This window comes from Azospirillum sp. ST 5-10, from assembly GCF_051225715.1.
Lineage (GTDB): Bacteria > Pseudomonadota > Alphaproteobacteria > Azospirillales > Azospirillaceae > Azospirillum.
The window spans coordinates 99,794-153,728 of the sequence record NZ_JBPJSP010000009.1; the positions used below are offsets into that span (position 1 = coordinate 99,794).

General features: G+C 73.2%; 54 protein-coding genes and 1 tRNA gene (1 of these 55 only partly in view). 26 read left to right on the forward strand and 29 right to left on the reverse strand.

Going from position 1 to position 53,935, the window contains the following annotated elements; translation table 11 throughout:
• The first annotated feature begins 209 nt into the window (after positions 1-209).
• The 3 genes from rlmB to ACSBPG_RS12785 all read left to right on the forward strand — a co-directional run bounded on the left by rlmB (position 210) and on the right by ACSBPG_RS12785 (position 1,713).
• Entirely contained in the window at positions 210-1,052 is an 843-nt protein-coding gene (gene rlmB / locus ACSBPG_RS12775; protein ID WP_435537548.1) for a 23S rRNA (guanosine(2251)-2'-O)-methyltransferase RlmB, read from the forward strand.
• An 83-nt stretch (positions 1,053-1,135) separates the two neighbouring features.
• Positions 1,136-1,211, forward strand: a tRNA-Thr gene (locus ACSBPG_RS12780).
• 190 nt (positions 1,212-1,401) lie between these two features.
• Positions 1,402-1,713, forward strand: a complete 312-nt coding sequence (locus tag ACSBPG_RS12785) for a hypothetical protein (RefSeq protein ID WP_435537549.1) — start codon at positions 1,402-1,404, stop codon at positions 1,711-1,713.
• A gap of 84 nt (positions 1,714-1,797) precedes the next feature.
• On the opposite strand, the gene ACSBPG_RS12790 is transcribed toward ACSBPG_RS12785, so the two are convergent.
• Both ACSBPG_RS12790 and ACSBPG_RS12795 read right to left on the reverse strand, forming a co-directional pair.
• Positions 1,798-2,376, reverse strand: a complete 579-nt coding sequence (locus ACSBPG_RS12790) for a polysaccharide biosynthesis/export family protein (RefSeq protein ID WP_435537550.1) — start codon at positions 2,374-2,376, stop codon at positions 1,798-1,800.
• A 295-nt stretch (positions 2,377-2,671) separates the two neighbouring features.
• On the reverse strand, positions 2,672-3,976 hold the full coding sequence (locus ACSBPG_RS12795; RefSeq protein WP_435537551.1) for an outer membrane beta-barrel protein: 1,305 nt from the start codon (positions 3,974-3,976) through the stop codon (positions 2,672-2,674).
• Between the two features lie 335 nt (positions 3,977-4,311).
• On the opposite strand from ACSBPG_RS12795, the gene ACSBPG_RS12800 reads away from it, so the two are divergent.
• The gene (locus ACSBPG_RS12800) at positions 4,312-4,497 is read left to right on the forward strand and encodes a hypothetical protein (protein ID WP_435537552.1); all 186 of its coding nucleotides are present in this window, start codon (positions 4,312-4,314) and stop codon (positions 4,495-4,497) included.
• 364 nt (positions 4,498-4,861) lie between these two features.
• Positions 4,862-5,326: a MarR family winged helix-turn-helix transcriptional regulator gene (locus tag ACSBPG_RS12805; RefSeq protein ID WP_435537553.1), complete on the forward strand. Its 465-nt coding sequence runs from the start codon at positions 4,862-4,864 to the stop codon at positions 5,324-5,326.
• Between the two features lie 143 nt (positions 5,327-5,469).
• Here the strand turns inward: ACSBPG_RS12805 and ACSBPG_RS12810 are convergent, their stop codons facing one another.
• Positions 5,470-5,709, reverse strand: a complete 240-nt coding sequence (locus ACSBPG_RS12810) for a hypothetical protein (protein ID WP_435537554.1) — start codon at positions 5,707-5,709, stop codon at positions 5,470-5,472.
• 96 nt (positions 5,710-5,805) lie between these two features.
• A complete protein-coding gene (gene otsB, locus ACSBPG_RS12815; RefSeq protein WP_435537555.1) occupies positions 5,806-6,627 on the reverse strand; it encodes a trehalose-phosphatase in 822 nt (273 codons plus the stop codon).
• A 379-nt stretch (positions 6,628-7,006) separates the two neighbouring features.
• On the opposite strand from otsB, the gene ACSBPG_RS12820 reads away from it, so the two are divergent.
• Entirely contained in the window at positions 7,007-7,144 is a 138-nt protein-coding gene (locus ACSBPG_RS12820; RefSeq protein WP_435537556.1) for a hypothetical protein, read from the forward strand.
• A 33-nt stretch (positions 7,145-7,177) separates the two neighbouring features.
• Here the strand turns inward: ACSBPG_RS12820 and ACSBPG_RS12825 are convergent, their stop codons facing one another.
• Positions 7,178-8,074, reverse strand: coding sequence for an ROK family protein (locus tag ACSBPG_RS12825; RefSeq protein WP_435537557.1), 897 nt, complete (start codon positions 8,072-8,074; stop codon positions 7,178-7,180).
• 214 nt (positions 8,075-8,288) lie between these two features.
• Here ACSBPG_RS12825 and ACSBPG_RS12830 point away from each other — a divergent pair, with 214 nt between their 5' ends.
• The gene (locus ACSBPG_RS12830; protein WP_435537558.1) at positions 8,289-10,508 is read left to right on the forward strand and encodes an ankyrin repeat domain-containing protein; all 2,220 of its coding nucleotides are present in this window, start codon (positions 8,289-8,291) and stop codon (positions 10,506-10,508) included.
• 27 nt (positions 10,509-10,535) lie between these two features.
• On the opposite strand, the gene ACSBPG_RS12835 is transcribed toward ACSBPG_RS12830, so the two are convergent.
• Entirely contained in the window at positions 10,536-11,603 is a 1,068-nt protein-coding gene (locus tag ACSBPG_RS12835) for an anhydro-N-acetylmuramic acid kinase (protein WP_435537559.1), read from the reverse strand.
• Positions 11,603-11,890 carry a hypothetical protein gene (locus ACSBPG_RS12840; protein ID WP_435537560.1) on the reverse strand — a complete coding sequence of 96 codons (288 nt, stop codon included), beginning with the start codon at positions 11,888-11,890 and terminating at the stop codon, positions 11,603-11,605. The genes ACSBPG_RS12835 and ACSBPG_RS12840 overlap by 1 nt, the downstream gene beginning before the upstream one ends.
• Positions 11,891-12,072: 182 nt before the next feature.
• Between ACSBPG_RS12840 and tyrS the strand changes: the two genes are divergently transcribed.
• Positions 12,073-13,326 (forward strand): tyrosine--tRNA ligase, encoded by a 1,254-nt coding sequence (gene tyrS, locus ACSBPG_RS12845; protein ID WP_435537561.1) that lies wholly within the window; start codon positions 12,073-12,075, stop codon positions 13,324-13,326.
• A 266-nt stretch (positions 13,327-13,592) separates the two neighbouring features.
• Here tyrS and ACSBPG_RS12850 read toward each other — a convergent pair whose 3' ends face one another.
• A complete protein-coding gene (locus ACSBPG_RS12850; RefSeq protein ID WP_435537562.1) occupies positions 13,593-17,267 on the reverse strand; it encodes a YhdP family protein in 3,675 nt (1,224 codons plus the stop codon).
• Between the two features lie 108 nt (positions 17,268-17,375).
• Here ACSBPG_RS12850 and ACSBPG_RS12855 point away from each other — a divergent pair, with 108 nt between their 5' ends.
• Complete coding sequence (locus ACSBPG_RS12855) at positions 17,376-20,393, forward strand: bifunctional [glutamine synthetase] adenylyltransferase/[glutamine synthetase]-adenylyl-L-tyrosine phosphorylase (protein WP_435537563.1); 3,018 nt, start codon at positions 17,376-17,378, stop codon at positions 20,391-20,393.
• Positions 20,390-20,866, forward strand: a complete 477-nt coding sequence (gene bcp / locus ACSBPG_RS12860) for a thioredoxin-dependent thiol peroxidase (protein ID WP_435537564.1) — start codon at positions 20,390-20,392, stop codon at positions 20,864-20,866. Before ACSBPG_RS12855 ends, bcp begins: the two co-directional genes overlap by 4 nt.
• 122 nt (positions 20,867-20,988) lie before the next feature.
• Here the strand turns inward: bcp and ACSBPG_RS12865 are convergent, their stop codons facing one another.
• From ACSBPG_RS12865 to parA, 3 genes are all read right to left on the reverse strand, one after another.
• Positions 20,989-21,621 carry an outer membrane protein gene (locus ACSBPG_RS12865; RefSeq protein WP_435537565.1) on the reverse strand — a complete coding sequence of 211 codons (633 nt, stop codon included), beginning with the start codon at positions 21,619-21,621 and terminating at the stop codon, positions 20,989-20,991.
• Between the two features lie 110 nt (positions 21,622-21,731).
• Positions 21,732-22,661 carry an NAD-dependent epimerase/dehydratase family protein gene (locus ACSBPG_RS12870; RefSeq protein ID WP_435537566.1) on the reverse strand — a complete coding sequence of 310 codons (930 nt, stop codon included), beginning with the start codon at positions 22,659-22,661 and terminating at the stop codon, positions 21,732-21,734.
• Between the two features lie 3 nt (positions 22,662-22,664).
• Complete coding sequence (gene parA / locus ACSBPG_RS12875) at positions 22,665-23,312, reverse strand: ParA family partition ATPase (RefSeq protein ID WP_435537567.1); 648 nt, start codon at positions 23,310-23,312, stop codon at positions 22,665-22,667.
• A 123-nt stretch (positions 23,313-23,435) separates the two neighbouring features.
• Here parA and ACSBPG_RS12880 point away from each other — a divergent pair, with 123 nt between their 5' ends.
• From ACSBPG_RS12880 to ACSBPG_RS12890, 3 genes are all read left to right on the forward strand, one after another.
• The gene (locus ACSBPG_RS12880) at positions 23,436-24,407 is read left to right on the forward strand and encodes an L-threonylcarbamoyladenylate synthase (RefSeq protein ID WP_435537568.1); all 972 of its coding nucleotides are present in this window, start codon (positions 23,436-23,438) and stop codon (positions 24,405-24,407) included.
• A gap of 39 nt (positions 24,408-24,446) precedes the next feature.
• Positions 24,447-24,848, forward strand: a complete 402-nt coding sequence (locus ACSBPG_RS12885) for a DUF6157 family protein (protein ID WP_435537569.1) — start codon at positions 24,447-24,449, stop codon at positions 24,846-24,848.
• Positions 24,849-25,092: 244 nt separating this feature from the next.
• Positions 25,093-26,514 carry an FAD-binding oxidoreductase gene (locus ACSBPG_RS12890; RefSeq protein ID WP_435537570.1) on the forward strand — a complete coding sequence of 474 codons (1,422 nt, stop codon included), beginning with the start codon at positions 25,093-25,095 and terminating at the stop codon, positions 26,512-26,514.
• A 103-nt stretch (positions 26,515-26,617) separates the two neighbouring features.
• Here ACSBPG_RS12890 and ACSBPG_RS12895 read toward each other — a convergent pair whose 3' ends face one another.
• The 10 genes from ACSBPG_RS12895 to ACSBPG_RS12940 form a co-directional block, all read right to left on the reverse strand.
• Positions 26,618-27,334, reverse strand: a complete 717-nt coding sequence (locus tag ACSBPG_RS12895; RefSeq protein WP_435537571.1) for a TerC family protein — start codon at positions 27,332-27,334, stop codon at positions 26,618-26,620.
• 243 nt (positions 27,335-27,577) lie between these two features.
• On the reverse strand, positions 27,578-28,573 hold the full coding sequence (locus ACSBPG_RS12900) for a GNAT family N-acetyltransferase (protein ID WP_435537572.1): 996 nt from the start codon (positions 28,571-28,573) through the stop codon (positions 27,578-27,580).
• Positions 28,573-29,634, reverse strand: coding sequence for a glycosyltransferase (locus ACSBPG_RS12905; RefSeq protein ID WP_435537573.1), 1,062 nt, complete (start codon positions 29,632-29,634; stop codon positions 28,573-28,575). Before ACSBPG_RS12905 ends, ACSBPG_RS12900 begins: the two co-directional genes overlap by 1 nt.
• A complete protein-coding gene (locus ACSBPG_RS12910; protein ID WP_435537574.1) occupies positions 29,625-30,491 on the reverse strand; it encodes a PIG-L deacetylase family protein in 867 nt (288 codons plus the stop codon). Before ACSBPG_RS12910 ends, ACSBPG_RS12905 begins: the two co-directional genes overlap by 10 nt.
• Positions 30,492-30,494: 3 nt before the next feature.
• The gene (locus ACSBPG_RS12915) at positions 30,495-31,409 is read right to left on the reverse strand and encodes a beta-xylosidase (RefSeq protein WP_435537575.1); all 915 of its coding nucleotides are present in this window, start codon (positions 31,407-31,409) and stop codon (positions 30,495-30,497) included.
• A 3-nt stretch (positions 31,410-31,412) separates the two neighbouring features.
• Positions 31,413-32,192, reverse strand: a complete 780-nt coding sequence (locus ACSBPG_RS12920; protein ID WP_435537576.1) for a TIGR04290 family methyltransferase — start codon at positions 32,190-32,192, stop codon at positions 31,413-31,415.
• Positions 32,189-32,929: a sugar phosphate nucleotidyltransferase gene (locus ACSBPG_RS12925; RefSeq protein WP_435537577.1), complete on the reverse strand. Its 741-nt coding sequence runs from the start codon at positions 32,927-32,929 to the stop codon at positions 32,189-32,191. Before ACSBPG_RS12925 ends, ACSBPG_RS12920 begins: the two co-directional genes overlap by 4 nt.
• A 27-nt stretch (positions 32,930-32,956) precedes the next feature.
• Positions 32,957-34,045, reverse strand: a complete 1,089-nt coding sequence (locus ACSBPG_RS12930) for a CgeB family protein (RefSeq protein ID WP_435537578.1) — start codon at positions 34,043-34,045, stop codon at positions 32,957-32,959.
• Positions 34,042-34,644 (reverse strand): histidine phosphatase family protein, encoded by a 603-nt coding sequence (locus ACSBPG_RS12935; RefSeq protein ID WP_435537579.1) that lies wholly within the window; start codon positions 34,642-34,644, stop codon positions 34,042-34,044. The genes ACSBPG_RS12930 and ACSBPG_RS12935 overlap by 4 nt, the downstream gene beginning before the upstream one ends.
• 13 nt (positions 34,645-34,657) lie before the next feature.
• Positions 34,658-35,767, reverse strand: a complete 1,110-nt coding sequence (locus ACSBPG_RS12940) for an inositol-3-phosphate synthase (protein WP_435537580.1) — start codon at positions 35,765-35,767, stop codon at positions 34,658-34,660.
• Positions 35,768-36,020: 253 nt separating this feature from the next.
• On the opposite strand from ACSBPG_RS12940, the gene ACSBPG_RS12945 reads away from it, so the two are divergent.
• A complete protein-coding gene (locus ACSBPG_RS12945) occupies positions 36,021-36,437 on the forward strand; it encodes a hypothetical protein (protein ID WP_435537581.1) in 417 nt (138 codons plus the stop codon).
• A gap of 52 nt (positions 36,438-36,489) precedes the next feature.
• The gene (locus ACSBPG_RS12950; RefSeq protein ID WP_435537582.1) at positions 36,490-36,909 is read left to right on the forward strand and encodes a secondary thiamine-phosphate synthase enzyme YjbQ; all 420 of its coding nucleotides are present in this window, start codon (positions 36,490-36,492) and stop codon (positions 36,907-36,909) included.
• A 3-nt stretch (positions 36,910-36,912) separates the two neighbouring features.
• Here the strand turns inward: ACSBPG_RS12950 and ACSBPG_RS12955 are convergent, their stop codons facing one another.
• Positions 36,913-38,163: a lytic murein transglycosylase gene (locus ACSBPG_RS12955; RefSeq protein ID WP_435537583.1), complete on the reverse strand. Its 1,251-nt coding sequence runs from the start codon at positions 38,161-38,163 to the stop codon at positions 36,913-36,915.
• Between the two features lie 226 nt (positions 38,164-38,389).
• Here ACSBPG_RS12955 and ACSBPG_RS12960 point away from each other — a divergent pair, with 226 nt between their 5' ends.
• From ACSBPG_RS12960 to ACSBPG_RS12980, 5 genes are all read left to right on the forward strand, one after another.
• Positions 38,390-38,692, forward strand: coding sequence for a hypothetical protein (locus tag ACSBPG_RS12960; RefSeq protein WP_435537584.1), 303 nt, complete (start codon positions 38,390-38,392; stop codon positions 38,690-38,692).
• A 104-nt stretch (positions 38,693-38,796) separates the two neighbouring features.
• Positions 38,797-39,495, forward strand: coding sequence for a transporter substrate-binding domain-containing protein (locus tag ACSBPG_RS12965; protein WP_435537585.1), 699 nt, complete (start codon positions 38,797-38,799; stop codon positions 39,493-39,495).
• On the forward strand, positions 39,492-40,475 hold the full coding sequence (locus ACSBPG_RS12970; protein WP_435537586.1) for a cation transporter: 984 nt from the start codon (positions 39,492-39,494) through the stop codon (positions 40,473-40,475). The genes ACSBPG_RS12965 and ACSBPG_RS12970 overlap by 4 nt, the downstream gene beginning before the upstream one ends.
• Complete coding sequence (locus ACSBPG_RS12975) at positions 40,476-41,210, forward strand: DUF72 domain-containing protein (protein ID WP_435537587.1); 735 nt, start codon at positions 40,476-40,478, stop codon at positions 41,208-41,210.
• A gap of 67 nt (positions 41,211-41,277) precedes the next feature.
• Entirely contained in the window at positions 41,278-42,585 is a 1,308-nt protein-coding gene (locus ACSBPG_RS12980) for a hydroxyacid-oxoacid transhydrogenase (RefSeq protein WP_435537588.1), read from the forward strand.
• A 144-nt stretch (positions 42,586-42,729) separates the two neighbouring features.
• On the opposite strand, the gene ACSBPG_RS12985 is transcribed toward ACSBPG_RS12980, so the two are convergent.
• Complete coding sequence (locus ACSBPG_RS12985) at positions 42,730-43,494, reverse strand: SDR family NAD(P)-dependent oxidoreductase (protein ID WP_435537589.1); 765 nt, start codon at positions 43,492-43,494, stop codon at positions 42,730-42,732.
• Between the two features lie 159 nt (positions 43,495-43,653).
• Between ACSBPG_RS12985 and ACSBPG_RS12990 the strand changes: the two genes are divergently transcribed.
• Complete coding sequence (locus tag ACSBPG_RS12990) at positions 43,654-44,556, forward strand: LysR family transcriptional regulator (protein WP_435537590.1); 903 nt, start codon at positions 43,654-43,656, stop codon at positions 44,554-44,556.
• Between the two features lie 25 nt (positions 44,557-44,581).
• On the opposite strand, the gene ACSBPG_RS12995 is transcribed toward ACSBPG_RS12990, so the two are convergent.
• The 4 genes from ACSBPG_RS12995 to ACSBPG_RS13010 are packed head-to-tail and all read right to left on the reverse strand — an operon-like array spanning position 44,582 to position 49,080.
• A complete protein-coding gene (locus tag ACSBPG_RS12995) occupies positions 44,582-45,640 on the reverse strand; it encodes a DUF4340 domain-containing protein (protein ID WP_435537591.1) in 1,059 nt (352 codons plus the stop codon).
• Between the two features lie 14 nt (positions 45,641-45,654).
• On the reverse strand, positions 45,655-47,574 hold the full coding sequence (locus ACSBPG_RS13000) for a GldG family protein (RefSeq protein WP_435537592.1): 1,920 nt from the start codon (positions 47,572-47,574) through the stop codon (positions 45,655-45,657).
• Positions 47,575-47,587: 13 nt separating this feature from the next.
• The gene (locus ACSBPG_RS13005) at positions 47,588-48,325 is read right to left on the reverse strand and encodes an ABC transporter permease subunit (protein ID WP_435537593.1); all 738 of its coding nucleotides are present in this window, start codon (positions 48,323-48,325) and stop codon (positions 47,588-47,590) included.
• The gene (locus ACSBPG_RS13010; RefSeq protein ID WP_435537594.1) at positions 48,319-49,080 is read right to left on the reverse strand and encodes an ABC transporter ATP-binding protein; all 762 of its coding nucleotides are present in this window, start codon (positions 49,078-49,080) and stop codon (positions 48,319-48,321) included. Before ACSBPG_RS13010 ends, ACSBPG_RS13005 begins: the two co-directional genes overlap by 7 nt.
• Positions 49,081-49,203: 123 nt before the next feature.
• On the opposite strand from ACSBPG_RS13010, the gene ACSBPG_RS13015 reads away from it, so the two are divergent.
• Entirely contained in the window at positions 49,204-49,704 is a 501-nt protein-coding gene (locus ACSBPG_RS13015; RefSeq protein WP_435537595.1) for an SRPBCC family protein, read from the forward strand.
• Positions 49,705-49,716: 12 nt separating this feature from the next.
• On the opposite strand, the gene ACSBPG_RS13020 is transcribed toward ACSBPG_RS13015, so the two are convergent.
• Positions 49,717-50,973, reverse strand: coding sequence for a hypothetical protein (locus ACSBPG_RS13020; RefSeq protein WP_435537596.1), 1,257 nt, complete (start codon positions 50,971-50,973; stop codon positions 49,717-49,719).
• 179 nt (positions 50,974-51,152) lie between these two features.
• On the opposite strand from ACSBPG_RS13020, the gene ACSBPG_RS13025 reads away from it, so the two are divergent.
• Both ACSBPG_RS13025 and ACSBPG_RS13030 read left to right on the forward strand, forming a co-directional pair.
• The gene (locus ACSBPG_RS13025) at positions 51,153-51,542 is read left to right on the forward strand and encodes a winged helix-turn-helix domain-containing protein (RefSeq protein WP_435537597.1); all 390 of its coding nucleotides are present in this window, start codon (positions 51,153-51,155) and stop codon (positions 51,540-51,542) included.
• Between the two features lie 61 nt (positions 51,543-51,603).
• The gene (locus tag ACSBPG_RS13030) at positions 51,604-52,146 is read left to right on the forward strand and encodes a nitrogen fixation protein NifQ (RefSeq protein ID WP_435537598.1); all 543 of its coding nucleotides are present in this window, start codon (positions 51,604-51,606) and stop codon (positions 52,144-52,146) included.
• 9 nt (positions 52,147-52,155) lie between these two features.
• Here the strand turns inward: ACSBPG_RS13030 and ACSBPG_RS13035 are convergent, their stop codons facing one another.
• On the reverse strand, positions 52,156-52,818 hold the full coding sequence (locus ACSBPG_RS13035) for an alpha/beta hydrolase (protein ID WP_435537599.1): 663 nt from the start codon (positions 52,816-52,818) through the stop codon (positions 52,156-52,158).
• Between the two features lie 248 nt (positions 52,819-53,066).
• On the opposite strand from ACSBPG_RS13035, the gene cysE reads away from it, so the two are divergent.
• Positions 53,067-53,810: a serine O-acetyltransferase gene (gene cysE / locus ACSBPG_RS13040; RefSeq protein WP_435537600.1), complete on the forward strand. Its 744-nt coding sequence runs from the start codon at positions 53,067-53,069 to the stop codon at positions 53,808-53,810.
• 74 nt (positions 53,811-53,884) lie between these two features.
• Positions 53,885-53,935, forward strand: partial view of an Rrf2 family transcriptional regulator gene (locus ACSBPG_RS13045; RefSeq protein WP_435537601.1) — the 5' end (the start) only. It continues 435 nt past the right edge of the window; only the first 51 of its 486 coding nucleotides appear in the window; the start codon lies at positions 53,885-53,887; the stop codon falls past the right edge of the window.

Below are 53,935 nucleotides of genomic sequence, written 5' to 3' on the forward strand. Positions count from 1 at the left end.
AACCACTCGGCCACCCTTCCTGCGTCCGTCCCGGTGTGCCCCGGAACGGAGATCGGCACTATGAGAATTTTTGGAGCCTTGTCAACAGCGTTGAGCGCGGCCTTCAGGAAAAAAGCGTGCTGGCCCTCGGGGCCGGTCGGCGCTACCCGTTGTCGAGGGAAAGCGCCGCTTTCCGCCCCACCCGCCCGCCCCGAGACCGTGAGCCGCCGATGAGCCGCAACAAGCCCCGCCCACCCTCCGGGCGCCCCCCGTCGGGACACGGCGACCCCGCCGCCGCCGGTCGCCGCCCACCCCCCGCCGGACCGCGCGGCGGCGCCGGGCTGCTGTACGGCGTCCACCCCGTGGCCGCCGCCTGGACGAATCCGGAGCGCCGTTGCCGGCGCCTCATGGTCACCGATTCGGGCCGGGAGGCGCTCGCGGCGGCGCTCGAGCGGGCCGCCGCGCTGGGACTCGAGCGGCCCGCCCCGACCGTGGTGGAACGGCTCGAACTCGACCGCCTGCTGCCGCCGGGGGCGGTCCACCAGGGGGCGGCGCTCGACGCCGGGCCGCTGCCGGAGGTGGGGATCGAGGACGTCTGCGCGGCGGCGCAGACGTCGGCCGACGCGCTGGTGGTGGTCCTCGACCAGGTGACCGACCCGCACAACGTCGGCGCCATCCTGCGCTCGGCCTCGGCCTTCGGGGCGCGCGCCGTGCTGGTCACCGAGCGGCATGCGCCGGAGGTCACCGGCGTGCTCGCCAAGAGCGCGTCGGGGGCGCTCGAGGCGGTGCCTCTGGTGCGGGTGACCAACCTGGCGCGTGCCCTGGGGGAGCTGCGCGACGCCGGCTTCTGGTGCGTCGGGCTCGACGAATCGGGCGCGCGCACCCTGGCCGAGCTGGACCTGGGCGGCCGCACCGCGGTGGTGCTCGGCGCCGAGGGCGCGGGCCTGCGGCGCCTGACGCGCGAACGCTGCGACGCGATCGCCCGCCTGCCGACCGGCGGGCCGGTCGGCAGCCTCAACGTCTCCAACGCCGCGGCGGTCGCCCTTTACGAGGTGGCGCGCCGGCGCGGCTAGACGGGCGGCGCTCCGGCGCTTGTCTGGAGCCCGGGGGGACGCTAGTGTGGGCGCCGCGCCGGCCCCCCGAGTCGGCGCGCGATGCCGGATTAGCTCAGCTGGTAGAGCAGCTGATTTGTAATCAGAAGGTCACGGGTTCGAATCCTGTATCCGGCACCATTCCCCCGAAGCGGCGCCCCCCCGAGGCGGCGGACGGACGCGCCGGCCGGCGCTGCGCGTCGGCGCACGGCTTCGTGCCGTCGGGACGGGCCGGCGGCCCGATCGCCACCCGGGCCCCATCGCCGGGGAACCCGGCGGGTGCGGCGGCGGTTGGAGGGGGTGCTGAGCGCAACCACACCGAGGCACCCTCATGGCCGACCGCCCCGACGACCGTCCCGCCGATCCGCCGACCATGGCGGCCCAGCGGCTGCGCGCCGCCATCGACCGCGGCGAGACCGGCGACAAGGTGCCCAACGAGGATCCCGCCGCGGCGCCGCTCGGCACGGACGACGAGGCGGCGGGCACCCGGCCGCCGCCCACGGTGGCGCCGTCGCCCTCCCCCGGCGGGCCGCGGGTGCCGCCGGGACAGAAGAAAGGCTACGAGATCGGCACCGCCACCGACGCCCACGGCACCGCGCCGGTCAAGGGCGGCCGGCACGATGGCGGCCGCACCGAGCGCTGACGGCCGGTGGGGCACCGACGGATCCGGCGCGGCGACCGAGGGCCGCCGCGCCGCGCCGCGCCGGAGGCCGACGCCGGGCGGCGGTCAGAAATAGCGCTCCGGAATCTGGACCACGTCGTCCGGCATGATCGGCGTGTTGAGCGGCGCCCGGTAGAGCTTCTTGTCGGGGTCGCTGCCGCGGGTGACGAGGATGAAGTCGTCGTCGGCGCGGTAGGTGTAGCCCCCCGCCATGGCGACCGCGGTCAGGGCCGTCATGCCGTTCTGGAAGCTGTACTGGCCGGGGTTGCGCACCTCGCCCAGGATGTAGAAGGGCCGATGGTTGAGGACCTCCACGCTGACGCGGGCGTCGCGCACATAGCCCTTCTCGAGGCGCGAGGCGATCTCCTGCTCGAGCTGGCGGGTGGTGCGGTTGCGCGCCTGCACCTCGCCGATCAGCGGCATCGCCACGCTGCCGGAGCCGTCGACCCGGAACTCGCCGGAGAGCTGCTCCTCGCCGAAGACGATGACGCGCAGGGCGTCGCCGGCGCCGAGCTCGTACTCGCCGGCCTGGACCATGCCCTGGGGCTCGGGCGGCGCGTCGATGTTGGCGCAGCCGGTGATTCCGAGGCCGGCCGCACCGACGGCGGAAAGCCCGAGCAGACGGAACAAGTGACGTCGATTCATCCCAAACCCTTCCCTGGAACGTGGCAGTGAACGGGCCGCCGTGGACCACGGCAAGCCCCGGCGGTGTCCAGGTAAGATCCTAGCAACTCGCGGCTCCACGGGAATAAGTGGAGTCGAATTAACACGCGTGGGCGCGCCGCGCTCTGGCGAATGGACGAGGCATGGTTGCCAGCATATCCGGGGCCGCCGATTGGCCGAGCGTCACACGAAGAAAAGGCGCCCGCCGGAATGGCGGGCGCCTAGACAGGTCGTTCGACTTTCCCGGGCGGCCGTGGCGTCTTGCGCCGGGCGACGCTCAGAGCTGGGCGCCGAGGCGCAGGAAGACCAGGTTGCTGGTGTAGTCGGACGCGGCGTCGGACTGGCGTTCCTCGTAGGTGTAGCCGCCGGTGACGTAGAGATAGCGGTTGACCTGGTAGGTCGCCCCGAGCCCCACGGTGTAGACGTCGTCGGCACGGTCGATGCCGTTGAAGTCGTCGGTGCGGTACTGGAGGCGGCCGTTGAGCATGACGGTGCGCAGCAGCTCGTGGTCGACACCGATGGCGTATACGGTGCGGGTGTAGCTCGACGCCGTCGAACCGCCCAGGGTGGCCCGCGTCTCGCGCACCTGCCGGGTGACCGAGCCGGTGATCGCCGTCAGTTCGGTGACCGCCCAGTTGATCTGGCCGCCGAACGCCAGGCCGTCGACGTCCTTGAGCCCGGGGGCGTCGAAGTCGCGGGAGAGGTAGCCGGCGAAGACCTCGCCGTTGATGAGGGCGGTCAGCTCGGAGGAGAAGCCGACGGTGACGTCGTAGCCGTCCGAATCGCGGTCGACGTCGCCGTAGCGGGTGCTGTCGTCGTACTTGGTCTTCGTGTAGGCGCCCTGGACGAAGGCCTCGTAGCCGTCGATGAAGGCGTAGCCGACGCGCAGCGCGGTGCCGTAGGCCCAGCGGTTGCGGTCGTCCTCCGGCCGGCTCAGCCCGTTGGCGAGGACCGCGTCGTCGTAATCGTAGTAGGAGGCCAGCGCCGACAGGCGGGCGCGCAGACGGTTGAAGTGATGGGTGTAGGCCACCTCGCCGCCGCTGACGTAGTAGATCACCGGCTCGGCCACGCCGGCGGCCAGCGATTCCCCGAGTTCGGTGTCGATCTCGCCGGCGCCCTCATGGTTGCGGCGGTGGAAGGCCTCGCCCTCCAGCGTGTTGTCCCGCCACACGTCGAGCCGGCCGTCCAGCAGCACCCGGTAGTCCTCGTAGTTGAGGCGGGAATTGTCCTTGTAGCGGCCGAACTCGCCGTACGCCGAGAGGTTGAGGGCGTGCCGGTTCCAGTTCGAACGGACGTCGAGCTCGGGACGGGTGACGAAGACGAAATCGGACTCGGTGTCGGACTCCGTGGCGAAGACGTTGCTGTCGTAGGTCGCCCCGGCCTCCAGGCGCGGCAGCACCAGGAACGAGCCGGCGCGCATGCCCAGCTGCTCCACCTCGGGGCGCGGGCGCTCCAGCACGGTCTCGCCGCGCTCGAGATCCTGGGCGGCGGCCGGCGCCGCGGCGAGACCCGACAGCATCCCGCCGGCCGCTCCGGCGGCGATGGCGGTGAAAGCAAAGATCGACGTGGACATGGTCTTCATTGGGGTCACCGCGATAAGGCTTGATGCCGCGAACCGTCGTGCCAGAGCCGGACCGGCGCGTCGGGCAGTGCCGCAAGTCAAACCATACCGTGACACGAGCGCAACAGTGAAGGCACGGGAAGCACGGTTTTGCACGCACCTGTGCTTCGTCGGCAACATGACTTCCACCGCTCCACGCAGGACCGCCGCGGTGCCGCCCGCAACTCGACGAACGTCATAGGCATGTTCGTGTTTCCCGCCCGGCGGTGACACCACCGGCCCTCGCCCGTTCTCGTAGGCAGGCGGCGCGTCCGGCGCCGCCGGCACCCCGCCACCCGAGAGGAGGGACCGCGAACATGGCCGACCGTTCCGACCTGCCCGTCCGGCCGCAGCAGCCGCCGAAATCCCCCAAGCGTCCCGAGGACGACCGGATGCCGCCCTACACGCCGGGCGGTGTCCCCGAGCCGGCGGGACCGGTGCCGCACTCCGAAGAGGAGCGGACGAGTCCGCCCCCGACCTACCCTCCCAAACGCGCCCCCTGATTCCCGCCGTTGCCGACGGGAGGAAGTCGGGCGCCCGGATCGCCGGAACGAAGACGTTCCGGCGATTTGTATCGTGGGGCAAGACATTATCGCGAAGCGCCTGCGACACTTCCGCGCTATCTGGTGGCAACATCGCCTCAAAGTGGCCTGTCCTTGGCCTAAGGCCCCCTCGATACACGTTTTTTTGCTTTATCTGCTCGTATGTTTGGCTTTATGGCTTATGACATAGGCCTAAAGCTCAGGCCTTCGGTGAGCCGACACGGTCGGCGCCGGAGGTTCCGTCGGTTCAACCGCCGGCCGGACACGCCTTGCAGGGCCGACGGAACACCGCAGCGTCGCGAGGAGAAGGACGATGGAAGCCCACATGAGCGCATACCGCATCGAATCGGCCGGCGAGGGGCCGGCCGCGGCCGCCAACGATTACACCCTGTCCGATCAGATCAATCACAGATTGCGTCGAGTCCACCAGAGGGCGAACGGGATCTTCCTGGAGACCATCGGCGATACCCAGGTGACGCCCACCCAGTGGGCCGCACTGGTGACCCTGCACCGCCACGGCGCGCTGTCGCAGAACCAGCTCGGCCGGCTGACCTACATGGACCCGGCGACCACCCAGGGCGTCATCCTGCGCCTCGTCGAGCGGGCGCTCGTGGAGCGCAGCCCCGATCCCGTCGACCGCCGCCGCACCAGCGTCACCCTGACCCACAGCGGCCATGCGCTGGTGGCCCGCCTGCAGGGCAACGCCACCATGGCGCACGCCCGCGCCCTGGAGCCGCTCGACAGCGACGAGCAGCGCCAGTTCCTCGCCCTGCTGGAACGCCTCATGTGAATCCGGGGGGCGCCGCGGTGCGGCGCCCAGGCAGGATCTGCGACGTCCGCGCCGCCATGGGCGGGCCCGGCGATCCCGCAGAGCCATGGAGCCCGCAGGTTTGCCCGGGCCGTGCCACAGGGGGCGCGATCCGGGCCACCGGTTCAGGCCAGCAGGTCGAGCAGCCGCCGCGTCATGGCCGTGCCGGTCCGCAGCACCGCCGCGTTGACGGCGAAGGCCGTCTCCGCCTGGGCGATGTCGACGACGACGGCGGGATCGGCGCCGCCGGCCGCCACCTGTTCGGTGGCGGCCAGGACGGTGGCCTGGGCTTGCCGCATGCCGGCGGTGGCCGCCGCCAGGGGCGCCGGCTGGGGTCCGGAGGTGCCGATGGGGGCGACGGACATGGCGCAGGCCTCCGGGCGCGCGGGAACGATGGACCCGACGCTACCTCCGGGCGATCGTTCCTGGCAAGAGGCGCCGGTCGGCCGGCATCGCCGGGATCAGGCGGCGTCCGGCCGTCCGGCCCGCAGGTGGTCGGCGAGCCTCACGAGAAAGGCCCGCACCTCGCCGGGATCGCGCAGGCTCCAGGTGGCGGCGGTTGCGGCCGGCGGGTCCATGACGCGCAGGCCGTCGCCGCGCCCCTCCAGCGCCCGGAAGGCGTCCTCGTCGGTCTCGTCGTCGCCGATGTAGAGCGGCCGGTAACCGGCGCCGTTCAGTTCCAGCGCGTCGAGCAGCGCCAGCACGGCGCGGCCCTTGTCCCACGGCAGGTCGGGGCGCAACTCGTGGATCTCCTTGCCGCCGGTCACCCGCAGCCCGGCCTGGCCGGCGGCCACGTCCCGCACCGTGCGGGCGACCACCGGCTTGGCCTCGGCCGCCGCCATGCGGGTGTGCACGGCGATGGCGAAGCGCTTGCGCTCCACCAGAACCCCCTCCACGTCGGCCAGCCGCCGCGCCAGCGCCGCCTCGGCGGCGTCCAGGGCGGGCACGTACTCCAGGCCGATCTGGGTGCGCAGCGACGGCCCGCGGATGTCGAATCCGTGGCTGCCGGCGTAGACGAGCCCGTCGAGGGCGACGAGGCGGCGCACGTCGTCGAGATCGCGGCCGCTGACCACCGCGACCGGGCACGAGCCGGCCAGCCGGGCGACGGCGTCGCGCGTCGCGCCGTCGAGCACGGCGAGGTCCGGCCGGTCGACGATGGGGGTCAGCGTGCCGTCATAGTCCAGGAACACCGCCGGCGTGCGTCCGCCGAGGGAGGCCGCGAACGCGGCGAAGCGGTCGAGGGCGGAGGGATGGTCGGCGCCGGGGGCGGTCGGTTCGGCCATGCTGTGTGCCTTCCGTGTGGGCATTCGCCGCCAAACAACACACCGGGAAACCGCGTCATCGCTGCCGTCGCGGCGCCGGCGGGCGCGTCTGTGACCATATCGCAACACTGACCCCGGAAAACAGCGACGGCCCCCGCGGGGGCCGTGCTCCGGTGTTGCGGCACCGAATGGATCTGTTAAATTTTGCAGCGCAGCAAGCGATTGCTGCTTCGCCCTTCTTGGGCGTTTCCTCCCTAAACTCAGGCCGCTGTCCTCAGCGGCCTTTTTTCTGCCAGAAACATGCCCACCGGGCAATCCCTGACTAAAGGGGTAGGTCCGTTCGGCCGGGGGTGCACGCGCGCCGGCACGCCGAGTCGGCGGTCGCGGGAAATTTCCGGGAATGCCGAGGCGCGCGGTTCCCCGTCACGGCGTTCTGTCGTATAGAAGCCGCCGACACACCACCGGGAGAGCCGCCATGGACATCGCGCTGATGCTTCTGTTCGTCCTGTTCTTCTTCTGGCAGACGATCACCGACTGATCCTCCGCCCGCCGGCTTGACGGCTCCGTCCCGTCAGGCCGGCCACAGGCGGGCGGCCCCGCGCATGCCGCTGTCGCCGCCGAAACGGGCCGTCACGATCCGGGTGCGCGGCGCCCGCACCAGGGCGTAGAGACCCAGGCGCTCCGCCGCCGCACCGCACAGATCCGGCAGCGCCGACAGGCCGCCGCCGACCACCACCACCTCCGGGTCCAGCAGGTTGACGACGCCCGCCAGCGCCCGCGCCAACGCGTCGGCGTGGCCCGCCAGACTGGCGCGCGCGCCGGCGTCGCCGGCGGCGGCGGCGGCGGCGATCGCCGGCGGCGCCAGATCACGGCCGGTGTGGTGGGCGTGCAGCCGGCTCAAGCCGGCGCCCGACAGCACCGTCTCCAGGCAGCCGAGCCGGCCGCAGCCGCACGCCGCGACGGGGCCGTCCGCGGGCGTCCGCCAGGGCAGCGGCGTGTGCCCCCACTCCCCGGCGATCGCGTTGGCGCCGGCCAGGATGCGGCCGTCGACGACGATGCCGCCGCCGACCCCGGTGCCGAGCACGGCGCCGAACACGATCCCGGCCCCGGCCGCCGCCCCGTCCGCCGCCTCCGACAGGGCGAAGCAGTTGGCGTCGTTGGCGAGGCGCACGGGCCGCCCGAGCGCCGCCGCGAGGTCGCCGGCCAACGGCCGCCCGTCGAGCCAGGGCAGGTTCGCCGCCCGCACCGTTCCCGCCGCCGAATCGACGACCCCCGGCAGGCTGAGGCCGACCGTCGCGCCGCTGCCGCCGGCCCGCCGCTCCAGCTGCGCGACGACATCCGACAGCACCGCCAGGGTGCCGGGGTAGTCGCGCGGGGTGTCGGCCCGCCCGCGGGCGCGCTCCGTGCCCTGTGCGGCGAGGGCGACCGCCGCGATCTTGGTGCCGCCGAGGTCGATGCCGATGCGCATGGGCCTATGGGACGTTGCCGGTACGAAGCGGCACCCTATACCCCACAGAGGGGATCGGACCAGCCTGCGGTGGTGGCGGTAATCCCCTTATGAGCGGCAGCGCCGTCCCTTTGCACCGTCGCACGCCGCGAGGGGACGACTAGAGTCAGGGACTTAGGTTCCGTCCCACTGCCACGGCATGCCCATGAACCGCACCGCTTCGAAGCCCGTCCCGATGAGCGACGCGTCCGACGCCGCCCCGCCGGTCCCGCACGCCGGCACACCGGAACAGCGCGAAGCGCTCGAAGGCCTGAAGCTCGCCCTGCTCGCCCGGAAGCGGCTGCTGGTGCTCGCCGGCGGCGGCGGCGGCGAACGCGGCGACGTCTTCGCCCGGCTGACCGCCGAGGTCGCGGCCGATGGCGCGCTGGTCCTGGTCGTCGCCGCCCGTGCCGGCATGGACGTCGAGGCGCTGGTCGCCGCCGCCGGCCGCGACGCCGCCGGCCGGGCCAGCGACGACGCCGATTTCGACGGGCTGATCGACGAGCTGGAGCGTCGGCTCGACCTTGCCGGATGCGGCCTGCTGGCGGTGAACGACGCCCAGCACCTGGCGCCGGAGACCCTGGCCGACCTGGCGGACCTGAGCGGCAGCGAATCGCCGCAAGGCCGCTTCCTGCAGGTCCTGCTGTGCGGCCCGGCGGCGCTGGAGCGCGCCCTGACGCCGCCGCCGCTGGCCCGGGCGCTGCGCGACCACGGGGTGATCTACCGGCTGGCCGGTCCCGGCGCTCCGTCGGCGGCGCCGGCCGCCGAGGCCCCGGGGCCGCGTCTGGCCGCCCCGCCGCGCGGCGCCGTCGCCCCACCGGGCGACCATCGTCCCCGCCGGGCGCTGCCCTGGGCGGCCGTGGTGGTCGTCGTGCTCGGCCTCGGGGCGGCCGTGGCGGTGGCCGTGCCCGACCTCGGGGACCGCGCCCGGCTCGCCGGAACGTACGCCGCCGGGGCCTGGCACGGCGCACGCGCCTTCCTCCTCAACGAGCGCCGCCCCGCCGCCGAGGCCCACGCCGCGCTCTCCGGAGCGCCGGCGTCCACGGCCGGCGCCTCGGCCGAACCGGAGCCGGCGGCGCCCGCACCGGCGATCGACACGCCCATCCCGGCGATCGACGCGACGGCGGATGCCGTGACGGAATCAACGGAGCCGGTGCCGCCGGAGGTGCCGGCGGCCGCGGCGGAACCGTTCCCCCCGGACCCCGTCGCGGTCGCCTCGCTGCCCGACGCGGCGCCGGCCGCCGGCGCCGAACCGGCGGCCGGCGCGGCCCCCGACGGCGCGGCCGCCGACGGCGCGGCCCCCGACAACGGAGCCCAGCCGGCGCCGCCGGCCGAGCCGCGGCCGGATTCCCTGGCCCGGCTGCTGAACGACCTCGAAGGGATGGTCCTGCCGGAGGACGAGCCCGAGCCGCCGGCCCAGGCGGTGGCCCCGGCGGACCCCGCCCCCCTGCCCCCGCTGGCGCCGCCGACCGAGGTCGCGGCCCTGCCGAGCCCGCCGCCGCCGCCCGTCGATCCGGACCTGCAACGCCGGGTCGAGGCGCTGGCGGAGCGGGCGCGCGGGCAGCTCGCCGACAAGAAGCTGACGACGCCGGAAGGCGACAACGCCTTCGAGACGGTGCAGCGCATGCAGGCGCTGCTGCCGGAGGCGCCGGCCGCCGGGACGCTCCTCGACGAGATGGAGGACACCTATCGGCGCTGGGCGGCGATGGCCAAGACGAAGGGCGACTGGCTGAACGCCCGCCTGTTCTATCAGCGCGCCCTCATCATCGATCCCGACGATCCCGAACTGCAGAACCTGCTGGGCGAGGCGCAGGCGCAGGCGCAGACCGGCAGCACCACCGTGTCCTCCGCGCCGGAAGCGGCCACGCTGGCGATCCTGCGCGACCCGGCGGGGCTGGAGGCGGCGCTGGCCGGCGGCGTGCTCGACGCCAACGCGCGGCTGCCCGGCGGCAAGACCCCGCTGATGGTGGCGGCCGAACAGGGGCTGCTCGATCAGGTGCGCTCCCTGCTGCGCCGCGGTGCGAACCCGCGCGCCCGCACCGAGACGGGCGCCACGCCGCTGATGTACGCGGCCTACGGCGGGCACGCCGGTCTGGTGGACCTGCTGGCGGCGGCGGGCGCCGACGTCGACGCCGCCAACGTCGACGGCAAGACCGCGCTGATGGCCGCCGCGGCGCGCGGCAACGCCGCGGTGGTGCGGACGCTGCTGGCCCGCGGCGCGGCGGTGGACCGGCCGACCCGGCACGGCTGGACGGCGCTGATGTACGCCGCCAACGGCGGGCACGACGCCGCCGCCCGCCTGCTGATGGCCGGCGGCGCCGACCCCGGCCGCACCGACGCCATCGGCAACTCCGCCGTCTCGCTCGGCCGCGATCACGGACATTATCAGATCGTGCAGGTGCTGACCGGCCGCTGACCCCCGTACGCTTCCATCCGGCCCGGGTCAGCCCGCGGCCGGATGGAAGCGTCCGCCGGTCAGCGGCGACGGGGCGCCGGTCGTCGTCGGCAGGCTGAGCGGCAGGCCGAGGCGGCTGCGCACCGCGAGATAGCCGAAGGCCTGGGCCTCCAGCGCGTCGCCGTCCCAGCCCACCGCCTCCACCGGCTCCACCGGCACCTCGAGCCGCCGCCGCAGCATGGCCATGAGGGTGGCGTTGTGGCGCCCGCCACCGGTGACCAGCCAGCGTCGCGGCGCCTGGGGCAGCAGGGCGAGCGCCCGGGCCACCGAGGCGGCGGTGAAGGCGGTCAGCGTCGCCGCGCCGTCGGCGGGCGACAGCCCCTGCACCGGCGCGGCGTCGAACGCGTCGCGGTCCAGCGACTTCGGCGCCGGCCGCGCGAAATAGGGATGGTCGAGCAACGCGGTGAGCGCGGCCTCGTCGACCCGGCCGCCGGCGGCGAGCGCCCCGCCGGCGTCGTAGCGCTCCCCCCGCCGCGCCAGCACCCAATCGTCCAGCAGCGCGTTCCCCGGACCGGTGTCGCAGGCGATCACCGCCTCGTCGGCGCCGATCCAGGTGAGATTGCCGACGCCGCCGAGATTCAGGACGGCCAGCGGCCGCTCCAGCCCGCTCGCCAGCGCCCGATGGAAGAGGGGCGCCAGCGGCGCCCCCTCCCCGCCCGAGGCGACGTCGGCGGTGCGGAAGTCGTCGACCACGGCGATGCCGGTGAGACGCGCCAGCAGCGCCCCGTTGCCGAGCTGCCAGGTGCGCCGCTCGTACGGCGCATGCAGGATGGTGTGGCCGTGGAAGCCGACCAGCTCGACCGCGGCGGCGGAGACGCCGGCCCGGTCGAGCAGGCGGGCGACGGCGTCCGCGTGCTTCTCCGTCAGTTCGCGTTCGACCTCGACCACCGGCCCCTTGCCGCCGAGGCAGGAACGCAGGCGGCCGCGGAAGCCGTCGCCGTAGGGGATCGTCAGAAAGGCGGCGGGCTCGACCCGGTCCTCGCCGTCGGTCCGCAGCAGCGCCGCGTCGATGCCGTCCATCGACGTGCCGCTCATCAGTCCGATGACCGTCTGCATCAGTGGCGCGTCTGGAAGCCGTCCCAGTCCTCGTCACCGGCTTCGGAGGTCAGGTCGCCGCGGCGGATGGCCTCGATCTGCGCCTCCACCTGGGCCAGGCGCCGCTCGTGCTGCTCGAGGCGCCGCTCGTGCGCGGCGATGCGCTGCTCGACCTCCTGCTGGCGTGTCTCCAGCGCGCGGATGCGGGCCTCGTAGCGCGCCTCCAGGTCGTCGATCCGGCCCCTCAGCCAGGCGACCTGCTCCTCGGGCGTTCGACCCTCGGGAAATCCGTCCAGCACGTTGCCCATGGCCTCACCTCCCTCCTCGATCGCACGACACCATACGCCCCGTGGCCGGCCCCGTCGACCGGCAAGCGACGCGCCCCGGGTCGCCGCGGCCGACGGCCGTAGGGGCAGCGGAATTGTCGCACCGGGCGGAACCGTGCTAACAGACCCCCGCCTCCCCCACCCACCAGCCAGACGTTCGGGCCATGACCACCTTGCAATCGGACTTCCTGCGCACGCTGGAAGCGCGCGGCTTCATCCACCAGTGCACCGACCTCGCCGGGCTCGACGCCCGCATGGCCCAGGGGCCGGTGACGGCCTACATCGGCTTCGACTGCACCGCCGACAGCCTGCACGTGGGCAGCCTGCTTCCCATCATGATGCTGCGCTGGCTGCAGAAGACCGGCCACAAGCCGATCGTGCTGATGGGCGGCGGCACCACGAAGATCGGCGACCCCTCGGGCAAGGACGAGAGCCGCCAGCTCCTGACGGAGGAGCGGATCAAGGAGAACATGGCCGGGATCAAGCGCGTCTTCGGCCGCTACCTGCGCTTCGGCGACGGTCCGACCGACGCCGTCATGGTCGACAACGCGGACTGGCTGGACGAGCTGCGCTACATCCCGCTGCTGCGCGACATCGGCCGCCACTTCACCATCAACCGCATGCTGAGCTTCGAGTCGGTGCGCCTGCGCCTGGAGCGCGAACAGCCGCTGACCTTCCTGGAGTTCAACTACATGATCCTCCAGGCCTACGACTTCATGGAGCTGGGCCGCCGCCTCGACTGCCGGCTGCAGATGGGCGGCTCCGACCAGTGGGGCAACATCGTCAACGGCGTCGAGCTGGCGCGCCGCGTCGACCAGAAGGACCTGTACGGCCTGACCACGCCGCTGCTGACCACCGCGTCGGGCGCCAAGATGGGCAAGACGGCGTCGGGCGCCGTATGGCTGACCGCCGACAAGCTCAGCCCCTACGATTTCTGGCAGTACTGGCGCAACACCGAGGACGCCGACGTCGGCCGCTTCCTGCGCCTGTTCACCGAACTGCCGCTCGACGAGGTGGAGCGGCTGGCCTCCCTGCCCGGCGCCGAGATCAACGAGGCCAAGAAGGTGCTGGCCAACGAGGTGACCCGTCTCGCCCACGGCGAGGCCGCCGCCGACGAGGCCGCCGAGACGGCGCGCCGCACCTTCGAGCAGGGCGCCGCCGCCGAGGGGCTGCCGACGGTCGAGGTGCCGCGCGGCCAGCTCGCCGACGGTCTCGCCGTCGTCGACCTGCTGGTGACCGCCGGGCTGGCCCCCTCCAAGGGCGAGGCGCGCCGCCTGATCAAGGGCGGCGGCGCCAGGCTGAACGACGCCGCCGTCGCCGACGAGACGGCGCGGGCGACGCTGGACGACCTCGGGAACGACGGCACGATCAAGCTGTCGGCCGGCAAGAAGCGACACGCCCTGGTCAGGGCGGTGTGAGCGTCTGGTGCGCACGGTCTGGCGCACGCGGTCTGGCGCACACGGTCTGGCGCACACGATGGTTGGATCGATCCAACCGATTTCCAACCGGCGGTGCCCATCCGGCCTTGACAGCTCCCACTTAGTGGGAGCATTTTCGCCCCAGCCGTTCGGCCTAGCCCGGATGGCTTGAGGCCGAAACGGCCCGGTCCTGGGAGGACGCCCGTCACGCGCACCGTTCGGCCGATGGACGAGTGCCGGTCAACGTCACGCTGCACCGTCGGCCATCAACCTCCCGGAGCGTCCGCAGCCGCGGGTGCTCCGGTTTCGTTTCCGGCTCCTCCGTTTCCGGCACCGCCGTCGGCCGGCGCCGCCGCACCTCCCGTCGAGCCGAGGAAGAACAGGTTGCGCAGGAACCCCGGCGCCAGCACCGCCAGCGGGTTGACCGAGACGTCGGGATCGGCGAAGGGTCCCCGGACGTGCCAGGTCGCGGCGAAGATCCCTTGGCCGGCACCGCCGCTCAGCACGTCGCCGAGGATGGGGATCTGGCCGAGGATGCGGTTGAGGCCGTAGACCGGCACGATGGTCCCCTGCAGGTTGGCGACGTCGGCGACGAGGTCGACGTCGCCCTCCAGGGTCAGGCCGAGCGCGCTTCCCGAGGTCCGCACCTCCTTCAGCGTCAGCAGGCGGCCCTGCTTGCGGAACTCGCCGACCAGCCGGCCGAAGGTGATCCCCTTGCCCTGCATCAGTTCGGCGAAGCCGGACGGCGAGATGGCGTTGAGGATGCGCGCCAGCGTCGGCGCCTCGACCACCGTGTAGTCGGTCATGTCGATGCGCCCGTCGATGGCGGCGTCGGCGCGCGGCTCGCGGGTGGTGCCGGTGATGCGCAGGCGCCCGCCCTCGATGCGGTCGTTGAGGTCGAGCATCTTGAGCGCCCGGCCGGCGTCGTCGGCGATGACCTGGACCTTGTAGCGGTCGCCGGCCGGTTCGAAGCGCACGAACAGCGACGAGGACGGGCCGGTGGAGGCGGTGACGTCGATCAGCGTCCACACCGAGCCGTCGTTGTTGATCTTGGCGACGACGTCGCCGAGCTGGCGGCCGTCGCCGAAGATCACCCGGCCCACGCGCAGCGTCGCCACCAGCGGCCGCCGCCGCCGGGGCGGGGCGGCGGTGTCGCCGCCGCCGCCGTCGTCGTCGAGCAGCCGCCGGGCGTCCAGGCTGGCGCCGGTCACGGTGGCCACGTAGGCGCCGTCGCGCACCACCACGTCGGCGCGCAGGTCGGTCTCCTCCAGCTTGAGCTCGGCGATCTGGGCGTGGGTGAGCGCCGTCGTCGCCGGGTCGAGGTCGAGGGCGGCGGCCGCCTTCAGTCCGCCCCCCTGGAAGGTGATGCCGGACACCCGCACGACCTTGTCCTTGCGGAACTCCAGGGTGAAGCGGCCGGAGGCCGGCACGCCGGGCTTCTTCGTCCAGGCGAGATCCTCGATCCGCAGGTCGGTGGGAGCGAGGTCGAGGGTGCCGGTCAGGCCGAGGCGCTTGCGCTGGTCGACGGTGAAGACGACGTCGAAGCCGACGGGACCCGAGGCATACTCGGCGGCTTCCACGCCGAACTTGGCGAACTCGCCGGCGTCGGCGGTTCCCTTGACGTGGACCCGGGTGCGCGGCCCCTTGGCGGCATCCTCGAACTGCTCCTTCCAGTCCAGCACGACCGGCACCCCGTCGAGCCGCGCCTTGCCCTTGACCGTCATCGACTTGGTGTCGAGCTCGAGATCGAGGTCGCCGGCGCTGGCGTCGAGCCCGGCCGCCACCTTCTTCACCCCGGTCGCGCTCAGCTTGCCCGTGACGCCGACGTCGACGTCGTCGACCTTGAGGTCGACGAGCAACGGGAACCGGAAGCGGAGGTCGGCGCGGGCGCGCCCCTCGGTGCCGGCCGGGTCGATGTCGAGGCGGCTGGGATAGCCGAGCGGCGGACTGTCGAGCACCGTCAGGATGGTGCGCACCGGTCCGTCCACCGGCACGTCGATGTCGATGCTCTCCTTGCCGCCGAGGTCGTGGATGACGACGGTGCCGGCGCCCAGCTCGACGTCCTCGACGCGGCCGCCCTCGGTGTGGATGGTGAAGGTCGTTCCGTCGACCTCGCCGCGCACGGCGGTTATGCCGCGCACCGGCGGCAGGGGCCGGAAATACTCGACGTCGACGTCGGACGCCGTCAGGGTCGCCTTCAGCGTCTCCCGCTCGAAGGCTCCCGGGTCGGCCAGCGGGGCCGACCCCGAGAAGATGGCCGTCGCCTCGTGCACGGTCCCGCGCGACAGGTTTTCGGTGATCCACTCGCGCGCGTTCTTGCTGAGCGACGTCGGCCACAGCCGCGCGAGATCGTCCAGCGGCACGTCGCGCGCCGTCACCGAGCCGTCCGCCCGCAGCCGGTCGCCGCCCGTGCGGTCCTCGCCCACGGCGAGGCGCGCCTCGAACGTCGGCCCGCCGAGATCGATCGCCAGGCGGTCGACGTCGAGGTGACGTGCCTGGGCATCCACGACGGCCTGGATCGCCGCCGCGCGGATCTCGAGGGGGGCCGCGAAGCGGTCCGGCAGGACCAGGCGGCCGGGGCCGGCCGCCAGGTCCAGGCGTCCGTCGCGTGGCCGCAGCGAGCCGTCGAGCCGCAGGGTGGCCGTGCCGACGACCGGCAGCGCCGCCGCGGACAGCGGCTCCAGTTCCGGCGCCAGGGCGGCGAGCAGCGCCGGCTCCAGTTTCTCCACCTCGGCGGTGACCTGCAGCCCGTCGGCGCCGTCGCGCACAGCGTCGAGCATGACCGAGGAGGTCCGCAGCCCGTGCGCCAGCGTGAGGGTCAACGAGCCCGTCGGCGCGACCGCGAACCCGCCGTCCGCCGTGAGCTGACCGGCCGCGGCCAGACGCGTGCCCGGCCCGTCGCCCGGCCCGCCCAGCAGCAGCGCCGCCCCCTCCAGCTCCAGCCGCCGCGCCGCGAGGTCGACCGCGCCCCGGGCGCCGGCCGAGCGGACGGCCAGCGCCTCGCCGTCCCGCCCCGGGACGGCGAGGACGCCCGGCCCGCCGGCCAGGTCGAAACGCAGGTGCTGCGGCTGCAGGGTGCGGTCGAGGTCGAGCTCGAGGGTGCCGTCGACGGCGAACGCGGCGCCGGCCAGCGGCGCCAGCTCGGGCGCCACGCGGGCCAGGCGGGCCAGCTCCAGGTCGTCGATGCGGACCGCCGCGACGGTCCGCCCGTCGGCCCGCCGGCGGTCGGCGGTGGCGGTCAGCGACGCCGTCTCGCCGCCGAGGTCGAGGGTCAGCGCGAGCCGGCCGTCGATCCCGTCGCGGTCGCGGCGCAGATCGATGTCGGCGCGCGTGGCGTGCCAGGAGAAGCCGCTGGCCTCGTTGGTCACCCGCAGGTCGGCCTGCGCCACCGACAGGCGCCGCAGCAGGCCGAGGGGCCGGTCGGCGTCGGGCGGCGCCTCCAGGGCGGCGAGCACCTCGCCGACCACCGGCGAGCCGGCGTCGGCCGCCGTGCCGTCGGCGCCGCGCTCCCCGGCGCGGATGTCGAAGCCGAAACGGCCGTCGCCGTGCCGGACCACGGCGATGCGCGGCCGGACGAGCTCCAGCCGGGTCGGCTCCAGGCGGCCGCGCAGGAGGGCCCGCACCGAGAAGCCCACCCCCAGCTCCGGCACCGCCGCCAGCACCTCGCCGTCGGCGTTGGTCGCCGCCACGTCGACGGCGCGCAGGTCGAGGCCGCCGATGCCGTCGCCGTCGTCGTCGACCCAGCTCACGCCGAGCGCGCCGATGGCGACGCGGGTGCCCGGCACGGCGTCGGCCAGGGCCCGCTCGACGTACGGGGTCAGCGCGTCGAGCGCGATCGGTCCGGCCGAGAGCCGCCAGGCGATCCCGCCGCCGACCAGCCCGGCCAGCACCGCCACCGTGGCCGCGGTCCACGCCGCCAGCTTCGCCGTCCTGCGGATCACCAGCCCGTCCTCCGCACCGCCCGCGCCGGGCGCGCATCCCGGTTGACCCCGGCGGGACCGCCCGTCAGGGTGGCGGCCACGCCCCATCGCACGCCGAGCCCGACCGCCATGTCCACCGCCCTGTCCATCGTCCCGCCCGACCGCCTGCCGAAGCCCTTCGACGCCGCCCAGGCCGAACGCGGCATGGAGCGTTGGCGCGCCGACGTCGCCGCCGGCGACGCCGGGCTGCGCGCCTGGGCGCTGTCGTTCGCCGACGCGCCCGAGGGCCGGGCGCTGATCGCGGCGGTGTGCGGCAACAGCCCGTACCTGGCGATGAGCCTGACGCGCGAGCACGCCTTCGTGCGCCGGCTCGTCACCGACGGGTTCGACGCCACCTTCGCCGCGCTGATCGAGACGCTGGAGCGCGAGCTGGCCGAGGAACGCTCGACCGACCGCCTGATGACGGAGCTGCGCGTGGCCAAGCGCCGCGCCGCGCTGCTGATCGCCATCGCCGACATCGCCGGCGCCTGGACGGTGGAACGGGTCACCCGGGCGCTCAGCGACGTGGCGGAGACGGCGTTGCGGCTGGCGTGCGCCCACCTGCTGCGGCGGGCGGCGGAGGCGGGCACGCTGACGCTGCCCGATCCGCAGCGTCCGTGGGTGGGCTCAGGACTCATTGTTCTCGGCATGGGCAAGCTGGGCGCGCGCGAACTCAATTATTCCAGCGACATCGATGTGATCGTGCTCTACGACGACGCCGTCGTGCGGACGCCCCAGCCGGACAACCTCGCCCGGACCTTCGTCCGTATCGCCCGCGATCTTGTCCGCATTATGGAGGAACGCACGAAGGACGGCTACGTCTTCCGCACCGACCTGCGCCTGCGCCCGGATCCCGGGGCGACGCCGCTGGCGGTGTCGGTGACGGCGGCGGAGATCTACTACGGCAGCGTCGGCCAGAACTGGGAGCGCGCCGCCATGATCAAGGCGCGGCCCGTCGCCGGCGACCCCGACGCCGGAGCCGCCTTCGTGCGCTTCCTGGAGCCGTTCGTGTGGCGCCGCCATCTCGACTTCGCGGCGATCCAGGACATCCACTCCATCAAGCGGCAGATCAACACCCACAAGGGCCACCGCACGATCACGGTGAACGGCCACGACGTGAAGGTGGGGCGCGGCGGCATCCGCGAGATCGAGTTCTTCGCCCAGACCCAGCAGCTCATCTTCGGCGGCCGCGACACCCGGGTGCGGCCGGCGCCGACGCTCCGGGCGATCGAGGCGCTGTGCGCCGTCGGCCGCGTTCCCGAGGAGGCGGTCGAGGAGCTGGGCGCCGCCTACCGCTTCCTGCGGCGGGTCGAGCACCACATCCAGATGATCGACGACCGCCAGACCCACCGCATCCCCGCCGACGACGCCGGCGTGGCGCATCTCGCGACCTTCCTCGGCTACGCCGATCCGGCGGCCTTCCGGGCCGACCTGCTGGGCCACCTCGGCCGGGTCGAGGACCGCTACGCCGAGCTGTTCGAGGAGGCGCCGACCCTGTCGGGGCCCGGCAACCTCGTGTTCACCGGCACCGACGACGACCCCGGCACGGTGGAGACCTTGGGCGCCATGGGCTTCAAGGACGCCGGCCGCGTCATCGCCGTGGTCTCCGCCTGGCACCGCGGCCGCTACCGGGCGACCCGCTCCGGACGGGCGCGCGAGCTGCTGACCGAGCTGGTTCCCGCCCTGCTGAACGAGCTCGCCAAGACGCCGGACCCCGACGGAGCGCTGATGAACTTCGACGCCTTCCTGGCCAAGCTGCCGGCCGGCGTCGGCCTGTTCTCGCTGTTCTACGCCAATCCCTGGCTGCTCAACCTGGTGGCGGAGATCATGGGCACCGCGCCGCGCCTGGCCGAGGCGCTGTCGCGCAACCCGGCCCTGCTGGAAGCGGTGCTGTCGCAGGACTTCTTCGATCCGTTGCCGGGCAAGGCGGCGCTGGAGACCGACCACGCCCGGGTCATGACGGCGGCCCGCGACTTCGAGGACGCGCTCGGCCTGGCGCGGCGCTGGACCAGCGACCAGCGCTTCCGCGCCGGCGTGCACATGCTGCGCAACATCACCGACGGCGACGGCTGCGGCCCCTTCCTGGCCGACCTCGCCGACGTCGCGGTCACCGACATCGCCCGGCGGGTGGAGGAGGACTTCGCCCGCCGCCACGGCCATCTGCCCGGCTCCTCCTGGGTGGTGGTGGCGATGGGCAAGCTGGGCAGCCGCCAGCTCACCCTGACCTCCGACATCGACCTGATCGTCGTCTACGACACGCCGGCGGAGGTGAAGGCGTCGGACGGCGGCAAGCCGCTGACGCCGGCCGAGTACCACATCAAGCTGACCCAGCGCCTGACCAACGCCGTCACCGCGCCGATGGGCGACGGCCGGCTCTACGAGGTCGACATGCGCCTGCGCCCGTCCGGCAACGCCGGGCCCCTGGCGACGTCGCTGACCGCCTTCGTCAAGTACCAGACGGAGGGCGCCTGGACCTGGGAGCACATGGCCCTGACCCGCGCCCGCGTGCTCGGCGGCGGCGGCGCCGACCCCGGCGGCCTCGGCGGCCGGGTGCGGGACGCCATCTGCGACGCGCTGACCCGGGCCCGCGACGCGGACCGGCTGCTGTGGGACGTCGCCGACATGCGCCGGCGCATCGACAAGGAGTTCGGCACCGCCAACCCGTGGGACGTGAAGTACGCCCGCGGCGGGCTGATCGACATCGAGTTCGTCGCCCAGTACCTGCAGCTCCGCCACGCCCACGACCACCGCGCCGTGCTGTCGACCAACACGGCGGTGGCGCTGCGCCGCGCCGCCGACGCCGGGCTGCTGGCGCGCGCCGTGGCCGACGACCTGATCGCCGCGCTCAAGCTGTGGCGGCGGGTGCAAGGGTTCCTGCGGTTGACGACGAGGGGGACGCTCGACCCCGGCGCGGTGTCGCCGACCCTGTTCGAGGGTCTGGCGCGAAGCGCCTTCCCCGGCGAGGAGCCGCCGGTTGACTTCGCGGCGCTCGACGCCAGAATCCGTGCCGTCGCCGGCCGGGCCTACGACCATTTCCGCACCCTGGTCGAGGAGCCCGCGTCCCGGCTGGCGCCGCCCACCAACCAGGAAGAGCCGAAACTGCCATGAGTGCCGCACCGTCCGTCGATGCCGGAACCGCCGCCCCCGACTTCACCCTGCCGACCGACGGCGGCGGCAGCGTCACCCTGTCGGCCCTCAAGGGCCGCCCGGTGGTGCTGTACTTCTATCCCAAGGACGACACCTCGGGCTGCACCAAGGAAGCCTGCGGCTTCCGCGACGCCTTTCCCGACTTCTCCGGCCTCGACGCCGTGGTGATCGGCATCTCCAAGGACAGCGTCGCCAGCCACGACAAGTTCAAGGGCAAGTACGACCTGCCCTTCGCGCTCGCCTCCGACACCGACGTCAAGGTCGCCGAGGCCTACGGCGTGTGGGTGGAGAAGAGCATGTACGGCCGCAAGTACATGGGCATGGACCGCGCCACCTTCCTGATCGACCGCGACGGCATCGTCCGCGCCGCCTGGCGCAAGGTGAAGGTGCCCGGCCATGTCGAGGCCGTGCTGAAGGCGGCGAAGGGGCTGTAGACGTCCCGGCCCCGCTTGCCCAAAGGGCGGGAGCACCGTGGATTTCGTGCTGCGTCATGGAATCCACGGTGCGCCGAGGTTGGCATTCCGGCGGCCGGACTGCCCCCTGACGCGGTGGCCTTCTACGGCCCGATCCGGTAGCTCAGCCCCAGCATCAGGGCGTGGTTGGCGACGTGGAAGGACAGGTCGCGCCCGTCCGCCCCGTCGAACGAGCCTTCGGCCGTCCGCATGTACCGGTAGTCCACGTTCAGCCGCAGGTCCGGGCTGAGCACGTAGCCGACGCCGACGATGGCCTGGCCGCCGAACAGGATTTCCGTGTCCGACAGCGGGGTGTCACCGGCGCCCCAATCGTCGGCGTGCACCCGGACGGCGCCGACGCCGAGACCGACGTACGGCACCACCGGCCCCGCGGTGGGCACGTCGTAATAGCCGTTGACCATCAGCGCGGTCTGGCCGAGATGGCCGGAGCCGTCGGCGCGTCGGCCGCCCGCGTCGATCTCGTCGAGGGCGTTGCGCCGGTAGGACAGCTCGACCTCGGCACGCCACGGCGCCACCGCGACGCCGACGGCGCCGGCCACGCCCCAGCCGGTGTGGCCGGTCGCCTCGTCGCCGGCGGGCAGGTCGATCGACGGCTGGTCGTTGACCCCGACGGCCCCGGTGACGTACCAGCCCGGCGCCATCGTCTGGGCCGCGGCGGCTCCCGGGATCAGGAGCAGCGCGCCGGCCAGGACCACAGAAAGCGGTGCGTTCCGCATGGCCCCCTCCTCTCGTGGAGGATATGGGTCCATGCTACGCCGCGCCGCGGCGCGCTCAATCGAAAGGGCCACGCGCCCATCCCATTGCAGGGTCGCGAAAACGCCCGGGATCACCCGGTCGCGCGCAGCCACGCCAGGGTGTTGGCGATGCCCTCCGACAGCGGCGTGAAGCGGCCGCCGAAGGTCCTCTCGAACTTGCCCGTGTCCATCACGAACGGGTACTGGAACTGATAGAGGATCTCCCGCGCCTCGCGCGCCACCGGGTCGAACAGGCCGGCGGCCGCCAGCATCCAGCCCTTCACCGGCGCCATGCGCACGCTGGCGGCGGCCTCGGCGAAGACGGCGCGGATGAACTCGCGGCCGGTCACCGGCGGTCCCGAGGGCAGGTGCCAGATCTGCCCCGGTGCCGCCTCCTGGATGCCGAGCTGGGCGAGGCCGCGGGCGGCGTCGCCCACGTAGGTCATGGTGTGCGGCTGGTCGAGCGAGCCCGGCCAGCGCGCCGTCCGCCCCGCCAGCACCGCCTTGAAGACGAGATCGCGCGTCACCGAATTGGCGGCCGGCCCGTAGAAGTCCGACGCCCGGCCGATCGCCACCGGCGCCCGGCCGCGGGCGTGCGCCTCCATCAGCACCTGCTCCAGGCGGGCGCGCAGGCGTCCCTTCGGGCCCTGGGGCCGGCGCGGCGTCTCCTCGGTCATCGGCCCGGCCGGCGGTCCGTACATGTAGAGGTTGTCGAGCACGACGAGGCGCGCCCCGGCGCTCTCGGCCCCGGCGAGGCCGCCCTCGAAAAGGCGGGGCAGAACCTCCTGCCATTGCGGGTAGGGGACGTTGGTGCAGTTGTAGACGACCGCGGCACCGGCGCAGGCCCGCCGGGCGGCGGCGGGATCGGCGACGTCGGCGGCCAGCCGCTCCACCCCCTCGGGCCAGGAGCCGGCGCCGCTGCGGCTGACCGCGCGCACGGGCAGCCCACGCCCGGCCAGTTCGGCGACCAGGGCCAGGCCGACGCCGCGGCTGGCCCCGAGGACGACGTGGCGCTCGGCCATGGCTCACCCCGCGTGATCGAGGATTTCCCGGGCCAGCGCCTGCATCTCGGCGGCGGCCTGGCTGCGGCGGGCGGCCTCGGTCACCGACAGGCCGGTCAGCAGGGTGCCGGCGTAGGCGGTGCGGTTGCCGATCTGCGCCGCCGCCAGCAGCACGTCGGGCGGCGCCACCAGCGCGCCCACCTGGGCCACCAGCTCGTCGGCGATGCGGGCGCGCGGCGGCACCCGGTTCAGCACGAGGAGCAGCCGCCGCTTCTCCTGGCGGGCGAGGTCGAGGGTCGGCTGCACCGCCCACAGGTCCATCGGGCTGGGCTGCACCGGCGCCACCACCAGGGCGCCGGCCCGCACGGCGATGCGCGCCTCGGTCTGGGCGTGCGGCGGGCTGTCGATGACGACCACGTCGTGGTCGCGGGTCAACCGCTCCACCTCCGCCTGGGTGCGCCAGCCGGCGAGCTGCACGTGGTGGAAGCCGGCCTCGCCGCCGGTCGCCGCGTGGCGCACCTGGTACCAGCGGGTCAGGCTGCCCTGCGGGTCGATGTCGACGGTGGCGACGCGGTGGCCGAGCTGCATCCAGGCGATGGCGAGATGGGCGACCAGGGTGGTCTTGCCGGCCCCACCCTTCTGCTGCGCCACGGTGAAGACCTTGCCCGCCATCGCGCCACCCATCATCTTGTTGCAGCCCCCGCCCTGCCGTCATAAGCCTTGGACCGGAACGGCGCAACCGCGCCCTTCGCCGCCACACCGCCCTTCGCCGCAGCCGCTGGACCCCGACCGCCCGTGACCGAGCACCGCCCCGAAGTCGTCCCGCCCACCCCCGAGACCCTGGCCCGCGCCGGCGAGCTGCTGCGCGCCGGCGCCCTGGTGGCGTTCCCCACGGAAACCGTCTACGGCCTGGGCGGCGACGCCACCGACGAGCGCGCGGTCGCCGCCATCTTCGCCGCCAAGGGCCGGCCGTCCTTCAACCCGCTGATCGTCCACGTCGCCGACCGCGCCGCGGCGGAGGCCATCGCCGTCTTCGACGACCGCGCCCGCACCGTCGCCGAGCATGTCTGGCCCGGCCCGCTCACCCTGGTGCTGCCGCGCCGCGCCGATTCCGGCCTGTCGCTGCTGGTCTCGGCCGGCCTCGACACGGTGGCGGTGCGCGTCCCCGGCCATCCCGTGGCGCTGGATCTGCTGCGGGCCGCGCGGCGGCCGGTGGCGGCGCCCAGCGCCAACCGCTCCGGCTCGGTCAGCCCGACCACGCCGCTGCACGTGGTGGAAAGCCTGGGCGACCGGGTGCGGATGGTGCTGGCCGGCGGGCGCTGTCCGGTGGGGGTCGAGTCGACCGTGCTCGACCTGTCCGGCGCGACGCCGGCGCTGCTGCGCCCCGGCGCCGTGCTGCGCGAGGACCTGGAGCACCTGATCGGACCGGTCGCGGTGTCCGCCGGCGACCCGGACGCCCCCAGCGCCCCCGGCCAGCTCGCCAGCCACTACGCCCCGGCGGCCGCGGTGCGGCTGGAGGCGACCGGAGCGGCGGCGGACGAGGCGCTGCTGACCTTCGGCCCCGACGCCTTCGTGCGCGGCGGAGCGGTGCGCCTCAACCTGTCGGCCGACGGCGACCTGACCGAGGCTGCGGCCAACCTCTTCGCCCATCTCCGCGCCCTCGACCGGGCGGAGGTGCGGGCCATCGCCGTGATGCCGATCCCGGAGGTCGGGCTGGGCATCGCCATCAACGACCGCCTGCGGCGGGCGGCGGCACCGCGCGGGTAGGAGCGGCGCCCCACGGCCCTGCGCATTGGACAGAGAGCAATGCATTCGACGAACTATTTCCAGACGCTCATCCTGTGCTCCTCGGATTGCCCCGCGGAGGCGGGAACCGTCCCGACGAAGCCGGGAACCGTCGCGGCCGTCCAATTCGAACTGGTCTCGGCCGCGCCCTACGCGATGACCAGCGACGATCTCCTGCTGGCCGTGGAGTCGCGGCGCAAGAGCATGCCGCCCGATGAGCTTGAGCGGTTCCGCACCGTCTTCTTTTGCAGGCCGCGCGCGTGCCTGCGGACGTCGCCCCTCGTCAAAGCCTACGGATGGGGCATCCACAGCGATGCCAGCGGCAGGATCGCGGTGATCGGCCGGGAAACGGACCGATACGCGGCGCTGGTCCAGGACGGCGGGGTGAGGAAGGTCGCGGGCATGCGATCCCGTCGGGCCTAAGCAGCTTTGCCCAGATCGGGCCACAGCTGGCCCGATCTGGGCAAAGCTGCGGACTCCATGGCTTTGCAGGTTTTCCGAGCCCGCCCAACGGTGGGCGGAGTGCGGAAAACCTGCTTGGGGCGTCCACGGATCGGCCCGTCCTTGGAATGACCGCGGGCCAGGGCACTTTCCCCCTCGCCGCGGGCGTCGTTTGGCGGTAAACGGTGCGTTCCCCCAAGGATCGCACCGACCGGATCGACCCGCCATGAGTTCTGCCACCGACGCCCTCCTCGACCGCATCCGCGCCATCGTCGGCCCCAGCGGCATCCTGACCGACGCGGACGACAAGGCGCCCTATCTGGCGGAGTGGCGCGGCCGCTTCCGCGGCAACAGCCCGGCGGTGGTGCGTCCGGCCACGACCGAGGAGGTGGCGGCGGTGGTCGCGGCGTGCGCCGAGGCCGGCGTGCCGGTGGTGCCCCAGGGCGGCAACACCAGCCTGGTCGGCGGCTCCATCCCCTATGAGGCGGGACGGGAGATCGTGCTGAGCCTGTCGCGCATGAACCGCATCCGCGACATCGACCCGCTGAACTACACCATGACGGTGGAGGCCGGCGTCGTCCTCACCGCCGCCCAGGAGGCGGCGGCCGGGGCCGACCGGCTGTTCCCGCTGAGCCTGGGAGCGGAAGGCACGGCCCAGCTCGGCGGCCTGATCTCCACCAACGCCGGCGGCACCATGACCCTGCGCTACGGCAACACCCGCGACCTCGTGCTGGGGCTCGAGGTGGTGCTGCCCGACGGGCGGGTGTGGAACGGCCTGCGGCGCCTGCGCAAGGACAACACCGGCTACGACCTCAAGGACCTGTTCGTCGGCGCCGAAGGCACGCTCGGCGTCATCACCGCCGCCGTGCTGAAGCTCTACCCGCGGCCGCGCCAGAGCGAGACGGCGTTCGTCGCCGTGCCCGACCCGGCGGCGGCCATCGCCCTGCTGGCGCGCCTGCGCGAGGCGACCGGGGATTCGGTGACGGCGTTCGAGCTGATGTCGCGCCGCTGCCTGGAGTTCGCGCTGCGCCACGTCGAGGGCACCATCGATCCGCTGTCCGAGCCGTCCCCCTGGTACGTGCTCGCCGAACTGACCGCCGGCCGCGAGAGCGAGGCCTTCCGCGACGGCCTGGAGGAGGCCCTGGCCGCCGCCTTCGAGGAGGGCTTGGCCACCGACGCGACCCTGGCCGCGTCGCAGGGCCAGGCCAAGCAGCTCTGGTTCATCCGCGAGGCCATCGTCGAGGCGCAGAAGCACGAGGGCGGCTCGATCAAGAACGACGTGTCGATCCCGGTCTCCCGCGTCGCCGAGTTCATCGAGCGCGCCGAGGCGGCCGTGGCCGCAGCCTGCCCGGGCATCCGCCCCACCCCCTTCGGCCACGTCGGCGACGGCAACATCCACTTCAACCTCAGCCAGCCCGAAGGGGCCGACACCGCCGCCTACCTCGCCCGCTGGGACGAGATCTGCCACGTCGTCAACGCCGTCGTGCTCGACCTCAACGGTTCGATCTCGGCCGAGCACGGCGTCGGCCGCTTCAAGAAGGACGAGATGCCCACCATCAAGTCGGCCGTCGAGCTCGACCTGATGCGCGCCGTCAAGGCGGCGTTCGATCCCAAGGGCCTGATGAACCCCGGCAAGCTCCTGCCCTGAAGAAAAATCGCACCGCCCGTCCCGCAAGGGGGACGGCGCGGTGCGCGGAGGTTGACGGCCAGGAGGGCCCGCGGGCGCGACGCCCGCGGGTCCGATGACGTGCTCAGGTGATCTCCCGCACCTCTTCGGTCAGCGTCTCCTCGCCGCGGCCGGCGGCGCGGCGGGCCAGCAGATGGCCGATGGCGACCACCAGCACCGCGCCGATGATCGGCGCCGCGGTGTGCAGCCAGGCGGCGTTCGCCTCCACCCAGTGGTGGACGGTCGGATCGGTGACCATCACCTCGCCGGCGATGTAGCCGAGCAGGGCGGCGCCGAAGGTGACGATGATCGGGAAGCGCTCGATCATCCGCAGGATCAGGGCGGAGCCGAACAGGATCAGCGGGATGCTGATGAGCAGGCCGAGGATCAGCAGCACCACGCTGCCGTGCGAGGCGGCGGCGATGGCGATGACGTTGTCCAGGCTCATCACGACGTCGGCGATCACGATGGTCTTGACGGCGGCGAACAGCGTGCTGCCGGTCGCCAGGCCCTCGTGGTTCTCCTCCTCGGGAAGGATCAGCTTCACCGCGATCCACAGCAGCAGCAGGCCGCCGGCGATCTTCAGGAAGGGGATGGCCATGAGGTAGACGATGAACGTCGCGAAGATGACGCGCAGGCCGATGGCCGCCCCGGCGCCCAGGACGATGCCCATCTTTTTCTGATGATCCGGGAGCGAGCGGCACGCCAGGGCGATGACCACGGCGTTGTCGCCGCTCAGCAATATGTCGATCCAGATGATCTGGAGAAGCGCCACCCAGAAGGCGCTGTCGGAGAATTCCATGTCCTATCCCTCGTGTGCAGTCGCCTTCGCCGCGGGCACACACAGGAGGACGCGCCGGCCGAGAACGGCGGCAACGGCGGTTGGGCCATATCCGATGAACGGGGTCATCGGCTCCTCCAAATGCGTTCCGGCCCGTCGGCCAAAGGCAGGTGAAGGAATCCGACATCACGGTCGACGGCTCGACCGCCAGAGGGGCCCGGATCCGGTTCTGGTATACCGCATGCCTAATGCAGAGTCCACCGATTATCGGTGCCCTCCCCCATTCCCGTGTCCGGAAAACAGGGTGCGGCGGCGGCTCCAGCGGTCGACGGCGCCCCACCGGTACTTGTAGGGCTCCCGGCCCCGCAGGAAATGGAACTCGCGGTTCCCTTCCCGCAGCGCCTCCTCGACCGCGTGGCCGATGGCCAGCGTGCCGGGTCCCGCCTTGGCGAGTTCCGGCGCGAAGCCGCCGATGTAATAGTGGCTGCGTCCGCCCGACGCCAGCCCATAGTGCACCGCCGCCAGCCGGCCGCCGATCGTGACGGTGTGGAGGCGCAGCAGCCCGGCGGCGAGCAGCCGCGGCGCCGCCATGCGGTGGAAGGCCTGCACCCGCGGGTCGGCCAGCACGCCGCCTTCGCCGCGCGTGCGCCAGCGCGCGGCGTGAAGGGCGAACAGGCACTCCAGCGCGTCCGCCAGGGTCCGCGCGGTCGCCGCCGCGACGGCCCAGCCGCCCATCCGCTCGGCGCGGCGGCGGGTGTGGCGCAGGTTGCGCACCATGGCGGCGGGCAGCGCGTCCGCCAGCCCGCCGGAGGCGGGGAGCGGCAGCACCGGGCAGGCGTCGCAGGGAGCCGCCTCCTCGCGCCATCCCGCCGGTACCGGCAGCCGGCCGAGCGCCGACTCGGGATCGAGGTCGAAGAGGTCGACCCGTCCCTGCAGCCGGCCCAGCGCCGCCGCCGCCCCGTCCAGCAGGTCGGGCGGCAGCAGCGCGTCCTGCAGGTCGTTGAGGCCGGCGCCGAGGAGGCGCAGCACCCCGCCGTCCTCGTAGAGCGGCAGCAGGCCGGCGAGCCGGCCGTGGCGGCGTAGCGTCAGCACGCGCAGGACGCCGGGGCGGAAGGCGCTCCACCACGGCACCAGCCAGGCCGGTGCGACGAAGGGCGACGCGCCGGGCGTGCGGCGCCACAGCTCCTCCCACTCCGGCTCCAGGGCCGCCAGCGCCGCCTCGTCCCGCACCCACCGGGCGTCGGCGGCGGCCGGCGCCATCAGGCCGCCCCGGCCGCGGCGACCGGGCCGGCGGTCAACCCGTCGTAGAGGTCGAGATAGCGCTGCACCGTCCGCTCCAGGGAATGGCGCGCCCGCGCCGCGGCGCGGCAGGCGTCGGGATCGATGCGCTCGGCCTCGGCGATGGCGTCCGCCATCTCCTCGACGTCGTTCACCAGGAAGCCGGTCACCCCCGGCTCGACCACGTCGGCCAGGGCGCCGCTGGGGAAGGCCACGACCGGCGTGCCGCAGGCCAGCGCCTCCATGGCGACCAGCGAGCCGGTCTCGGCGATCAGGCTGGGGGCGAGCAGGCAGCGGGCCGCCCCGAGCATCCAGCGCTTGCGGGCGAAGGCCACCGGCCCGAGGAAGCGGCAGCGCGTGCCGTCGAGGCGCGGCTCGATCATCTCGCGGAAGTAGCGCCGGTGCTCGGGATAGGGCTGCACCTCGCCGGCCAGCAGGAACTGCACGCCGGCCCGCGCCGCCGCGTCGATGGCGAGATGGAAGCCCTTCTCCGGGCAGATCCGGCCGAGGCCGACGGTGAAGCGCCGTTTGGGGATGCGGATCGCCAGGCGGTCCAGGGGGACGCCGTTCTCGATGGGGTCGAGCAGGCGCAGGCCCGGCGGCGCCCCGCGGACCTGCGCCCGGGAGACGCCGTGCAGATGGGTGCCGGGGCGCGACGGCGTCAGCGCCGCGGCGGGATAGGCATCGAGCGGCAGGTGCAGGGTGACCAGGGCCGGCACCCCGGGCGGCGGCAGGTAGGCGTGGAAGTCGACACCGTGGAGGTGCACGAGATCGACGGGAAAGCGGGCCAGCGCCTGGGCGACCGCCGTGCGCACGCGGGCGTGGACGGTCGCCCGCATGACGTCGTCGACCGTACCGCTCACCCGCGGCACGGCGACCAGGGTGCCCGCCACCGTCGATCCCTCGCAGGCGACCACCACCGAGCGGTGACCGGCCTGCACCAGCCCCGCGTCGAGGGCGGCCAGCACCTGCTCCGCCCCGCCCACCGCGTCGGGACCGACGGGATTGAACGGATAGGCGACGCTGAGAACGGTCAGTGGCATCGCGCGTCCTCCAGTCCCAAAGCGGCCAGAGCCTCGTCGGCCAGCCGCCGCCAGTGCAGTCCGGTCATGGTGAATCCCCAGAGCTCGTACATCAGGGGCCCGCCGTGCGGGGGCCTGTCGAAGAGGTGGCGCGGGGCGGGACGGAAGCGCTCCGCGTCCACGGTGAACGGCGCCAGCACGCGGGCCTGGGAGACGTGGGCGTCGAGCATCCGGCGCTTCGCCGCGCGCGCGTCGGCGTCCAGCCGCACGACGCGGCCGGCATCGCCGCCGGGCAGAAACGCCTGCACCGCCATGCCCCCGTCGGCGGCGTGGTAGAACGGCATCTCGACGATGCGCGGCGCCGGCCCGCCGGCCCGCCGCAGCAGCGCGCAGGCGGCCCGGACGGCGAAGGCGGCGGCGTCGTGGTCGGGGTGGCCGCCCTCGTAGGCGTGGGTCAGCACGAGGTCCGGGCGCAGCGCCGCCAGCCGGTCGGCCAGGGCGCGCGACAGCGCCGGCAGGTGCAGGGCCGCCTCCTGGTCGATGCAGCCCAGCGTCCCGGCGCGGTCCGGCGGGACGCCGGCGGCCGCCAGCGCGGCCGCCAGCTCCTCCCGGCGCTTCAGCGCGTAGTCCGCCGCCGTGGCGCAGCCCGCCGCCGCCGCGTCGCGGCCGTCGCGCGGCGCGCCGTCGGTGAGATGGAGGAGGTGGAGATCGAGCTCCGCGTCAGGAGCGGTTGGTTCGGCCGCGCGTCCATGACGGCCGGCCGCCCACAGCAGCCCACCAGCGCCGATGGTCTCGTCGTCGGGGTGGGCGACCACCAGCAGGACCCGGCTGCGGCCGGGCGGCAGGGCGAGCGCGTCGGCGTAGGCGGGCGGCCCCATCGCTCAGTCCACGGCCTCGGCCAGGGAGTCCGCCGGCGCGTAGCGGCGCACCATGTCGGCGCAGAACTGGGCGAACTCCTCCTTCACCTGCGGCGGGCTGGTGTGGTGGGGCTCGATGCCGCGGTGCTCGGGGGTGAAGCAGAAGGTCACGGTGACGTCGAAGTCGGCCAGCGCGTCCATCTGCCGGTCGAACCAGTCGAGCGCCCCCTCGCGGTAGCTGTCGGCCCAGGACAGGCCGGTGCGCAGATAGGTGACGCCGAGGTCCTTCATGCGCATCACCGCCTCGTCCAGCCGGTGGTCCTGGAAATGGAACCACTGGCACAGACCCATCTCCGGCGCGAACTTGTGGAAGTGGCGGTAGGCCGGCTTCTCCGTGCCGTCCTCGCGCACCAGCCCCATGTAGAAGTGGCGGTAGTAGCTGGAGCCCTCGGCCTCGCGGTGGCGGGTGGTGGCCGGCCAGGCGCGCGGCAGGTCGAACAGGCTGTACCAGTGGATGCGCGGCGCCCGGCCGATCAGCAGTTCGGCGGTGCGCTGCAGCCCCCAGTCCTGGACCTCCTCGGCGCCGAAGGTGCTGACACCGACCTCCGACACCCACAGCGGCAGGTCGGTGACGGCGCGGATCTCGTCGAGCTTGGCCGGCCACTCGTGGATCTGCCAGTGGTTCCAGTCCAGCGGGAAGCCGTGCACCGCCACCGCGTCGAGCCGGTCGAGCACCCCTTGCGCCTTCATGTTGCCCATGAAGCCGGCGTCGATCGGCGAGGTGCCGCCCAGCACCTTGGGCAGGCGGGGATTGGCCTCGGCGATGGCGTCGGCGGCGCACTTCACCATGTCGGCGAAGCGCATCCATTCCGGATCGATCTGGAAATCCCAGTGGGACTTGTTGTTCGGCTCGTTCCAGAGCATCACCGCTTCGATCATGCCTCAGTCCTTCTGCTTGGGGCCGGGTGCGGGATGGACCGGCGCCGCCCACGGCGAGCGTTCGCCGACGCGGCAGAGGAAGACCTCGTCCTCGGGATGGCCGACCACCGCGAAGCCGGCCGAGCGCAGCATCGCCTCGGCGCCGGCGCGGTTGGGGATCCACCAGTTGGTGACGTCGCCGCAGTAGCGGTGCTCGACGAACGCCATCCGCGGATAGCCCGGCCGCTCGAAATGGTCCTGTTCCCAGAAATGATAGTCCTCGTTCACCGGCTCCACTTCCTGGGTGCCGCGCATCATCGACTGGAAGACCAGCAGGTCGCCGGCCACGTGCTCGCGGATCAGGTCGAGCGCCAGCAGCGGATGGCGGAGATGGTAGAAGACGCCCATGAAGAGGACGACGTCGAAGCGCTCGCCGAGCTGCGCCACGTCGTAGACCGACAGCTGCCGGAACTCGATGTCGGCCCCCATCACCTCGGCGGCGAAGCGGGCCTGGGAGAGGTAGGTCTCGTCGTAGTCGACGCCGAGCACGCGGGCCGCCCCGCGGCGCTTCATCTCGATGGAGTAGAAGCCGCCGTTGCAGCCGATGTCGAGCACGCTCTTGCCCGTCAGGTCCTGGGGGATGGCGTGGGCGAAGCGTTCCCACTTCACGCGGGGATAGTCGCCGAGGAAATGGTCCGGGGCCGTCTGCACCCCGTTGAGGTCGAGGTTGTGGAACCATTGGCCGAGCTCGCGCACCCGGCGTTCGATCGCATCCCGCGTCAGCACCTTGGTCTCCCTGATCATTCCGCCGCCTCCGGGAGGGAGCGGCTGAGAAGGCCGATGGCGGCGCGGTAGCCCTGGACGGTGCCGACGTCGACGTACGACGTTCCGGCGCGCACCGCCACCGCTTCCCCGCCCTCGGCGATGTAGGCGTTCACCAGCGTGCCCATGTACTCGTCCCGCTCGCCGCGCCGGCGCCACAGGGCGTGCAGGTCGTGGAACACCTGGCCGGGCATCTTGAAGGCCCCCCAGATCCAGCGGGTGCCGGCGTCCCGGCTCTTCACCCGGATCTCCACCACCCGGTCGGCGTCGCCGGTGACCACGGCGTCGAACAGCTCCGGCCGGTCGACGGGGAACAGCAGGAACGCCAGGCGGTCGTCGGGCAGGGCCGCCAGCGCATCTTCCGGGAACCACACCGTGTCGGGCAGGCCGATCAGCACCGGCTCCGACGGGTGGACCAGCGGCCGGGCCCGGAACAGCGCGTCGCACAGCCCGCCCGGGCGCGGCTGCACCACGTAGGCGAAGTCGGCGCCGTCGAGACGGGTCCCGTAGTATTGCAGGATGTCGAACTTGCCCGGCGCGATGACGAAGGCGATCTTGTCCGCGCCGCCGCGCATCATCCGCTCGACCAGGTACTCGCTGACGGCGCGCGGCCGCTCGACGCCGTTTTCCAGGCGGCTGCCGACGGGCAGCAGCTCCTTGGAAAAGGCGAGCGGCTGGATGCGCGTGCCGCTGCCCGCGGCCGGGATGATTCCCCACATGGTCGGATACCTTCCGGGTTGGCTGCCCTAGGCCTGACCGCCCGGCGCCGGGCCGCCGCTCTGGTCGAGGTGGGCGCGCAGTTCGGCCACGCGGCGTTCGGCGGTGTGCTCGGCCAGCGCCCGCTCGCGGGCCCGGCGGCCGAGGCTCGCCAGATGGTCGCGCGGCAGCGACAGGGCGGTGGTGACGTCGTCGGTCTCGCGGGCGACCAGGATCTCGCGGCCGGGCTCGAAGAAGCTTTCCAGTCCCTCCCAGGCGTCGGAGATGATGGCGGCGCCGCAGGCGGCCGCCTCGAACAGCCGGCCCGACGGGCACCAGCCCATGGCCTTCATGGCGGCGCGGGTGACGTTCAGGGTCAGGGTCGAGGAGGCGAAGAAGGCGGGATGGTCGGCCGGCGGCAGATGGCGCACGAAGAAGATGTTCTTCGTCCAGGGGAAGGTCTCGGGGTACTGGGCGCCGCCGATCACGAAGCGGCGCCGGCTCAGCCGGCGTGCCGGCTCGACGAAGAGCTGCTCCACCGCCTCCTGGCGGTCGGCGGCGTAGGTCCCGAGATAGGAGAGATCGCCCATGAACTCCTGCACCGCCTCGACCGGCCGGTGCACCTCCGGGTCGACCCAGCCGTAGAGCGGCACCGCCAGGCGGGCGCCGAGCCGGTCGCGCAGCGCGTCCAGCGCCCGGCCGCCGGTGTAGCTCAGCACCAGGTCGAAGCCGGCCAGCCCCTCCTCGGGCAGATAGTCCGGCCGCTCGCCGGCCTCCAGGCGGGCCAAGGTCACCGGCGTGTCGAGGTCGTAGAAGACCTTGCGCTGGGCGTTCGAGCCCAGCACCAGCAGCGACGCCGCCACCCCGTCCGGGCAGTAGGAGGTGACCATCGCCACGTCGGCGTCGGCCGCCTCGCGCTCGGCGCGGGATGCGGCGTCCTGCCAGTCGCGGTAGAGCACCAGATCACCGCCGGGGATCTCCCGGTAGTCGCGCGTGTCGGCGTAGTAGGGCACGTCGCGCTCGAAGAACACCACCTGATGGCCGCGCCGCGCCAGCGCCTTGACGAGGCCCCGCCACAAGGTCGCGTGGCCGTTGCCCCAGGACGAGCTGATGGTCAGCCCGAAGATCACGAACTTCATGGTCCCGCCCCCATGATGGCTGCATTGACCTGGAGGGCCCGCGGGCCCCACCCGTCGATGGCTAGAACACTGATGGCGGCCGGCGAGACGTCAATGCGCAGGAACAAATCGACGGGTACCCCGAGATAGTAGGCGAGTGCCGCGCGGATCGGGTCGCCGTGGCCGATCAGCAGGTGCACGCCGTCGGGATCCTCGTCGCACAGCGCGTTGATGAAGCCGCTCATGCGCGCCTGCACCTCGGCGATGCTCTCGCCGCCCGGCGCGCGGGCGCGGCCGCGCGCACCGTTCCAGCGCCGCCACCCCGGGTCCCGCTCCAGGTCGGCGAAGTCCTTGCCGGCCCAGGCGCCGAAGTCGACCTCGAGCAGCGCGTCGGCGCCGCGGACCGGCAGCCCCAGCGCGGCGGCGACCGGCGCCGCCGTCTCCATGGTGCGGCGCAGCGGGCTCGCCCACACGGCGTCGACGCGCCGTCCCGCGTAGTGGCGGGCCAGCGCCTCGGCCTGGGCGCGGCCGGCTCCGTTCAGCGGCACGTCCATGCGGGCGGCGAGGCCGCGGCCGACCCAGTCGTGGTCGGCGTGGCGGATCAGGTGGACGGCGGTCATGACGCCCCCGCGGTCAGCAGGGGTCGCCGGACAGGATGAAGCGTTCGGTACGCAGGCGCGCCTCGGCGTCGGTGAACTGCACCGGCGGCGACTTCATGAAATAGGCCGACGGGCCCTCCAGCGGGCCGCCGATGCCACGGTCCAGCGCCAGCTTGGCGCAGCGCACGGCGTCGATGACCACGCCCGCCGAGTTGGGGCTGTCCCACACCTCCATTTTCAGATCGATGTTGAGGGGAACGCCGCCGAAGGCGGTGCCTTCCATGCGGATGTGGCACCATTTGCGGTCCTCCAGCCACGGCACGTGGTCGGATGGCCCGATGTGGCAGTCGCGGGCCGCCATCGGTCGGCCGAGCTGGCTGGTCACCGCCCGCGTCTTGGAGACCTTCTTCGACTCCAGCCGCTCGCGCTCCAGCATGTTCAGGAAGTCGGTGTTGCCGCCGAAATTGAGCTGGTAGGTGCGGTCCAGGTGCACACCGCGCTCGCGGAACAGGTTGGCGAGCACGCGGTGGACGATGGTGGCGCCGACCTGCGACTTGATGTCGTCGCCGACGATCGGCAGGCGCTTCTCGACGAAGCGCCGCGCCCAGGCCGGGTCGGAGGCGATGAAGACGGGGATGCAGTTGACGAAGGCGCAGCCGGCCTCCAGCGCCTGCTCGGCGTACCAGCGCGTCGCCTCCTCCGAGCCGACGGGAAGGTAGGACACCAGCACGTCGGTGCGGGTGCGCTTCAGCACCGCCGCCACGTCGACGGGATCGCCGTCGGCCTCCGGGATCTCGCCGCGCAGGTACTTGCCGAGCCCGTCCAGGGTGGGGCCGCGCTGCACCGCGACGCCGAGCGCCGGCACCTCGGCGAAGCGCACGGTGTTGTTGGGCGGGGCGGCGATGGCCTCGCCGAGGTCGCGCCCGACCTTGGCGGCGGCGACGTCGAAGGCGGCGGAGAGGGTCACGTCGCCGACGTGGTAGCCACCCAGGCGCACGTGCATCAGGCCGGGCACGTCGGCGTCGTCCGGCGTGCCCCGGTAATGATGGATTCCCTGGACCAGGGCGGACGCGCAGTTGCCGACGCCGACGATCGCCACCCGCACCTTGGCGCCGCTGCCGGCCCCTTGCCCCTTGCTCGTCATGCCCGCCACCTCTTCCGTTCCGGCCATCGCTTTGCGCGGTGTTCCCTGGGTGAACGAAGCATGGGCAGTGCAGTTCCCGGCGTCACCCCACTCGAATGGGCAGCCCCGAGCGAGGCATGCGGAAGGTCAGAGGGCCGAAGGGCCGGCCGACGCGGCGCCGATCGGCCCCGTCGGCCCTTGTGTCCCTGGATTGCCGGTGGAACAATCGATCGGCCCGCGGTTCGCCACGCCGCCATCCCGGAGGAATACGCCCATGCGCAGCCTGCTCCTCGCCGCCGTCGTCGCCACCCTGCCGTTGCACGCCATGGCCCAGACGGCCGACCCCGCACCCGCCGCGCCGGCACCCGCCGAATCGGTGCCGGCCGAATCGGTGCCGGCCGCCGCCGAGGACTCCGGAACGGTTCTCATGGCGACCGCGGCCGGCGTCGTCGGCGGGTTGGTCATCGCCTATTTCCTGCCGCCCGGCGCCCTCGTCGCCGCCGGCAACGGCGTGATGGCCGGCCTGACCGCCGCCGGTGCCGCCATGAGCCAGGGATTCACGGCGGCCGGCGCCGCCATGAGCCAGGGCGTGAACGCCGCCGGCGCCGCCATGGGACAAGGCATGAACGCCGCCGCCGGCGCCATGGGCTCGTGGTGGGGCGGTGCCGCCCCGGCCGCGGCGGCGCTGTGACACCGGTCCCTCCCCTGCCCCCGGCAGGGGAGGGACACGCACGACGATCCCCATGCGCCAGTCGCTTACCACCCTGCCCGTCGACACCCACGGCCAGGGGCTGGTGGAGATCACCGCCCCGGTCGCCCGCTGGCTGGCGGCGCAAGGCGTCGGCACCGGCCTGCTGACCCTGTTCTGCCGCCACACCTCGGCGTCGCTGGTGGTGCAGGAGAACGCCGACCCCGACGTGCGCAGCGATCTCGAGCGCTTCTTCAAGCGGCTGGTGCGCGAGGACCCCGCCCTCTACGAGCACACCCTGGAGGGGCCGGACGACATGCCGGCCCACATCCGTGCCGCGCTGACCGCGGTGCAGCTCGCCGTGCCGGTGGAGGGCGGGCGGATGGTGCTCGGCACCTGGCAGGGGATCTACCTGTTCGAGCACCGCGCACGGCCGCACGCCCGGCAGGTGGTGCTCCACCTGCTGGGCGACTGACCGTCAGGTCGCGGCGCGCCGCAGGCGCTCCAGGAAGCCCTTGGTGGTGAAGCCGTCCGGCACCAGCCCGGCGGAGGCCTGGAAACGGCGCACCGCGTTGCGCGTGTTGGCGCCGATGATGCCGTCGACCGGCCCGGGCTCGAAGCCGAGCGCCGCCAGACGCTGCTGCACCTCCATGCGCTCCTCCTTGGTCAGCGGCTGCTCGTGCCGCGGCCAGGATGCCTGGACGCCGTCACGCCCGGCGAGCCGGTCGGCCAGCAGGGCCACCGCCAGGGCGTAGCTGGTGGACGGGTTGTAGCGCATGATGGCGCGGAAATTGTCGCGCACGAGGAAGGCCGGCCCCTCGTGCCCGGCCAGCACGAGGATGGCGGCGCTGCCCTCTCCCGCCAGCGGCGCGCCGTTGACGCCGCGCACGCCCAGGCGGCGCCATTCGGCGATCGGCTTGGTGACCGTCAGTTCCGCCTCGTCGTAGGGGAAGCCGGCCGGCAGCGCCACCTCCTGCCCCCAGCGCTCGCCGGTCTTCCAGCCGTTGTGCTCGACGAAGCGGGCGGTGGAGGCGAAGACGTCGGCCAGACTGCCCCAGATGTCGCGGCGGCCGTCACCGTCCTCGTCGGCCGCGTGGGCGAGGAAGACGGTGGGCATGAACTGCGTCTGCCCCATCGCCCCGGCCCAGGAGCCGGACATGCGCTCCGGCGCGATGTCGCCGGAATCGAGGATCTTCAGGGCGGCCAGCAGCTCGCCGCGGAAATAGGCGGCGCGGCGCCCCTCGTAGGCGAGCGTCGTCAGCGCGTCGATGACGGAGAAGCCGCCGGTCTGCCGGCCGAAATCCGTCTCGATGCCCCAGAACGCCACGAGGATCTCCGGCGGCACGCCGGACCGCTGCGAGACGCGGCGCAGCAGGGCGGCGTTCTCCTGCAGCCGCTCGCGCCCCTGGCGCACCCGCTGGTCGGACACCGCGCTGTCGAGATAGGTCCACACCATGCGGGCGAACTCCGCCTGGTTGCGGTCCAGCTCGACCACCCGGTCCTGCAGCCGCACGTCGGCGAAGGCCTGGTCGAAGGTCGCCGCGCGGATGCCGCGCTCCAGCGCCTCCCGGCGCAGATCGGCGAGCCAGGACGGGAAGTCCTGCTGTTGGGGCGCCGCCACCCCGACGGCGGAGGTGGCGGCGACCGGCGTGGTTCCGGTCGTCTGGCAGCCCGCCAGGACGAGGGCGGCCAGAAGGATGCGGCAGGGAAGGGATGGGAACGGACGCATGCGCCTTGCACCGGTCATGGGAAACGCCGCCCAAGGTAGGGGCGCCGCTGCCGCGGCTCAATGGCGAAAGCGGCCCGGCACGGTGCAAGCCTCTGACATGTCAGCAGAAATATCGCTTGAGAACATTGCAGGAACTCACACCAATTCCCATATATCGGTCGTCCGGTCGGCCCTGCCGACCCACCTCTTTGGCAATGTTCGGAACCTTGTTCCGGAGAGTCCCGAAATGACGTATCTTCCCATGATCGACATGACGCCGCAGATTTCCATGCTTTTGGCGCGCGGCGCGCTGCGGCTTCTGCCGGGGCAGTGGGTTCGCAGCGGCAAGGGCCGCGGCCGTTACTTGCGCACCGATCCGCGCAGCGGCGTGACCTATGTCAGCTGGGTGCGGCCCGGCGACGACTGGGCAAGCGCCGCCAACCGCTTCCAGCGGGCCTGCCGCAAGGGCTTCGTCGGCAAGTACCGGCCCCTCTACGAGGCGGAGAAGGCCCGGCGTCTGCGCGACCGGGACGAGCGCGCGGCGGCATGAGACACCACCGCGCCTCCTTCTCCCGCGACGATGCCTGAGCCGGGCTGTTGACCCTCGGCAACCGGTCTGAACGAGGGGGTCGGTCTGAACGAGGGTGGGAGGTGATGGGCGCGATTCGGCTGTTCCTGACGCTTGTCCTGATGATCCCGGTGGCGGCGTGCGACCTGCCGCGCGATCCCGAGAGCACGCTGGATCGGGTGAACGGCGGCACGCTGCGGGTGGGAGTCGTCGGCGCCGCGCCCTGGACCGTCGTCGGGGACGGCGGGATCGGCGGCATCGAAGCGGCGCTGGTGAAGGACTTGGCCGCAGAGTTGGGCGCCCGCGTCCAATGGGTGCACGGCAGCCAGGGCGAACTGCTGGCGTCCCTGGAGCGTTTCGACCTCGATCTGGTGATCGGCGGCCTGACCGGCGACTCGCCGTGGAAACGGCGGGTGGCACTGACGCGCCCCTATCTCGCGGCGACCACCCTGGTCGGCGTGCCGCCCGAGGACCCGCCGCTCGACAAGCTCGACGGGGTCGAGGTCGGCGTTACTCCCAAAGGCGCCACCGCCGCCGCCCTGGAGGACGAGGGCGCGGTGCCCGTGCGGGTCGACGATCTGGCGGCGTTCGCCGGACCGGTGGCGGCGCCGGACTGGCGGCTGGCGCAGCTGGGCTACGCCGTCACCCCGCACACCCTGGCAACGACCCGGCACGTGCTGGCCGCACCGCCCGGCGAGAACGCCTGGATCGTCCGCGTCGAACGGTTCCTGTCGGACCGGGCGGCCGACGTCCGCGCCGCCCTGGCGGCGGGAGGAGCCGCATGAAGGGTCGGGACTTCGAATTCCCGCCCCACCAGGGACGCGCCCTGCGCCGGGCGCGCCGCCTGGAATGGTGGACCGTCGCCTATCTCCTCTCGTCCATCGTCCTGATGTACCTCGTGCTCGGCCAGTCGCAGGCGATGCGGACGGCGTGGTACGAGGACATCCTCAGCCTGATCCCGCCGGCGGTCTTCCTGATCGGCTCGCGGGTGGCGGAGTGGAAGCCGACCCGGACCTTCCCCTACGGCTGGCACCGCGCCACGTCGGCGGCCTATCTCGCCGCCGCCGCCGCGCTGTTTGCCATGGGGGGCTTCCTGGCGGTCGAGGCGGCGATGACGCTGCTGTCCGGCCGGCACCCCACCATCGCCACCGTGAGCCTGTTCGGCCATGACGTCTGGCTGGGCTGGCTGATGATCCCGGCCCTGCTGTACAGCGCCGTCCCCGCGGTGATCCTCGGCCGCATGAAGCTGCCGCTGGCCGACGACATCAACGACAAGGTGCTGTACGCCGACGCGCAGATGAACAAGGCGGACTGGATGACGGCGCTGGCCGGCATCGTCGGCGTGCTGGGCATCGGCTTCGGCTTCTGGTGGGCGGACTCGGCCGCCGCCGGGGTCATCGCGCTGGACATCCTGCACGACGGCTACCGCAACCTGAGGATCTCCGTCGCCGATCTGATGGACCGCGAGCCGCGCACCGTCGACGGTGCGCGCGCGGAACCGTTGCTGGGCCGCCTGCACGAGGCGCTGAAACGCTACGCCTGGGTCGGCGCCGTGGACGTCCGCCTGCGCGGGGAGGGCCACGTCTTCCTGGCCGAGGCCTTCGTCGTGCCGCGCGACCGCACCGACCTGCTGGACCGCGTTGCCCACCTCGCCGGGGAGTTGCGACGCCTCGACTGGCGCCTGCGCGAGGTGATCGTCGTTCCGGTGCGCACGCTGCCGGCCGATGGGGAGCGGGATCACGCCCGTGGCCGGGCGGCGCGGTAGATGCATCCGATCCGCATCGGCACGGCCGGATGGAGCGTCCCCAAGGCGGTGGCCGGCGCCTTCCCCATCGACGGCTCGCATCTCCAGCGCTACGCCCGGGTTCTTCCGGCGGTGGAGATCGACACCTCCTTCTACCGGCCGCACATGCCGGAGACCTACGCCCGCTGGGCGGCCGCGACGCCGCCGGGCTTCCGCTTCGCGGTCAAGCTGCCGCGCGCGGTGACCCACGAGCACCGCCTCGCCGCGGCGGAGGAACCGCTGGCCCGGTTCCTGGATGCGGCGGCCAACCTGGGCGACCGGCTCGGGCCGCTGCTGGTGCAGCTGCCGCCCAGCCTGCGCCACGACGCCGGCGTGGCGGCGGCGTTCTTCGCCACGCTGCGACGGCGCTTCGCCGGTGACGTGGTCTGCGAACCCCGCCACCCTTCCTGGTTCGCGCCGCAACCGGAGCGGCTGCTGGCCGACCACCGGGTCGCCCGCGTCGCCGCCGACCCGCCGCCCGCCCCCGGCGCCGACGTCCCGGGCGGCTGGGACCGGCTGGTCTATGTCCGCCTGCACGGCGCGCCGGAGATGTACCACTCCCCCTATGGCGCCGACGCGCTGGACCGGATCGCCGCCCTGCTGCGCGCCGACGCGGCGGCGCGCCCGGTGTGGTGCATCTTCGACAACACCGCGCTCGGTCACGCCGCCGCCGATGCCCTGGCGCTGCGCGACCGCCTGCCCGACGGGGTGAATTGACAGCGCCGCCGTTCCGGCGCTCCCATGGATGGAAATACGAACAATCGGCCACAGGGAGGATCGGATCATGACGGCAGCCAGCGCCTATCCCCTCGACCCGCTGGGCGAGCGGGGCTTCACCGTCGAAGCCGCGTCGATGAAGTTCGGCCCCGGCATGCTGGCCGAGCTCGGCCTGGATGCCCGCGCCCTCGGCATGCGCCGGGTGGCGCTGTTCACCGAACCCAACGTGATGGAGACCACCCCGTTCCACGTCGCCCTGGAGGGGCTGAACCAGGAGGGGCTGGAGGTCGGCATCTACCATCTCTGCCGCGTCGAGCCGACCAGCGAGAGCTTCCTCGATGCGGCGGCCTTCGCCCGCGACGGCAGCTTCGACGGCTTCGTGTCGATCGGCGGCGGCTCGGTCATCGACACCGCCAAGGCTGCCAACCTCTACGCCACCCACCCCGCCGACTTCCTGGCCTACGTCAACAGGCCGCTGGGCGAGGGACGGCCGGTGCCCGGCCCGATCAAGCCGCACATCGCCTGCCCGACGACCTGCGGCACCGGCAGCGAGACCACCGGTGTGGCGATCTTCGACCATGTCGAGCGCCGGGTGAAGACGGGCATCTCGTCGCGCCACCTGCGCCCCAGCCTGGCCGTGGTCGACCCCACCACCACCTACAGCCTGCCGGCCGGGGTGGTCGCCTCGACCGGCTTCGACGTGCTGACCCACGCCATCGAGTCGCACACCGCCCGGCCCTACCGGACGCGGCCGCGCCCCGCCGACCCGGCGGCCCGCCCGCCCTACCAGGGCGCCAACCCGTGGTCGGACATCGGCAGTCTGCAGGCGATCCGCCTCGGCGGCGCCTTCCTGGAGCGGGCGGTCGCCGATCCCCACGACCACGAGGCGCGCGACGCCCTGATGTTCGCCGCCACCCTGGCCGGCCTCGCCTTCGGCAACGCCGGCGTGCACGTGCCGCACGCCATGTCCTACTCGGTCGCCGGCATGAACCACAGCTTCCGCGCCGCCGGCTACGAGAAGGCGCCGGCGATGGTCCCGCACGGCCTGTCGGTGGTGCTGAACGCCCCCGCCGCCTTCCGCTTCACCGGACCGGCGGCCCCCGACGCCCATCGGCGGGCGGCCGAGGCGCTGGGCGCCGACCTGCGCGGCGTCGGCCCCGAGGAGGCCGGGGCGATGCTCGCCCACCGGCTGATCGCCCTGATGAAGGCGACCGGCCTGCCGAACGGCCTGTCGGCGCTGGGTTACGGCGAAGCGGACATCCCGGCGCTGGCGGACGGGGCGATGGCGCAGCAGCGCCTGCTGTCCATCGCCCCGCGGCCGGTCGACGCAGCCGATCTGCGGGGGCTGTACGCCGACGCCATGCGCTACTGGTGAAGCGCCGGGACCGGGCGGAACAGGCGGTCCCGGCGGCCGGCGGCGGCGATCATGCCGCCGTCAGCCGGCGGCGACGATCATGCCGCCGTCAGCCGGCGGCGACGATCATGCCGCCGTCAGCCGGCGGCGACGGTCATGCCGCCGTCAGCCGGCGGCGACGGTCATGCCGCCGTCGGCCATGACGACGGAACCGACGATGAAGCTTGCCCGGTCGGAGGCGAGGAAGGCGACGATCTCGGCGATCTCCTCGGGCCGGGCCGCCCGGCCGATGGGCGCCGCCTTGCCGTGTTCGGCGAGGAAGGCCGGGCCGTCCTCCATGAAATGGTTGAGGATGTTGGTGACGACGTCGCCGACGCCGATGGCGTTGACCCGGATGCCGTGCTCGATGGCTTCCAGCGCCAGCGTCCGGGTCAATTGCGCCAGCGCCCCCTTCGACGCGGTGTAGGCGGCGATCCCGGGGAAGGCGAAGTAGGACGCGTAGGAGGCGATGTTGACGATCGCCCCGCCGCCGCCCTGCGCCGTCATCGCCTTCACCGCCTCGCGCGAATGCAGGAAGGCGCCGGTGGCGTTGGTGGCGATGATGGCCTCCCAGTCCTCGCGGCTCGTTTCGACGACCGGCTTGTAGATGATCCGGCCGGCGTTGTTGACCAGCAGGTCGAGCCGGCCGAAGGTGTCGACGGCCAGGGCGACCGCGGCCTCGGCGCTGCCGTCGCGGGTGATGTCGGCGACCAGCGGCACCAGCCCCGGGCGCTTCAGCTCCGCGACCTCGGGGTCGACGTCCTCGGCCACCACGCGGGCGCCGCGGGCGTGCAGCAGCTCGACGATGGCGCGGCCGATGCCGCTGGCCGCGCCGGTGACCAGGGCCACCTTGCCTTCGACTTCGGTCACGGCGGATGAAAACGTGGACATGGCTGCCTCCTTGCGTGCGGGTCGTCCGGCGCCCGGGGGGCCGGCGGCCCGCCCTCGGCCGGTACCGGGAAGCTAGGCGGAAGGGCCGGCTGGAATAATCGGGCGAAACCTGAAAGGGTCATTCGGAAACGCCACAGAAATCCTTGGGAACACGCCGGCATGCGGGCCAACGGTCACAGCGATCTGCGCGCCTTCATCGCGGTCGCCGAACAGGGCAGCTTCTCCAGGGCGGCGGAACAACTGGGCCTGTCGCCGTCCTCGCTCAGCCAGATCATCCGCGGTCTCGAGGAGCGGCTGGGCGTCCGCCTGCTGCGCCGCACGACGCGCAGCGTCGGGCTGACCGACGCCGGCGAGCGCCTGCTGCTCCGGATCCGGCCGGCGCTGGCGGAACTCGACGCGGCGCTGGCCGACGTCGGGCACTTCCGGGACCGCCCCGCCGGCGTCGTGCGCGTCCGCTGCCTGAGGCTCGCCTTCCGGCACCACGTCGCGCCGATCCTTCCGGCCTTCCACGAGGCCTATCCCGCGGTCACGCTGGACATCCTCGTCGACGACGCGGTGGTCGACCTCGTCGCCACCGGATTCGACGTCGGCTTCACCCTCGGCGAGGTGATCGAGAAGGACATGATCGGCGTGCGGCTGGGCGACGATCTCCGGCAGATCGCGGTGGCGTCGCCCGCTTACGTCGCCGCCCACGGCCGGCCGCGGACGCCGAAGGACCTGCAGGCGCACAACTGCCTGCGCTGGCGCTGGCCGGGACGGACGACGCCCTACGCCTGGGAGTTCTTCCGCGACGGCTCCTGGCTGGAGGTGGCGGTGGACGGGCCATTGATCTTCAGCGAACAGCGCATGGCCATCGACGCCGCCGTCGCCGGGCTGGGCATCGCCTTCTGGGTCGAGCAGGAGGTGCGCCCGCTGATCGAGGCGGGCGCCCTCGTCCCCCTGCTCGAGGACTGGTCGAGCCCGTTTCCCGGGCTCTTCCTCTGCTATCCCCGGCAGCGCCAGATGGCGCCGGCGCTGCGCGCCTTCATCGACGTCGTGAAGGCGGGTGCGGGCAAGCGCTGACGCGCCCGTGCGGACGCCGGGCCGGCTACTTCGCCACGAAACCGGCCGGCGGCCGGCGGAAGCGGTCGGCGGTGGCGTCGAAGACGCGGTAGGCCCAGCCGGAGAAGCGGGCCTGCCACTCCGCCGCCTGCGCCTTCGCCGCCTCGGGCGTCAGCAGCGCCGGATTGGCGGCGCCGGCCGCCGCCTGCTCCGGATCGAAGGCGGCGGCGAAGGCGAGCCAGTTGGCGTCCTCGTGCACGGCGGTGCGCACCGTCAGCACCACCCCGTCGAAGGTGCGGACGATGGCGGTCGGGGCGTCGGCGAAGAGCCCCGGGTCGGCCCGCCGCACGTCCTCGAACGACAGGTAGGCCAGCGCCCCCGCCGTCTCGTCCACCGTGGACTGGCGCGGCGTCGTCCCCTCGGCCAGCCCGGTGACCGCGAAGTCCGCCGTCTGCGGATCGGGACGCGACAGGGTGACGACGGTCCCGTCGGACTGGCGGATCTCCACCGCCTTGACCCGGTCGCGCGGGATCTGCGGCATGGCGCGGTCGAGCCAGCGCAGCGGGTCGGTGTCGGGCGGCGCCAGGGAGGCCCGGGCCAGCCACGACTGCGCCGTATCGGGCTTGCGGACGTAGAGGGCGGTGCCGCCGCCGGGCGACGCCGCGGCCGTCTTGCCCACCAGCAGGGCGGCCAGCGGCTTGTCGTCGGCCCCGGACAGGGTGACGCCCACCGACGCGGCGCCCGGCCCCACCGGCTCCACGCCGATGCGCGGGTAGAGGTCGGGCAGCGCCGTGCGCGGCTCGACCGCCGTCATGCCGGCCAGCGCCACCACCAGGCTCTTCACCTGGTCGACGTCGGCGGCGTAGCCGTCCTTCTCCTGGACCATCCACGGCCCCTGCCCGGCCCGCGCCACCGTCACGGTGCCCTTCGAGGAGGTGATCTCCACCCGGGCGACGTCGTTGATCCGGTCCTCCAGATCGGGGAACAGCGGGCCGGCGGCCGGGGCGTCGACGACGCCGGCCGGCTTGCGGGTCACCGCCACGCCGGCCGCCGCCACGGTGAGGGCGGTCGCCACCGCCAGGATCGCCAGGGATCGCGTGCGCATGGGGAACCTCCTTCCTAGCGGTGGCTCAGCCGGGCGCGGCGGCGGGCCCGCCAGAACGCCAGGCCCAGCGCCAGCAGCGTGACCGCCACCGGCATGGCGACGATGTTGGCCGCCTTGACGGTGGCCGCCAGCCGCTCGATGTCGCGGTTGAGGGTGAGCTGCACCGCCCGCAGCTCCTTGCGGATGCGCACCACCTCGCCGCGGAAGCGGTCGATGGCGCCCTGCTCCTCGGCCGACAGCAGCGCCCCGGTGGGCGTCTTGGCCTTCCCCTGCAGGTCGGCGATGCGCTTTTCCGTCTCCTTCAGCTCGTTCTCCAGCTCCTGCTCGCGCACCAGCATCGCCTGGTTGGCGGCGCGGCGCAGGTCCTGCACCAGGGTGAAGGGCCGCCGCGAGCCGGCACGGCCGCGCAGGGAGATCAGGTCGGCCGAGCCCGACAGGTTCTCCACCGCGTTGACCACGAAGTCGCCGTTCCCGGCGAACGGCATCGCCGTCGGCTGGCCCAGCATCCGCTGGTCGTCGACCCAGAAGCGGTCCTCCAGCAGGTCGCTGTCAGCGACGACGATGAGGTTCGCCGGCTCCCGGCTGCGCGCCAGATGCTCCGCCGCGCCGGGCCGCTCGCCACCGCCGCCTTCGGCGGCGTCGCCCTGGGCGTCCTCGGCCTTGGGCGGACCGTCGGGGAACGCCGAGGCCAGGGTGCCGGAGACCCGCGCCGCCAGCACGCGGCGGCTGCCCTCGGCGCCCAGCGCAGCCGTCAGCTTCTCCGGCTCCGGCGGGCCGAGCAGGCGCATCACCGGCACCAGCTGGCCGGCCGGCGAGGAGGTCATCAGCGGCGTCAGGGTCGCCGTGCCCCCCTCCTTGAGGGCGAGGCTGCCGGCCGAGGCGACGTTGACCGTGCCGAGGTCGGCGGTCACCACGTCGTTGCGGTCGCGGTCCTCGTCGGTCAGCGACAGCCACGCCGGGTAGGGCACGGTGCGGCGGCCGGTGCTGACGGCGATGGCGCGCAGCGGATCGGCGACGAAGGTCGACGGGTCCATGGCGATGCCCCAGGCGTCGAACAGGGTGGGCAGGGCCGCCGTCCTGCCGGTCACCGGGTCGGGCATGCCGCCGGGGCCGGCGTCCAGGTCGCTCTCCGCCCACGGATCGACGAAGAAGACGGCGCGCCCGCCCTTCATCACGAACTGGTCGATGGCGTACAGGGTGCGCGGCGGCAGGTCCTTCGGCCGGGCCACCATCAGCACGTCGACGTCGTCGCCGACGGCCGCCGCATCCGGCGGCAGCATGCGCACGTCGAACAGCATGCGCAACGCCGACAGCACCGCGTAGGGCTGGGAACCGCCGCGCAGCGCCGCCGCCATGCCGCCGGGCCCGAACTCCAGCGGCATCGCCGTTAGGACGCCGACGACCGGCCGCTTGGGTGCGGCCAGCGCGTGGACGAGGCGGGTCAGGTCGTATTCGAGGAAGGCCTCCCGTTCCTGCTGGAAGAAGGGGATGACCTCCTGCCCGTCGGTGCTGTTGGTGCCGACCAGCCCGAAATAGATCTGCCGGCCCGAGCTGCGGTCCAGCGGCACGCCGGTGACGCCGGCCTCCACCGCACGCTCCTCGGCCTCCGACCAGGGCTCCGGGTCGACGATCTCCAGCCGCACCCGGCCGTCGGAGCGGCCGGCGTACTCCTCCAGCAGCTCGCGCACCCGCTGGCCGTAGGTGCGCAGCGCCGGCACCTCGCCGGCCAGCCGTTCGGAGAAGTAGAGGCGCAGGGTGACCGGCTCCCGCACCGCCGCCAGCACGTTCACGGTGCCGGGCGACAGGGTGTAGAGGCGGTCGGCGGTGAGGTCGAGGCGGGCGTGGCGCAGGGTGGCGCCGGCCAGCACGTTGACCGCCACGAACAGCACGGCGGCGAGCGCCAGGGACAGGAGGGAGATGGTCTTGCGGGTCATCGTCCGTCCTCCCTCAGCCGTCCTTGCGCAGGTCGACGACGACCGTGTTGGCGAACAGCCAGACGGCGATCAGCGAGGCGAAGAACACCAGGTCGCGCAGATCGATGACGCCGTCGATGATCGCCGAGAAGCGGCTGAGCAGGCTGAACGACGCCACCGCGTCCACCAGCACCTCGGGCGCCCAGCCCACCACCGCGTCGAGCACGATGGGGCTGCCCGCGACGGTGAACAGCAGGCACACCACGACGCCGACCACGAAGGCCACCACCTGGTTGCGGGTCAGCGCCGACAGGCAGGCGCTGATCGCCAGATAGCCGCCGGCCATCAGCAGGCTGCCGAGATAGCCCGCCAGCACCACCCCGTTGTCGGGATGGCCCAGCACGTTGACGGTGATCCAGGCCGGGAAGGTCAGCGCCAGCGCGATGGCGGTGAAGGCCCAGGCGGCGAGGAACTTGCCGACCACCACGCCGGCGAGGCCGACCGGCAGGGTCAGCAGCAGCTCGATGGTGCCGGACCGCCGCTCCTCGGCCCACAGGCGCATGGCGACGGCCGGCATCAGCACCACGTAGAGCCAGGGATGGAAGGCGAAGAACGGCTTCAGGTCGGCCTGCCCGCGCTCGAACAGGCCGCCGACATAGAAGGTCAGGATGCCCGCCAGCAGCAGGAAGCCGACGATGAACACCCAGGCGACGGGGGTGGCGAAGTAGCCCGCCAGCTCCCGCCGGAACACGGCGCCGGCACCGCTCAGCATGGCGCGGCCTCCGCCTCGGCGGCGCCCAGGGTGATGCGGCGGAACACCGCGTCGAGGCGGCCGGGCGCCGCCACGTGGGGCCCGAGGCGCCAGCCCTGCCCGGTCGGCTCGCCGTCGGCCAGGACGCGGCCGCCGGCGATGACGATGGCGCGGCTGCACACCGCCTCCACCTCCTCCAGGATGTGGGTGGAGATGACGATGGCCTTCTCCGCCGCCATGCTGCGGATCAGGGTGCGCACCTGGTGCTTCTGGTTGGGGTCGAGGCCGTCGGTCGGCTCGTCGAGGATCAGCACGTCGGGGTCGTGCAGGATCGCCTGGGCCAGCCCGACCCGCCGCTTGAAGCCCTTGGACAGGGTCTCGATGGGCTGGTGCAGGACGGGGCCCAGCGCCACCCGCTCCACCGCCCAGGCGACGCGCTCGCGCGCCGCGGCGCCGGCGAGGCCGCGCACCCCGGCGACGAAGGCGAGGAATCCCAGCGGCGTCATGTCGGGATAGGTGGGCGCGCCCTCCGGCAGGTAGCCGATGCGCCGGCGCGCCGCCAGCGGCTCGCTCTCGACGTCGAAGCCGCAGACGCGCACCTTGCCGGCGCTGGGCGTCAGGAAGCCGGTGATCATCTTCATCGTCGTCGACTTGCCGGCGCCGTTCGGTCCCAGGACGCCCAGGACCGTTCCGCGCTCGACCGCGAAGCTGACGCCGTCGACCGCGGTGAAGGCGCCGAAGCGCTTCACCAGGTTCTCGATCACGATCATCGCCATGCGAGGCCGTTCTCCTCCCTGTCCGAAACTTTCCTTCAGCGATCCGGGCCTAGCCCTACCGGGCGGGAAGCTCAAGCATCATTTTTTTCATGTTGGCGGACGCAGCCGCGGGAGGGGAACGGCATGGAACTGACGGGCAGCTACCGGATTCCGGCGCACCGCGAGCGGGTGTTCGCGGCGCTGTGCGACGCGCAGGTGCTGAAGTCCTGCGTGCCCGTGTGCGAGCACGTCACCCGCCTGTCGCGGACCGAGTACGCCGCCCGCGTGATGGCGCGCATCGGCCCGCTGAAGGTCGGATTCGACAGCCGCCTGACCGTCGATCCCGTCGACCCGCCGCGCTTCTACATCCTGGTCGGCGAAGGCCGCGGCGGTCTCGCCGGGATGGTCAAGGCGATGGCCCACGTCCGCCTGGAGGAGGCCGACGGCGGGCACACCCACCTCACCTACACCGCCACTGCCGACCTCGGCGGGCGGATCGCCGCCCTGGCCGGGCGGCTGGTGCGCTCCAGCGCCACCGGCTACGCCGACCGCTTCTTCGCCCGTTTCACCGAGGCCGTGCTCGCCTTCGAGTGGATCGACGAGCACGATGGGGGACCGGACGCCGCTCCGCCGCCCCGCCGCTGAGCCGTCAACCGTTCAGTGGCGGCCCAGGAGGCGGCCCAGGAGGCGGCCCAGGCGGATGAGGACGCCGGGGTGGGCCGCCGGTGCTGCCGCAGAGCGCGCCGCCGCCGCGGCGCACGCTTGGTCCGCGCGCGCCTGGTCCGCCAGCCAGAGCGCCTCGCGCTCCGCCGCGACAGCGTCCGCCGCCGCGCCCTGGAACAGCCGGACCCCGGCCGCCTCGCCCGCCGCCACGGCGGCGGCCGTGTCGCAACGCCACAGCGCCAGGCGGTCGGCTCCCAACCGCCCGGCGCCGGCGCGCAGCAGCGCCGGGGCGTCCTCGGCCGCGCTCCACAGGGTCTTGACGTAGGCCGCCGGCACGCCGCGCAGGTCGAGGGCCGGCAGCATCGCCAGCGGCACGTGGTCGATGGCCACCGCCATGCCGACGTCGGCGAGACGGGCGGCGGCGGCGACCACCCGGTCCGCCGACAGGCCGAGTTCCCAGGCGGCCAGCTCCGCCGTCATGCGCCGCCGCAGCTCGGCCGGAACGGCCCGCGCGAGGGCCGCGAAGCCGTCGTCGAGCACGGTGGCGGTGTGCAGGTCGAAGGCGTAGGAGCGCCCACTGCGCCAGCGGTCGAGGGCGACGTGGCGCAACAGGCCGCGGTCGAGCAGCGACGCCACCTCGTGACGCAGCCACGCGTCGCGGCGCAGCGGCAGGTCGAGCCGCGCCTCCAGCTCGTCCAGGGACACCGCCAACTCGGTCAGCCGCGGCTCCGGCCGCTGCGGGTCGGCGAAGGACCACAGCGTCTCCTCCCGCAGCAGGCTCTCCACGTCGGCGCCGCGCAGCACCCGCTCCACCGCCAGAACCTGGTCGAGCGCCGCCGTCGGCGCCCGGTCCGCCGCGGCGACCAGGCGCATCCGCCCGTCCGCCCCCGGCGGCGTCACGGCGCCGACCAGCCGGTCCAGGTCCGCGGGCAGGTCGTAGGCGGCGAACCGCATCGTCCCGAAGCCGTGCACCCGCAGCATCTGCGCCAGCGCCTTCGCCCCGCCCTCCAGCAGCGGCGCCGCCTCCGCCGCGGCGAGGATGAGCAGGCGCCGCTCCGGCAGCTGGAACACCTCGCGCGGGCGGCCGCCCAGCCAGCTTTCGAGATAATGGTCGAGGGTGAGCGCGAAGCGCGGGTCGGCGCCGTGCTCCACTTCCCGCAGATCGGCCAGCAGGCCCGTCCGCGGCTGCGGTTCGTCGCGCAACGCGGCGAGCCGCGCCAGCAGGGCATGCCCGACGGCGGCCTCCGCCATGCCGCACCTCCCAGCCTCCGGGCCCGCCGCCATCGATCGCGGCGGGGTTGGAGTCTGATCCCGTTCGCCTTGCGCAGCAAGGCGCGAATCCGCGCGGCCGCGGACGACATTGTCCCTTGTCTCGCCGACCCGGCGGGCCGACCATGGCGACGATGGCAACCGCACCGGAAGACGCGCGGATGGACGAAACGGACGACGACGGCCACAGCCGCGGCACGCTGCGGCTGCGCATCCTGTACGCCGGCGGCTCCATCGGGCCGGGCAAGGTCCGCCTCCTGGAAGGCGTCCGCCGGACGGGATCGATCTCCGCCGCGGCGCGCGCGGTGGACATGCCGTTCCGGCGGGCCTGGCAGCTCATCGACACGATGCACCGGGTGTTCCGCGATCCGGTGGTCAAGGCCAGCGCCGGCGGCCGCGCCGGCGGCGGCGCGGAGCTGACGCCGCTCGGCGAGGAGCTGGTGGAGCGCTACCGCGCCATGGAGCGCGCCGCCCTGGAGGCCGCCGGACCGCACATGGCGCGCCTCGATTCCCTGACCCGGCCGCCCCCCGAACCGGAACAGGACACTTGAAAAGAGCCGGCGGACCTGGGCGAAATGAGGGGCTCATGCTGCACCGCCGAAGGACGCTGCCATGCCCCAGCCCGCCCTCGCCGCCGAGCCGCCGTCGCAGTACCCGGACTCCCTGCTGTTCGCCCGCATCCTCGGCCACGCCGCCGCCGAGCGGGACCGGCCGCTGACCGCCGCCCTCGGCCTGACGCGCGGCGCCCTGGCCGCCCTGGCGGCGCGCCACGCGCCGGGCCTCGTGCCCTGGATCGCCGCCCTGCCCGCCGGCACCGGCCCCGGCGAGGACGAGTTGGAGGAGGCCGACCTGCGCGCCTTCATCCTTGAGCACCGAGCCGGCGTGGGAGACGAGGAGGAATGGCTGGCCGCCATCGTCGCCCGCCGCAGCCTGGAGGCCCGCCATCTCTGGCAGGACATGGGCTTCGCCAGCCGGCGCGAGCTGAACGCCATGTTCCGCCGGCATTTTCCGGCGCTGGTGGCGCTCAACGCCGGCGACATGAAGTGGAAGAAGTTCTTCTACCGCCAGCTCTGCTCGCGGGAGGGCTTCCTGCTCTGCAAGTCGCCGAACTGCGAGCAGTGCGACGACCGCGCCGCCTGCTTCGCCACGGGCTGAGCGCCGCCGCTATTCGGCGACGGCGGCCAGCGGGTTGCCGAGCGCGCGGTCGAGATAATCGTCGACCTCGCGCGCCAGCTCGTCGGTGCGGTTGAGGAAATAGTGGTTGGCGCCGACGACGGTGCGGTGATCGATGCGGATGTCGCGCTGCACCGACAGCTTGGTCACCAGCTTCTGCACGGCCGGCTGCGGCACCACCTCGTCACGGTCGCCGTTGACGATCAGGCCGGACGACGGGCACGGCGCCAGGAAGGAGAAGTCGAAGCGGTTCACCGGCGGCGACACGGCGACGAAGCCGTCGATCTCCGGCCGGCGCATCAGCAGCTGCATGCCGATCCAGGACCCGAAGGACACCCCGGCGATCCAGCACAGCGCCGCGTTCGGGTTGTAGGTCTGCAGCCAGTCCAGCGCGGCGGCGGCGTCGGCCAGCTCGCCCTCGCCCTTGTCGAAGCAGCCCTGGCTGCGGCCGACCCCCCGGAAGTTGAAGCGCAGCACCGAGTGGCCGCGCTTCACGAAGGCCTGGAACAGCGTGTAGACCACCTTGTTGCTCATGGTCCCGCCGTGCTGCGGATGCGGGTGCAGCATCAGGGCGACCGGCGCGTTCGGGGTCTTGCCGTGGACGTAGCGTCCCTCCAGGCGGCCGGCGGGGCCGTTAATCATCACTTCAGGCATAGGGGCGACGATCCTGACGCGAACCGGGACAAACACGAACCACTCCGCGGGCGGCGCCCGCGGTGCCGGACAAGCTAATGTGGTTGCGCGCTCCAGGCCACGTTTTTTGTGAATCCAATTCTTGACCGTTTTGCTTGGTCATCATATATGCGTCGGTATGTCGTCCGGGGCAACCCGCGCAACCGGAGAGGCTGGGGCTCGTACCGATCCTGAGAGAGAGCGCGGACTATACCACGGCGGGTGAGTCGGTGTTCAAGCATCTTCGCGAAGAAATCGACGGAATCGTGGCCCGGGACCCGGCCGCGACGTCGCGGCTGGAGGTGGCGCTGTGCTACCCCGGGCTGCACGCGCTGCTTGCCCACCGCATCGCCCACTATTTCTGGAAACGGGGCTGGACCCTGCCGGCGCGGCTGGTGTCGCAGACGGCGCGGGCGCTGACCGGCATCGAGATCCATCCCGCCGCCACCATCGGCCGGCGCTTCTTCATCGACCACGGCATGGGCGTCGTCATCGGCGAGACCGCCGAGATCGGCGACGACGTCATGCTCTATCACGGGGTGACGCTCGGCGGCACCTCGCTGCACCCGGGCAAGCGCCATCCCACCCTGGAGGACGGGGTCATCGTCGGCGCCGGCGCCAAGATCCTCGGCGGCATCACCGTGGGCGCGGGGGCGCGGGTGGGCGCCAACGCCGTGGTGGTCGCCGCCGTCCCGCCGGGGGTGACGGTGGTCGGCATCCCGGCCCGCGTCGTGGTGCCGCGCGACAAGGCCGACGCGGCGAAGTTCCTTCCCTACGGCACGCCGTGCGGCGACATCCCCGACCCGGTGGCGCGCGCCCTCTCCGGCCTGCTCGACCAGGTGCAGAGCCTGCGCCAGCGGGTCGAAGAGCTGGAACAGGCGCGCCCCGGCGATCGCCTGGGCCACGACGGCGAACCGGCGGACGGCGACGGGCCGGGACGCGAGCGGCACCCGGCGCCGGCCGGCCCCTGTTGACACGAACCGGCTCCGCCGCGGCGGAGCCAGGCTGGCCGCGTCCAGGGTGCCGGCCCGGAGAAAGGGAGAGAGACATGAGACTGAGCACCAAGGGACGCTACGCCGTCATGGCGATGGTCGATCTC

Bases quoted from the DNA above. Each gene is read 5' to 3' on its own strand.
- rlmB (WP_435537548.1), top strand. From the start codon at position 210: ATGAGCCGCAACAAGCCCCGCCCACCCTCCGGGCGCCCCCCGTCGGGA.
- ACSBPG_RS12785 (WP_435537549.1), top strand. From the start codon at position 1,402: ATGGCCGACCGCCCCGACGACCGTCCCGCCGATCCGCCGACCATGGCG.
- ACSBPG_RS12790 (WP_435537550.1), bottom strand. From the start codon at position 2,376: ATGAATCGACGTCACTTGTTCCGTCTGCTCGGGCTTTCCGCCGTCGGT.
- ACSBPG_RS12795 (WP_435537551.1), bottom strand. From the start codon at position 3,976: ATGAAGACCATGTCCACGTCGATCTTTGCTTTCACCGCCATCGCCGCC.
- ACSBPG_RS12800 (WP_435537552.1), top strand. From the start codon at position 4,312: ATGGCCGACCGTTCCGACCTGCCCGTCCGGCCGCAGCAGCCGCCGAAA.
- ACSBPG_RS12805 (WP_435537553.1), top strand. From the start codon at position 4,862: ATGAGCGCATACCGCATCGAATCGGCCGGCGAGGGGCCGGCCGCGGCC.
- ACSBPG_RS12810 (WP_435537554.1), bottom strand. From the start codon at position 5,709: ATGTCCGTCGCCCCCATCGGCACCTCCGGACCCCAGCCGGCGCCCCTG.
- otsB (WP_435537555.1), bottom strand. From the start codon at position 6,627: ATGGCCGAACCGACCGCCCCCGGCGCCGACCATCCCTCCGCCCTCGAC.
- ACSBPG_RS12820 (WP_435537556.1), top strand. From the start codon at position 7,007: ATGCCGAGGCGCGCGGTTCCCCGTCACGGCGTTCTGTCGTATAGAAGC.
- ACSBPG_RS12825 (WP_435537557.1), bottom strand. From the start codon at position 8,074: ATGCGCATCGGCATCGACCTCGGCGGCACCAAGATCGCGGCGGTCGCC.
- ACSBPG_RS12830 (WP_435537558.1), top strand. From the start codon at position 8,289: ATGAGCGACGCGTCCGACGCCGCCCCGCCGGTCCCGCACGCCGGCACA.
- ACSBPG_RS12835 (WP_435537559.1), bottom strand. From the start codon at position 11,603: ATGCAGACGGTCATCGGACTGATGAGCGGCACGTCGATGGACGGCATC.
- ACSBPG_RS12840 (WP_435537560.1), bottom strand. From the start codon at position 11,890: ATGGGCAACGTGCTGGACGGATTTCCCGAGGGTCGAACGCCCGAGGAG.
- tyrS (WP_435537561.1), top strand. From the start codon at position 12,073: ATGACCACCTTGCAATCGGACTTCCTGCGCACGCTGGAAGCGCGCGGC.
- ACSBPG_RS12855 (WP_435537563.1), top strand. From the start codon at position 17,376: ATGTCCACCGCCCTGTCCATCGTCCCGCCCGACCGCCTGCCGAAGCCC.
- bcp (WP_435537564.1), top strand. From the start codon at position 20,390: ATGAGTGCCGCACCGTCCGTCGATGCCGGAACCGCCGCCCCCGACTTC.
- ACSBPG_RS12865 (WP_435537565.1), bottom strand. From the start codon at position 21,621: ATGCGGAACGCACCGCTTTCTGTGGTCCTGGCCGGCGCGCTGCTCCTG.
- ACSBPG_RS12870 (WP_435537566.1), bottom strand. From the start codon at position 22,661: ATGGCCGAGCGCCACGTCGTCCTCGGGGCCAGCCGCGGCGTCGGCCTG.
- parA (WP_435537567.1), bottom strand. From the start codon at position 23,312: ATGGCGGGCAAGGTCTTCACCGTGGCGCAGCAGAAGGGTGGGGCCGGC.
- ACSBPG_RS12885 (WP_435537569.1), top strand. From the start codon at position 24,447: ATGCATTCGACGAACTATTTCCAGACGCTCATCCTGTGCTCCTCGGAT.
- ACSBPG_RS12890 (WP_435537570.1), top strand. From the start codon at position 25,093: ATGAGTTCTGCCACCGACGCCCTCCTCGACCGCATCCGCGCCATCGTC.
- ACSBPG_RS12895 (WP_435537571.1), bottom strand. From the start codon at position 27,334: ATGGAATTCTCCGACAGCGCCTTCTGGGTGGCGCTTCTCCAGATCATC.
- ACSBPG_RS12900 (WP_435537572.1), bottom strand. From the start codon at position 28,573: ATGGCGCCGGCCGCCGCCGACGCCCGGTGGGTGCGGGACGAGGCGGCG.
- ACSBPG_RS12905 (WP_435537573.1), bottom strand. From the start codon at position 29,634: ATGCCACTGACCGTTCTCAGCGTCGCCTATCCGTTCAATCCCGTCGGT.
- ACSBPG_RS12910 (WP_435537574.1), bottom strand. From the start codon at position 30,491: ATGGGGCCGCCCGCCTACGCCGACGCGCTCGCCCTGCCGCCCGGCCGC.
- ACSBPG_RS12915 (WP_435537575.1), bottom strand. From the start codon at position 31,409: ATGATCGAAGCGGTGATGCTCTGGAACGAGCCGAACAACAAGTCCCAC.
- ACSBPG_RS12920 (WP_435537576.1), bottom strand. From the start codon at position 32,192: ATGATCAGGGAGACCAAGGTGCTGACGCGGGATGCGATCGAACGCCGG.
- ACSBPG_RS12925 (WP_435537577.1), bottom strand. From the start codon at position 32,929: ATGTGGGGAATCATCCCGGCCGCGGGCAGCGGCACGCGCATCCAGCCG.
- ACSBPG_RS12930 (WP_435537578.1), bottom strand. From the start codon at position 34,045: ATGAAGTTCGTGATCTTCGGGCTGACCATCAGCTCGTCCTGGGGCAAC.
- ACSBPG_RS12935 (WP_435537579.1), bottom strand. From the start codon at position 34,644: ATGACCGCCGTCCACCTGATCCGCCACGCCGACCACGACTGGGTCGGC.
- ACSBPG_RS12940 (WP_435537580.1), bottom strand. From the start codon at position 35,767: ATGACGAGCAAGGGGCAAGGGGCCGGCAGCGGCGCCAAGGTGCGGGTG.
- ACSBPG_RS12945 (WP_435537581.1), top strand. From the start codon at position 36,021: ATGCGCAGCCTGCTCCTCGCCGCCGTCGTCGCCACCCTGCCGTTGCAC.
- ACSBPG_RS12950 (WP_435537582.1), top strand. From the start codon at position 36,490: ATGCGCCAGTCGCTTACCACCCTGCCCGTCGACACCCACGGCCAGGGG.
- ACSBPG_RS12955 (WP_435537583.1), bottom strand. From the start codon at position 38,163: ATGCGTCCGTTCCCATCCCTTCCCTGCCGCATCCTTCTGGCCGCCCTC.
- ACSBPG_RS12960 (WP_435537584.1), top strand. From the start codon at position 38,390: ATGACGTATCTTCCCATGATCGACATGACGCCGCAGATTTCCATGCTT.
- ACSBPG_RS12965 (WP_435537585.1), top strand. From the start codon at position 38,797: ATGGGCGCGATTCGGCTGTTCCTGACGCTTGTCCTGATGATCCCGGTG.
- ACSBPG_RS12970 (WP_435537586.1), top strand. From the start codon at position 39,492: ATGAAGGGTCGGGACTTCGAATTCCCGCCCCACCAGGGACGCGCCCTG.
- ACSBPG_RS12975 (WP_435537587.1), top strand. From the start codon at position 40,476: ATGCATCCGATCCGCATCGGCACGGCCGGATGGAGCGTCCCCAAGGCG.
- ACSBPG_RS12980 (WP_435537588.1), top strand. From the start codon at position 41,278: ATGACGGCAGCCAGCGCCTATCCCCTCGACCCGCTGGGCGAGCGGGGC.
- ACSBPG_RS12985 (WP_435537589.1), bottom strand. From the start codon at position 43,494: ATGTCCACGTTTTCATCCGCCGTGACCGAAGTCGAAGGCAAGGTGGCC.
- ACSBPG_RS12990 (WP_435537590.1), top strand. From the start codon at position 43,654: ATGCGGGCCAACGGTCACAGCGATCTGCGCGCCTTCATCGCGGTCGCC.
- ACSBPG_RS12995 (WP_435537591.1), bottom strand. From the start codon at position 45,640: ATGCGCACGCGATCCCTGGCGATCCTGGCGGTGGCGACCGCCCTCACC.
- ACSBPG_RS13000 (WP_435537592.1), bottom strand. From the start codon at position 47,574: ATGACCCGCAAGACCATCTCCCTCCTGTCCCTGGCGCTCGCCGCCGTG.
- ACSBPG_RS13005 (WP_435537593.1), bottom strand. From the start codon at position 48,325: ATGCTGAGCGGTGCCGGCGCCGTGTTCCGGCGGGAGCTGGCGGGCTAC.
- ACSBPG_RS13010 (WP_435537594.1), bottom strand. From the start codon at position 49,080: ATGGCGATGATCGTGATCGAGAACCTGGTGAAGCGCTTCGGCGCCTTC.
- ACSBPG_RS13015 (WP_435537595.1), top strand. From the start codon at position 49,204: ATGGAACTGACGGGCAGCTACCGGATTCCGGCGCACCGCGAGCGGGTG.
- ACSBPG_RS13020 (WP_435537596.1), bottom strand. From the start codon at position 50,973: ATGGCGGAGGCCGCCGTCGGGCATGCCCTGCTGGCGCGGCTCGCCGCG.
- ACSBPG_RS13025 (WP_435537597.1), top strand. From the start codon at position 51,153: ATGGACGAAACGGACGACGACGGCCACAGCCGCGGCACGCTGCGGCTG.
- ACSBPG_RS13030 (WP_435537598.1), top strand. From the start codon at position 51,604: ATGCCCCAGCCCGCCCTCGCCGCCGAGCCGCCGTCGCAGTACCCGGAC.
- ACSBPG_RS13035 (WP_435537599.1), bottom strand. From the start codon at position 52,818: ATGCCTGAAGTGATGATTAACGGCCCCGCCGGCCGCCTGGAGGGACGC.